Annotated in this window: 49 protein-coding genes and 1 tRNA gene (1 of these 50 only partly in view); 39 read left to right on the top strand and 11 right to left on the bottom strand. The window is 70.2% G+C overall.

All coding sequences use genetic code 11. The features are described from left to right. The 4 genes in view from AERO9AM_RS11490 to AERO9AM_RS11475 are tightly spaced (at most 38 nt apart) and all read left to right on the top strand, a layout consistent with a single transcriptional unit that may run on beyond the window. On the top strand, window positions 1-1,138 hold the 3' portion of the coding sequence (locus AERO9AM_RS11490; protein WP_159576254.1) for an L-fuconate dehydratase. It extends 170 nt beyond the left edge of the window; 1,138 of the gene's 1,308 nt are visible here — the last part of the coding sequence; its start codon lies beyond the left edge, outside the window; it ends in the stop codon at window positions 1,136-1,138. After that, window positions 1,131-2,111: an aldo/keto reductase gene (locus AERO9AM_RS11485; RefSeq protein WP_159576253.1), complete on the top strand. Its 981-nt coding sequence runs from the start codon at window positions 1,131-1,133 to the stop codon at window positions 2,109-2,111. The genes AERO9AM_RS11490 and AERO9AM_RS11485 overlap by 8 nt, the downstream gene beginning before the upstream one ends. 37 nt (window positions 2,112-2,148) lie before the next feature. Continuing rightward, entirely contained in the window at window positions 2,149-2,568 is a 420-nt protein-coding gene (locus AERO9AM_RS11480) for an RbsD/FucU family protein (protein ID WP_159576252.1), read from the top strand. Between the two features lie 38 nt (window positions 2,569-2,606). After that, window positions 2,607-3,875, top strand: a complete 1,269-nt coding sequence (locus AERO9AM_RS11475; protein WP_159576251.1) for an alpha-L-fucosidase — start codon at window positions 2,607-2,609, stop codon at window positions 3,873-3,875. A gap of 75 nt (window positions 3,876-3,950) precedes the next feature. Here AERO9AM_RS11475 and AERO9AM_RS11470 read toward each other — a convergent pair whose 3' ends face one another. Next, entirely contained in the window at window positions 3,951-5,123 is a 1,173-nt protein-coding gene (locus AERO9AM_RS11470) for an ROK family transcriptional regulator (protein WP_159576250.1), read from the bottom strand. Between the two features lie 213 nt (window positions 5,124-5,336). Here AERO9AM_RS11470 and AERO9AM_RS11465 point away from each other — a divergent pair, with 213 nt between their 5' ends. From AERO9AM_RS11465 to AERO9AM_RS11435, 7 genes are all read left to right on the top strand, one after another. Then, entirely contained in the window at window positions 5,337-6,596 is a 1,260-nt protein-coding gene (locus AERO9AM_RS11465) for an ABC transporter substrate-binding protein (RefSeq protein ID WP_159576249.1), read from the top strand. Between the two features lie 64 nt (window positions 6,597-6,660). After that, the gene (locus AERO9AM_RS11460) at window positions 6,661-7,605 is read left to right on the top strand and encodes a carbohydrate ABC transporter permease (RefSeq protein ID WP_236602594.1); all 945 of its coding nucleotides are present in this window, start codon (window positions 6,661-6,663) and stop codon (window positions 7,603-7,605) included. Then, window positions 7,595-8,521 carry a carbohydrate ABC transporter permease gene (locus AERO9AM_RS11455; protein ID WP_236602593.1) on the top strand — a complete coding sequence of 309 codons (927 nt, stop codon included), beginning with the start codon at window positions 7,595-7,597 and terminating at the stop codon, window positions 8,519-8,521. The genes AERO9AM_RS11460 and AERO9AM_RS11455 overlap by 11 nt, the downstream gene beginning before the upstream one ends. Then, entirely contained in the window at window positions 8,518-9,492 is a 975-nt protein-coding gene (locus AERO9AM_RS11450; protein WP_201298624.1) for an ROK family protein, read from the top strand. Before AERO9AM_RS11455 ends, AERO9AM_RS11450 begins: the two co-directional genes overlap by 4 nt. A 95-nt stretch (window positions 9,493-9,587) precedes the next feature. Then, window positions 9,588-11,138 carry a M81 family metallopeptidase gene (locus AERO9AM_RS11445; RefSeq protein WP_328821166.1) on the top strand — a complete coding sequence of 517 codons (1,551 nt, stop codon included), beginning with the start codon at window positions 9,588-9,590 and terminating at the stop codon, window positions 11,136-11,138. Next, window positions 11,135-12,484, top strand: a complete 1,350-nt coding sequence (locus AERO9AM_RS11440; protein ID WP_159576247.1) for an alpha-L-fucosidase — start codon at window positions 11,135-11,137, stop codon at window positions 12,482-12,484. The genes AERO9AM_RS11445 and AERO9AM_RS11440 overlap by 4 nt, the downstream gene beginning before the upstream one ends. Then, entirely contained in the window at window positions 12,481-13,242 is a 762-nt protein-coding gene (locus AERO9AM_RS11435; RefSeq protein ID WP_159576246.1) for a copper homeostasis protein CutC, read from the top strand. Before AERO9AM_RS11440 ends, AERO9AM_RS11435 begins: the two co-directional genes overlap by 4 nt. 94 nt (window positions 13,243-13,336) lie before the next feature. On the opposite strand, the gene AERO9AM_RS11430 is transcribed toward AERO9AM_RS11435, so the two are convergent. Continuing rightward, window positions 13,337-14,338 carry a hypothetical protein gene (locus tag AERO9AM_RS11430; protein ID WP_236602592.1) on the bottom strand — a complete coding sequence of 334 codons (1,002 nt, stop codon included), beginning with the start codon at window positions 14,336-14,338 and terminating at the stop codon, window positions 13,337-13,339. Window positions 14,339-14,426: 88 nt separating this feature from the next. On the opposite strand from AERO9AM_RS11430, the gene AERO9AM_RS11425 reads away from it, so the two are divergent. The 5 genes from AERO9AM_RS11425 to AERO9AM_RS11405 all read left to right on the top strand — a co-directional run bounded on the left by AERO9AM_RS11425 (window position 14,427) and on the right by AERO9AM_RS11405 (window position 18,905). Then, entirely contained in the window at window positions 14,427-14,942 is a 516-nt protein-coding gene (locus AERO9AM_RS11425) for a hypothetical protein (RefSeq protein ID WP_159576245.1), read from the top strand. Beyond that, window positions 14,939-15,268 (top strand): hypothetical protein, encoded by a 330-nt coding sequence (locus tag AERO9AM_RS11420; protein WP_236602591.1) that lies wholly within the window; start codon window positions 14,939-14,941, stop codon window positions 15,266-15,268. Before AERO9AM_RS11425 ends, AERO9AM_RS11420 begins: the two co-directional genes overlap by 4 nt. A gap of 128 nt (window positions 15,269-15,396) precedes the next feature. Further along, the gene (gene serA / locus AERO9AM_RS11415; RefSeq protein WP_236602590.1) at window positions 15,397-17,028 is read left to right on the top strand and encodes a phosphoglycerate dehydrogenase; all 1,632 of its coding nucleotides are present in this window, start codon (window positions 15,397-15,399) and stop codon (window positions 17,026-17,028) included. 207 nt (window positions 17,029-17,235) lie between these two features. Beyond that, window positions 17,236-17,610, top strand: coding sequence for a YciI family protein (locus AERO9AM_RS11410; RefSeq protein WP_159576244.1), 375 nt, complete (start codon window positions 17,236-17,238; stop codon window positions 17,608-17,610). Between the two features lie 11 nt (window positions 17,611-17,621). Beyond that, window positions 17,622-18,905, top strand: a complete 1,284-nt coding sequence (locus AERO9AM_RS11405; RefSeq protein ID WP_159576243.1) for an RNA polymerase sigma factor — start codon at window positions 17,622-17,624, stop codon at window positions 18,903-18,905. Between the two features lie 8 nt (window positions 18,906-18,913). Here the strand turns inward: AERO9AM_RS11405 and AERO9AM_RS11400 are convergent, their stop codons facing one another. Beyond that, the gene (locus tag AERO9AM_RS11400; protein WP_159576242.1) at window positions 18,914-19,459 is read right to left on the bottom strand and encodes a TetR/AcrR family transcriptional regulator; all 546 of its coding nucleotides are present in this window, start codon (window positions 19,457-19,459) and stop codon (window positions 18,914-18,916) included. 58 nt (window positions 19,460-19,517) lie between these two features. On the opposite strand from AERO9AM_RS11400, the gene AERO9AM_RS11395 reads away from it, so the two are divergent. The 9 genes from AERO9AM_RS11395 (at window position 19,518) to AERO9AM_RS11355 (ending at window position 30,212) form a co-directional block, all read left to right on the top strand. Beyond that, window positions 19,518-21,056 carry an MFS transporter gene (locus AERO9AM_RS11395; protein ID WP_159576241.1) on the top strand — a complete coding sequence of 513 codons (1,539 nt, stop codon included), beginning with the start codon at window positions 19,518-19,520 and terminating at the stop codon, window positions 21,054-21,056. Window positions 21,057-21,192: 136 nt separating this feature from the next. Then, on the top strand, window positions 21,193-22,254 hold the full coding sequence (locus AERO9AM_RS11390) for a 3-isopropylmalate dehydrogenase (protein WP_159576240.1): 1,062 nt from the start codon (window positions 21,193-21,195) through the stop codon (window positions 22,252-22,254). Window positions 22,255-22,305: 51 nt separating this feature from the next. After that, window positions 22,306-23,418 (top strand): branched-chain amino acid aminotransferase, encoded by a 1,113-nt coding sequence (locus AERO9AM_RS11385; RefSeq protein ID WP_159576239.1) that lies wholly within the window; start codon window positions 22,306-22,308, stop codon window positions 23,416-23,418. Between the two features lie 126 nt (window positions 23,419-23,544). Continuing rightward, window positions 23,545-24,603 (top strand): phosphogluconate dehydrogenase (NAD(+)-dependent, decarboxylating), encoded by a 1,059-nt coding sequence (gene gnd, locus AERO9AM_RS11380; RefSeq protein ID WP_159576238.1) that lies wholly within the window; start codon window positions 23,545-23,547, stop codon window positions 24,601-24,603. Between the two features lie 52 nt (window positions 24,604-24,655). Then, window positions 24,656-25,435 (top strand): fumarylacetoacetate hydrolase family protein, encoded by a 780-nt coding sequence (locus AERO9AM_RS11375; protein WP_159576237.1) that lies wholly within the window; start codon window positions 24,656-24,658, stop codon window positions 25,433-25,435. After that, window positions 25,432-26,715 carry an MFS transporter gene (locus AERO9AM_RS11370; protein ID WP_159576236.1) on the top strand — a complete coding sequence of 428 codons (1,284 nt, stop codon included), beginning with the start codon at window positions 25,432-25,434 and terminating at the stop codon, window positions 26,713-26,715. Before AERO9AM_RS11375 ends, AERO9AM_RS11370 begins: the two co-directional genes overlap by 4 nt. Window positions 26,716-26,865: 150 nt before the next feature. Beyond that, window positions 26,866-28,416: a S53 family peptidase gene (locus tag AERO9AM_RS11365; RefSeq protein ID WP_159576235.1), complete on the top strand. Its 1,551-nt coding sequence runs from the start codon at window positions 26,866-26,868 to the stop codon at window positions 28,414-28,416. A gap of 101 nt (window positions 28,417-28,517) precedes the next feature. Further along, window positions 28,518-30,023 (top strand): glutamate--tRNA ligase, encoded by a 1,506-nt coding sequence (gene gltX, locus AERO9AM_RS11360; RefSeq protein ID WP_159576234.1) that lies wholly within the window; start codon window positions 28,518-28,520, stop codon window positions 30,021-30,023. Between the two features lie 114 nt (window positions 30,024-30,137). Further along, window positions 30,138-30,212: transfer RNA gene (locus AERO9AM_RS11355), tRNA-Gln, on the top strand. Between the two features lie 58 nt (window positions 30,213-30,270). On the opposite strand, the gene AERO9AM_RS11350 is transcribed toward AERO9AM_RS11355, so the two are convergent. Then, window positions 30,271-30,579, bottom strand: coding sequence for a YciI family protein (locus AERO9AM_RS11350; RefSeq protein ID WP_159576233.1), 309 nt, complete (start codon window positions 30,577-30,579; stop codon window positions 30,271-30,273). Window positions 30,580-30,823: 244 nt separating this feature from the next. Here AERO9AM_RS11350 and AERO9AM_RS11345 point away from each other — a divergent pair, with 244 nt between their 5' ends. The 6 genes from AERO9AM_RS11345 to AERO9AM_RS11320 all read left to right on the top strand — a co-directional run bounded on the left by AERO9AM_RS11345 (window position 30,824) and on the right by AERO9AM_RS11320 (window position 41,518). Next, on the top strand, window positions 30,824-33,334 hold the full coding sequence (locus tag AERO9AM_RS11345) for a helix-turn-helix transcriptional regulator (RefSeq protein WP_159576232.1): 2,511 nt from the start codon (window positions 30,824-30,826) through the stop codon (window positions 33,332-33,334). A 153-nt stretch (window positions 33,335-33,487) separates the two neighbouring features. Then, a complete protein-coding gene (locus tag AERO9AM_RS11340; protein WP_159576231.1) occupies window positions 33,488-34,891 on the top strand; it encodes a sigma factor in 1,404 nt (467 codons plus the stop codon). Between the two features lie 417 nt (window positions 34,892-35,308). Continuing rightward, entirely contained in the window at window positions 35,309-38,050 is a 2,742-nt protein-coding gene (locus AERO9AM_RS11335) for a DUF7933 domain-containing protein (protein WP_159576230.1), read from the top strand. Between the two features lie 95 nt (window positions 38,051-38,145). Continuing rightward, entirely contained in the window at window positions 38,146-39,681 is a 1,536-nt protein-coding gene (locus AERO9AM_RS11330) for a SpaH/EbpB family LPXTG-anchored major pilin (protein WP_159576229.1), read from the top strand. 21 nt (window positions 39,682-39,702) lie between these two features. After that, window positions 39,703-40,773 carry a class C sortase gene (locus tag AERO9AM_RS11325; protein WP_236602589.1) on the top strand — a complete coding sequence of 357 codons (1,071 nt, stop codon included), beginning with the start codon at window positions 39,703-39,705 and terminating at the stop codon, window positions 40,771-40,773. A gap of 43 nt (window positions 40,774-40,816) precedes the next feature. Then, complete coding sequence (locus tag AERO9AM_RS11320; RefSeq protein ID WP_159576228.1) at window positions 40,817-41,518, top strand: class F sortase; 702 nt, start codon at window positions 40,817-40,819, stop codon at window positions 41,516-41,518. A gap of 190 nt (window positions 41,519-41,708) precedes the next feature. Here AERO9AM_RS11320 and AERO9AM_RS11315 read toward each other — a convergent pair whose 3' ends face one another. After that, the gene (locus tag AERO9AM_RS11315; RefSeq protein ID WP_159576227.1) at window positions 41,709-42,401 is read right to left on the bottom strand and encodes a TetR/AcrR family transcriptional regulator; all 693 of its coding nucleotides are present in this window, start codon (window positions 42,399-42,401) and stop codon (window positions 41,709-41,711) included. A 28-nt stretch (window positions 42,402-42,429) separates the two neighbouring features. Here AERO9AM_RS11315 and AERO9AM_RS11310 point away from each other — a divergent pair, with 28 nt between their 5' ends. The 3 genes from AERO9AM_RS11310 to AERO9AM_RS11300 all read left to right on the top strand — a co-directional run bounded on the left by AERO9AM_RS11310 (window position 42,430) and on the right by AERO9AM_RS11300 (window position 45,743). Beyond that, on the top strand, window positions 42,430-43,071 hold the full coding sequence (locus tag AERO9AM_RS11310; RefSeq protein ID WP_159576226.1) for a DUF4386 domain-containing protein: 642 nt from the start codon (window positions 42,430-42,432) through the stop codon (window positions 43,069-43,071). 135 nt (window positions 43,072-43,206) lie between these two features. Continuing rightward, complete coding sequence (locus tag AERO9AM_RS11305; RefSeq protein WP_159576225.1) at window positions 43,207-44,919, top strand: amino acid permease; 1,713 nt, start codon at window positions 43,207-43,209, stop codon at window positions 44,917-44,919. Further along, window positions 44,919-45,743, top strand: a complete 825-nt coding sequence (locus tag AERO9AM_RS11300) for a glutamate ABC transporter substrate-binding protein (protein WP_159576224.1) — start codon at window positions 44,919-44,921, stop codon at window positions 45,741-45,743. Before AERO9AM_RS11305 ends, AERO9AM_RS11300 begins: the two co-directional genes overlap by 1 nt. Window positions 45,744-45,770: 27 nt before the next feature. Here the strand turns inward: AERO9AM_RS11300 and AERO9AM_RS11295 are convergent, their stop codons facing one another. The 3 genes from AERO9AM_RS11295 to AERO9AM_RS11285 are packed head-to-tail and all read right to left on the bottom strand — an operon-like array spanning window position 45,771 to window position 49,333. Beyond that, complete coding sequence (locus AERO9AM_RS11295; RefSeq protein ID WP_159576223.1) at window positions 45,771-47,147, bottom strand: maltokinase N-terminal cap-like domain-containing protein; 1,377 nt, start codon at window positions 47,145-47,147, stop codon at window positions 45,771-45,773. A 45-nt stretch (window positions 47,148-47,192) separates the two neighbouring features. After that, on the bottom strand, window positions 47,193-48,293 hold the full coding sequence (locus AERO9AM_RS11290; RefSeq protein ID WP_159576222.1) for a hypothetical protein: 1,101 nt from the start codon (window positions 48,291-48,293) through the stop codon (window positions 47,193-47,195). A gap of 53 nt (window positions 48,294-48,346) precedes the next feature. Next, on the bottom strand, window positions 48,347-49,333 hold the full coding sequence (locus AERO9AM_RS11285) for a hypothetical protein (RefSeq protein WP_159576221.1): 987 nt from the start codon (window positions 49,331-49,333) through the stop codon (window positions 48,347-48,349). Between the two features lie 290 nt (window positions 49,334-49,623). On the opposite strand from AERO9AM_RS11285, the gene AERO9AM_RS11280 reads away from it, so the two are divergent. Together AERO9AM_RS11280 and AERO9AM_RS11275 are read left to right on the top strand one after the other, a co-directional pair. Continuing rightward, on the top strand, window positions 49,624-50,076 hold the full coding sequence (locus tag AERO9AM_RS11280) for a hypothetical protein (protein ID WP_159576220.1): 453 nt from the start codon (window positions 49,624-49,626) through the stop codon (window positions 50,074-50,076). A gap of 51 nt (window positions 50,077-50,127) precedes the next feature. Continuing rightward, window positions 50,128-50,871: a hypothetical protein gene (locus AERO9AM_RS11275; RefSeq protein ID WP_159576219.1), complete on the top strand. Its 744-nt coding sequence runs from the start codon at window positions 50,128-50,130 to the stop codon at window positions 50,869-50,871. 489 nt (window positions 50,872-51,360) lie between these two features. On the opposite strand, the gene AERO9AM_RS11270 is transcribed toward AERO9AM_RS11275, so the two are convergent. Continuing rightward, the gene (locus AERO9AM_RS11270; protein WP_236602588.1) at window positions 51,361-53,115 is read right to left on the bottom strand and encodes a bifunctional metallophosphatase/5'-nucleotidase; all 1,755 of its coding nucleotides are present in this window, start codon (window positions 53,113-53,115) and stop codon (window positions 51,361-51,363) included. Window positions 53,116-53,451: 336 nt separating this feature from the next. Between AERO9AM_RS11270 and AERO9AM_RS11265 the strand changes: the two genes are divergently transcribed. Further along, window positions 53,452-53,916: a DUF6098 family protein gene (locus AERO9AM_RS11265; protein WP_236602587.1), complete on the top strand. Its 465-nt coding sequence runs from the start codon at window positions 53,452-53,454 to the stop codon at window positions 53,914-53,916. Between the two features lie 82 nt (window positions 53,917-53,998). Next, window positions 53,999-54,535 carry an SRPBCC family protein gene (locus AERO9AM_RS11260; protein WP_159576217.1) on the top strand — a complete coding sequence of 179 codons (537 nt, stop codon included), beginning with the start codon at window positions 53,999-54,001 and terminating at the stop codon, window positions 54,533-54,535. Between the two features lie 37 nt (window positions 54,536-54,572). On the opposite strand, the gene AERO9AM_RS11255 is transcribed toward AERO9AM_RS11260, so the two are convergent. After that, entirely contained in the window at window positions 54,573-55,532 is a 960-nt protein-coding gene (locus AERO9AM_RS11255; RefSeq protein ID WP_201298623.1) for a DNA topoisomerase IB, read from the bottom strand. A 219-nt stretch (window positions 55,533-55,751) separates the two neighbouring features. Between AERO9AM_RS11255 and AERO9AM_RS11250 the strand changes: the two genes are divergently transcribed. Beyond that, window positions 55,752-56,162 carry a DUF4383 domain-containing protein gene (locus tag AERO9AM_RS11250; protein ID WP_159576215.1) on the top strand — a complete coding sequence of 137 codons (411 nt, stop codon included), beginning with the start codon at window positions 55,752-55,754 and terminating at the stop codon, window positions 56,160-56,162. A 598-nt stretch (window positions 56,163-56,760) separates the two neighbouring features. Here the strand turns inward: AERO9AM_RS11250 and AERO9AM_RS11245 are convergent. Then, the coding region (locus tag AERO9AM_RS11245; RefSeq protein ID WP_236602586.1) for a M23 family metallopeptidase at window positions 56,761-57,671 on the bottom strand (911 nt) is incomplete at its 5' end.

The following is a 57,671-nucleotide window of genomic DNA, read 5'->3' as shown; positions in this document are numbered from 1 at the left end:
GCGCGGCAACGACGTGCAGGTCGCGGGGATCGATGCCCTCGCCGGCCACCTCGTGGGCCGTGAGCTCGAACCGCTGCTGGATGACATGGGCGGCGCCTTCCGCGAGCTCATCGGCGATTCGCAGCTGCGCTGGCTCGGCCCCGAGAAGGGCGTGATGCACATGGCCATCGGCGCCGTGATCAACGCGCTCTGGGACCTCAAGGCCAAGCGCGCGGGACTGCCGCTGTGGCAGCTGCTGTCCCGGATGAGCCCCGAGGAGATCGTCGACCTCGTCGATTTCCGCTATCTCAGCAACGTCCTCACCCGTGAGGACGCGCTCGGCATCCTCCGCGCCGGCGTCGCCGGCCGCAGCGAGCGCGAGGCGCAGCTGCTGGCCACGGGCTACCCCGGCTACACGACCAGTCCCGGATGGCTGGGCTACTCGGACGAGAAGCTGGAGCGGCTCGCCCGCGAGGCGATGGCGCAGGGGTTCGGTCAGATCAAGCTCAAGGTGGGCGCGGACCTCGATGACGACATCCGCCGGTTCCGGAAGGCCCGCGAGGTGTGCGGACCCGACTTCCCGATCGCGATCGACGCCAACCAGCGGTGGGAGGTGTCCGAGGCGATCGCGTGGGTGAACGCCCTCGCGGAGTTCCATCCGGCCTGGATCGAGGAGCCCACCAGCCCGGACGACGTGCTGGGGCATGCCGAGATCGCCCGCGGTGTCGCTCCGATCCGCGTCGCCACCGGCGAGCACGCGCAGAACCGGATGATCTTCAAGCAGCTACTGCAGGCCGATGCCATCCAGGTCATGCAGATCGACGCCGTGCGGGTCGCCGGCGTCAACGAGAACATCGCGAACCTGCTGCTCGCCGCGAAGTTCGGAGTGCCGGTCTGCCCGCATGCGGGCGGCGTGGGCCTCTGCGAGGCGGTGCAGCACCTGTCCATGTTCGACTTCATCGCGATCTCGGGCACCCGCGAGGGGCGCATGATCGAGTACGTGGACCACCTGCACGAGCACTTCGTCACGCCGACGGAGATCCGGGATGGCGCGTATACGGCCCCCACGGCGCCGGGCAACGGCATGGAGATGAAGGCCGCCAGCCGCGCCGAGTTCGCCTGGACCGGGGAGCACCGGGGAGCGGGCGCGCATGTCTGAGCTCACGGACGGCGTGCACCGGCCTGATATCCCGTCGCTGGGGTACGGCGCCGCCAACGTCGGCAACCTTTTCCGCCCGCTCACGGACGACGAGGCATGGGCGGTGCTCGACGCCGCCTGGGAGAGCGGGATCCGGCTTTACGACACCGCACCGCACTACGGACTCGGGCTGTCCGAGCGCCGCCTCGGGGCCTTCCTGCAGACGAAGCCGCGCGACGAATACGTGCTCTCCACCAAGGCGGGGCGGCTGCTGCGGCCGAACCCGGACCACGTCGCCGGCGGGCTGGACACGGCCAACGACTTCTTCGTGCCCGACGACCTCCGTCGAGTGTGGGACTTCTCCGCGGCTGGGATCCGCGCCAGCCTCGAGGAGTCGCGCGAGCGCCTCGGGATCGAGCGCATCGACATCCTGTACCTGCACGACCCGGAGCGGCACGACCTGGATCTGGCCCTCGCCGAAGCGTTCCCCGCGCTCGAGGCGCTGCGCGCCGACGGACAGGTCGCCCGTATCGGCATCGGATCCATGACCGCCGAGGCGCTCACCGCGGCAGTCCGCTCCGCCGACCTCGACACGATCATGGTCGCCGGGCGGTACACCCTGCTCGAGCAGCCGGCCGCCGCAGACGTGATCCCCGCATGTGCCGAGCGCGGTACCCGGATCGTCGCCGCATCGGTGTTCAACTCGGGCCTGCTCGCACAGAGCGAGCCCCGCCGCGATGGGCGCTACGAATACGGCGCCCTTCCGGAGGAGCTCTGGCAGCGGCTCACCCGGATCGCCGACGTCTGCCGTGCCCACGGCGTGCCGCTGCCCGCCGCCGCGATCCAGTATCCGCTGCAGTCGCCGGTCGTGGAGTCGGTCGTGGTCGGTGGCAGCCGCCCGGAGCAGCTCCGCCAGAACGCGGAGCTCGCGGCGCTCGAGATCCCCGCCGACCTGTGGCGGGAGCTCGCGGACGAGGGACTCATCCCGGCCTGAGCCGGCGGTGCGGCCGAACACGAACGAAGGGGAGCTCATGCTCGAAGGAATCCACCCCCTGCTCACCGGGGAGCTGCTGCTGCACCTCGACCGGATGGGGCACTCGGACGCCGTCGTGGTGGCCGACGCGCACTTCCCTGCCTGGGCGCTGGGCACACGCGTCGTCGATCTGCCCGGCACGTCCACGCCGGACGTCGTCACCGCGATCCGCACCGTGCTGCCGCTCGACGACGCACCGGGCATGGACCTCATGGCCTCGGCCGACGGCGAGGTGCTCGACGTGCAGCGCGAGCTCATGGTCGCGGCCGGCACCGACGAGCAGAGCGCCCGCTTCGTGGAGCGCTTCGGGTATTACGACGTCGCGAAGAGCGCGTACCTGATGGTGCGCACCGGGGAGACCCGGAAGTACGGCAACGCCCTGCTGCGCAAGGGCGTGGTCGGTCATCCGTCCGCCTGAGCGGGCACGGTTTCGACGTCCAGGGAGGACGAGCACAGATGCGACAGCAGTGGTTCGACGAGGCGCGGTTCGGGATGTTCGTGCACTTCGGCCTGTACAGCGGCGCCGCGAGGCACGAGTGGGTGCAGAACTACGAGCGCCTCACCGCGGAGGAGTACCGGGTCTATTTCGACCACTTCGACCCTGACCTGTTCGACGCCGTGGCGCTCGCGCGCCGAGCCAAGGCGACCGGGATGGGATACGTCGTGCTCACCACGAAGCACCACGACGGGTTCTGCCTGTGGGACTCGGCTCTCACCGACTACACCTCGGTCGCCGCGTGCGGCAGGGATCTCGTCCGCGAGCACGTCGACGCGCTGCGCGCCGAGGGACTGCGCGTCGGGCTGTACCACTCGCTGATCGACTGGCACCACCCCGACTTCACGGTGGATGGGAACCACCCCCGCCGCGGCGATGCCATCGAGCACGAGCGCAACGCCGAGCGCGACATGGGCCGCTACCGCGCCTACCTGCACGGGCAGGTGCGCGAGCTGCTCACGCAGTACGGCGACATCGACTACCTGTTCTTCGACTTCACCTACCCGGAGCCCTCGGACGGCTGGGACGGCAAGGGACCCGACGACTGGGATGCGCACGGGCTGCTGGCGCTGTGCCGTGAACTGCAGCCGCGGATGCTCGTGAACGACCGGCTCGGCATCCCGGGTGACTTCGTCACGCCCGAGCAGTACCAGCCGACCGCCCCGATCGTCGTGGACGGCGTCCCGCAGGTGTGGGAGGCGTGCCAGACGATCAACGGATCCTGGGGCTACCATCGCGACAACCACGACCAGAAGTCCGCGCTGCTGCTCGCCCAGATGCTCGCGGACTCCGTGTCGATGGACGGGAACATGCTGCTCAACGTCGGCCCCGACGGGCGGGGGAGCATCGCGCCGCGCGACGAGGCGGTGCTCGCGGAGATCGGCGAATGGATGCGACTGCATCGTGACGCGATCGTCGGCGCGGGCCACGCCGCGTTCCCGGCGCCGCGCGAGGGCGTCTACACGCGCCGCGGCGATCGGCTCTACCTGCACCTGTTCACCTGGCCGCTCGGCTACGTGCACCTCGAGGAGCTCGCCGGGCGAGTCACCTACGCGCGGCTGCTGAACGACGGATCGTGGCTCAGGACATCGGTGACCGACCCCGAGCAGCAGGCGACCCTCATGACGCCCGCGGGGGAGGCCGAGGGCACGCTCACCGTGCACCTGCCTGTGCGGCGCCCGGACGTCCTGATCCCCGTGATCGAGCTCACGCTCGCGCCGGGCGTCTGAGCGCTCGCCGCAGGACCGCCCCGGACCGGGCCGCGGAGCGTGATCGTCTGACCCCCGTCGTCCGGCTCCCCGCCGTCAGGCCGCCGTGTGCGCGCCGCCGCCGTCGCGGGCGGCCGGGTCGATCCGGTCGCGGACCAGGCGCGCCGCACCGTACAGCGCGGCGTCCTGGCCGGAGCGCGCCGACTCGATCCGCAGCGTCCGCGTCACGAGCGGGTGGCAGGCCTCGTAGATGCGGCTGCGCACCGCGGCGATGAACGGCTCGCTCGTGCTCATGCTGCCGGTGAGGAACAGAGCATCCGGGTTGAAGAAGTTCACCACGCCGGAGAGCACCTGCCCGAGGTGCGTGCCCGCCGTGCGCACGAGCGTGGTCGCGATGGGATCGCTGTCGCGGGCGCGCTGGAGCACATCCGCCGTGGTCTCGACCTCGTAGCCGTGCTCCTGCATCTGCCGTACGAGGGCCGCGCCGCTCGCGATCGTGTCGAGGCAGCCGCGGTTGCCGCACGAGCAGGGGATGTCGGCCACGCCGTCCAGCCGCGTGTGGGTGATCTCCCCGGAGGCGCCGGTGGCACCGCGATGCACGGCACCGGCGACGACGATGCCGGCGCCGATCGACGTGCCGGCTTTGACGGTGATGCTGTGCCCGCTGCGGCCCAGGCTGTGGTCGTGCTCGCCCAGGGCCATCAGGTTCGCGTCGTTGTCGACGAAGACGGGGAGCCCGACCCGGCGCGACAGGGCGTCGGCGACGCGGAAGCCGCGCCATCCGGGCATGCGGGAGGGCTGCTCGACGCTGCCCGTGGCGACGTCCACGGGCCCGGGAAGGGCCACGCCGATTCCTCGGATGTCTGCTTCGCCGGCGAGCTCCATGAGTGCAGCGGCGAGCAGTTCCAACGTCGGATCCGGGCCCTCCGCGATGGTGAGCGGGATCGAGCGTGTCTCGTGCAGATGGCCGCCCAGGTCCAGCAGGCCGAGCCGTGCATGCCCTCCGCCGACCTCGGCCGCCAGGATCCTGCCGCGGGAGGCGCTGAGGGAGAGACGGCGGGCCCTGCGGCCTCCGTTCGACGCGACATGCCCGGATTCCTGCAGGATTCCGGCATCCAGGAGCTCCTGTACGCGCAGCGACACCGTCGAGGGGGCGAGGTTCAGCGCGCGTGCCAGATCGGAGCGCGACAGCGAATCGCCGCGGGCGACGAGGTCGACGATGTGCCGGGACTGATCACCAGGGGTACCGCTGGGTGGGGCGGAGGACATGGATTCTTCCTTCGAAGCTCGAACTAAGTGTGAGCATAGTGCGAAACTGTGACTGGTCGCAGAAATATCACGAGAATCTCACGATCGAACCTAAACATCCGATGTTCGTCTGGCGATTTCGATGGGCTTCTGTCAGGATGAACGCAGTAACCCGATCCACTTCGTTCGATCTCAAACGAAGATTCGCTCCGTTCGTGCCTGAGGAGGCATTCAATGAAGAAGACTCACCTGGTCCCCGTGGCGGCGTTCACGGTGGGCGCGGCCCTCGCCCTCACCGGCTGCGGAGGTTCGAGCAGCAGCGCCGGCAGCGATGACAAGACCGTCGTCGTCGACATGTGGGCAGGATCCGCCGACGACACCAAGGCGCTGCAGGCGCAGGTCGACGTCGCCAAGAAGCAGAACCCCGACCTCAAGATCGAGCTGCGCACCGCCCCCTGGAACGACTTCTTCACGAAGCTCACCACCAACATGGCCTCGGGCAACATGGCGTGCGTCACCGGGATGAACAGCGGCATGCTCTCCAGCTACACCTCCGGCTTCCAGAAGCTCACCGCGGACGACCTGAAGGCCGCCGGTCTCAAGGAGGGCGATTTCGCCGCCGGCACGACCGAGATCCTCAAGAACAAGGGCGAGCTCTACGGCCTGCCCTTCGACACGGCCACGATGCTCGTCTACTACAACGCGGACCAGCTGAAGGCCGCCGGCGCCGCCGAGCCCAAGCCGGGCTGGACCTTCGACGACTTCGAGAAGACCGCCAAGGCGGCTACTCGCGACGGCAAGCAGGGCTTCGCCGTCGGCATGGGCGACTTCCAGTGGCAGGCGCTGCCGATCGCCAAGGCGGGCGTCCAGCCGGCCACGAAGGACGGCAAGCTGCAGCTCACGGATAAGAAGTTCTCCGACGCCGCCACCTGGTATGCCGGCCTGGTCACCGAGCAGAAGGTCGCGCTCCCTGTGGCCAGCGCCTCCGACGGCGGCTGGGGCGAGGACCAGTACTCGAACGGCAACGCCGCGATGGCGGTGGACGGTACGTGGAACGCCGTCAGCTACCTCAAGAACGAGGCCGGCTTCGCCGCGGGCATGGCCCCGCTGCCCGACAACGGCAACGGCTCGCTCAGCCTCATCCTCGGCTCGGGCTACGGCATCTCGAAGACCTGCAAGAACAAGGACGCGGCGCTCAAGGTGCTCGGTTCCCTGCTGAGCAAGGACTCGCAGGACTACATCGCGTCCTCCGGGCGCAGCTACCCGGCCCGCGCCGAGAGCCAGCCGCTGTACTTCCAGTCCATCGACGAGAAGTACCGTGCGCAGGTCGAGGAGGTCTTCAAGGCCGCGTTCTCGAACGTGCAGGGTCAGTACGTGACCGACAACTGGTCCAAGGTCGGCAGCTACATCCAGCCGCAGCTGGTGAGCGTCTACAACGGCCAGACCCCCATGTCCGAGGTGCTCAAGAACGCCCAGGACCAGTTCGGCAAGTGATCGACTCCCGGCTCGGCGGATCCGTCCGCCGGGCCGGGACACCATCCCGGAAGAAGGAGGAACGGTGACCATCGCCGCATCCCGCCGCCACGCGTCGCAGGGCCGTCGCGGTTCCTCGCCCCGTCGCGGCTCCCTGAGCCGCACGGAGGGCCGTCAGGCGCTCGGATTCGCGAGTCCCGCCCTGATCGGCCTCGCCGTCTTCACGGTCGTGCCGGTCGTGCTCTCCATCGTGATGAGCTTCTACAACTGGCCCACCTTCGGCGACAAGACGTTCAACGGCGTGGGCAACTACGTGAAGCTGTTCACCGCCAGTCCCGACTTCTGGCCGGCGATGCGCAACACCGCGGTGTTCACCATCGTCTACGTGCCGCTGAGCATCGTGTGCTCGCTCATCCTCGCGATGGCGCTCGGACCCCGGATCCGCGGCCGCGGTGCGCTGCGCGTGCTGTTCTTCATCCCGGTCGTGACCCCCATGGTCGCGAGCGTCCTGGTGTGGAAGATGATGCTGCAGCCGCAGGGGCTGTTCAACGGCATCGCGCAGGGCTGGTTCGGCATGAAGCTGCCGAACTTCCTCGCCGACCCGTTCTGGGCCATGGCGATGGTGATCATCATGAGCGTCTGGCAGGGACTCGGCTACAACATGCTGATCTTCTCCGCGGCGCTGGAGCAGCTCCCGGAGTCGGTGATCGAGGCCGCGCGCATCGACGGAGCCTCCGGGCTGCGGATGCAGTGGAGCGTGGTGGTGCCGATGATCTCGCCGTCCATCTTCTTCGCGACCATCATGACGATGATCACGTCGCTGCAGGTGTTCGCGCAGCCGCAGCTGCTCACCGGGGGAGGACCGGGCAACGCCACGCAGCCCCTGGTGCAGTTCATCTACAACCAGGGCTTCAAGTTCCAGGATCTCGGCATCGCGGCCGCAGGGGCCTGGATCCTGTTCGCGCTCATCATCATCATCACCGCGCTGCAGTTCGGGGCGCAGAAGAAGTGGGTGCACTATGAGCACTGATCTGCAGCAGGCGGCCACCGCCGAGTCCACCGAGGCCGTGGTGGTCCCCGCCGAGGACCGTGCGAAGCGCCCGAAGGCACCGCTGTCCGGGGGTGAGCGGACGCGGTTGATCATCGCGCACGTCTTCGTCTACCTCGCCGCGCTGATCTTCGTATCGCCTCTGGTCTACTCGTTCTTCTCTGCCCTCAAGCCGAACAACGAGATGTTCTCGATGCCGCCGAAGCTCATCGGATCCGAGATCCGCTGGTCGAACTTCGTCGATGTGTTCGCATACGGCCCGTTCCTCACCTACATCGGCAACTCGTTCTTCGTCGCCATCGCCGGCACCCTCGTGGTGCTCATCGTCTCCACCACCGCGGGGTACGCGTTCGGCCGGCTGCGCTGGAAGGGCCGCGACGCGGTGTTCGTGCTGTTCCTCGCGACGCTCATGGTCCCGGCCGAGGTGCTCGTCATCCCGATGTTCCAGGTCATGCAGTGGCTGAACTGGGTCGACACCTACCAGGCTCTGATCTTCCCGTTCGCGTTCACCGCATTCGGCACATTCCTCATGCGGCAGTTCTTCCGCGGGATCCCGTACGAGCTCGAGGAGGCCGCCCGCGTGGACGGCGCGGGGCCGCTGCGCTCCTTCCTGCAGATCATCCTGCCTCTCGCGAAGTCCGCGGTGGCGGTGCTGAGCGTCTTCACCTTCCTCTCCTTCTGGAACAGCTACCTGTGGCCGCTCATCGTGACCGTCGACTACAACGCGCACGGCACGCTCCCGGTCGGTCTCGCGACGTTCTCGGGCCTCACCGGCACGCGCTGGGATCTGCAGATGGCGGCGGCGATCATCTCGATGGTGCCCACCACGATCCTCGTGATCGCGCTGCAGAAGCACCTGGTCAAGGGCATCGCGATGGCGGGACTCGGCGGCCGATGAACGCTCCTGAGGAGACCGGGCCGCCCGCGTCCCGGGCCGCGGACGCGCGCGTGATCGCCGGGATCGACATCGGCGGGACGAAGATCTCCGCCGTCCTCGTCGACGACGCCGGGTCCGTGCGGGCGCGCGGCGTCGTGCCGGCGCCGGCCCGCGACGGCGGCGCTGCGATGGCCGATGCGGCGGCCGGGCTGGTGCGCGAGCTGTGCCGGACGCATGACCTGGTGCCCGCCGCAGCGGGCGTGGGCGCCGCGGGCGTCATCGACCAGGCCGACGGAATCGTCGTGGCCGCATCCGCCACGTTCGCCGGGTGGAGCGGATTCCCGCTCGCGGATGAGCTGTCCGCGCGCCTGGACGTGCCGGTGTGGGTCGAGAACGACGTGAACGCGTTCCTTCTCGGCGAACTGCGCTGGGGCGCGGCCCGCGGCGAGAGCGACGTGCTGGGCATCATGCTGGGCACCGGCGTGGGCGGCGCGATCGCCCTCGGCGGCGTGGTGCACCACGGCGTGCACGGAGCCGCGGGGGAGATCGGGCACACGCCCGGGTTCGGCGACCTGGCGTGCACCTGCGGGCAGACCGGTCACCTGGAGACGCTCGCCTCCGGCACCTCGATCGCACGCCGTTACCGCGAGGCCACCGGATCCGGAGCGTCCGCGCCCGAGATCGCCGAGCGCGCGAGGGCCGGCGAGCGCGCGGCCCTCGCAGTCTTCGCCGATGCCGCCCGCGCGACGACGCTCGCCGCCTCCACCGCTGCGTCCCTCCTGGATCTCGACCTGGTGGTCGTCGGCGGCGGCGTGCACGAGGCCTGGGATCTGCTCGAGCCCGTGATCGCCGAGACCCTGCGCACCGACGCTCCCGTGTCGGGGTTCCCGCTGCGCATCGTGCGCGCGGAGATCGCCGTCGACGCCGTCGCCCGCGGAGCCGCCGCCCTGGCCGCGGCTCGATGCGCGGAACCCGCCCTCGCCACCGCCTGACCCGTCCGACCCGCCCGCCCACCGACAAGGAACGAACCGCTCACGTCATGACCGCATCCACGCCGCATCCCCGCCCCGAGGCCGACACCGTCTGGATGGGGCCGCTGCCCGCCGTGGCCGAGGGAGGCCTCGCCCGCCCTCGCATCGGCATCGCGGGGATCTCGATCGAGTCCAGCACGTTCTCGCCGCACATCTCCGGCGACGAGGCGTTCACGATCCGCGAGGGCGCCGAGCTCCTCGGCTACTACCCCTTCCTCGATGCAGGACGCGAGCTGCGCGAGGCGGCGGAGTGGGTGCCCATCCACCACGGCCGCTCGCTGCCCGGCGGCGCGGTGGCGCCCGCCACGTACCAGCGCATGAAGGACGCGATCGTGCGCGGCATCCGCACCGAGATCGCGGCGGGCGGGCCGTTCGACGGGTTCTTCTTCGACATCCACGGCGCCATGAGCGTGGTGGGGATGCAGGACGCCGAGGGCGACCTCGCCGCCGCGGTGCGCGCGGAGCTCGGCGACGATGTGCTGATGTCCACCTCGATGGACCTGCACGGCAACGTGTCCGAGGTGCTGCGGGACGCGCTGGACCTGCTCACCTGCTACCGGATGGCGCCGCACGAGGACTGGATGAACACCAAGGAGCGCGCGGTGTGGAACCTGCTCGCGCGCCTGCGCGGCCCGCACGGCTCCGACCCGCTGCGGCGCCGGCCGTACAAGGCGTGGGTGCCCGTGCCCGTGCTGCTGCCGGGGGAGAAGACCAGCACCCGGCTGGAGCCGGCGCGCGGGATCTACGCCGCGGTGCCAGAGGTGGAGGAGCTCGACGGCGTCGTGGATGCGGCGGTGTGGGTGGGATACGCCTGGGCCGATGAGCCGCGCAACATGGCGATCGTGATGGTGACCGGGGACGACCGCGCCCTCATCGCGCGCGAGGCCGAGCGCCTCGCGCGCCGGTACTGGGACGCGCGCGCCGACTTCGCGTTCGTCGGACCGACGGCGCCGCTCGGGGAAGCGCTCGACCGGGCGCTCGCTCCGGACGCCGCGCGCCCGTACGTCGTCTCGGACTCGGGCGACAACCCCACCGCGGGCGGCGCGGGCGACGTGTCCTGGACGCTCGGCGAGCTGCTCGCCCGCCCCGATCTCGCCGAGCCGGGCCGGGTCGTCGTGCACGCCTCGATCTTCGATCCGGCTGCGGTGGCGCAGGCCGTCGCCGCGGGCGTCGGCGCGACCGTGACCCTCGAGGTGGGCGGGCGGGTGGATCCGGGCCCGCGCGGTCCCGTGCCCCTCACCGGCGAGGTCTTCTCGATCACGGAGGGCGACCCCGAGGCGGGCACCCAGGTCGTGATCCGGGCGGGCAGCGTGCACGCGATCATCACGGAACGGCGAAAGCCGTTCCACCACCTCGACGACTTCCGCATGCTCGGCCTGGATCCGGAATCCGCCGACGTCGTGATCGTGAAGATCGGCTATCTCGAGCCGGAGCTGTACGACCTCGCGGCCGACTGGACGCTCGCGCTCACCCCCGGTGGCGTGGACCAGGATCTGCTCCGTCTGGGGCATCACCGACTCGCCCCGGGCGTCTACCCGTTCGACACCACCGGCGCACCGGCCCTCACCGCCCACGTGAGCCGTCGCGGAGAGGAGATCCCCGCATGATGAACTTCGAGAAGCGCACCGGGCCGGACCTCGGCGCTGATGCGCCCGTCTATCCGACGCAGGGCGTGCCGGACTGGTACCGCGACGCGAAGCTCGGCTTCTTCGTGCACTGGGGCCTGTACTCCGTGCCGGCGTGGGCCGTGCAGCACGGTGAAGGCGTGAACATCCCGACGGAGGATGCCTACGCCTGGCATCAGTACGCCGAGTGGTACGGCAACACGGTCCGGATCACCGGCAGCCCCACGTGGGAGCGCCACCAGGCGCTCTACGGACCGGGCACGTCGTACGAGGACCTCGCAGACCTGTGGGACGCCTCGGCGTTCGACCCGGACGCGTTCGTCGGCGAGCTCGTCGGCGCCGGCGCGCAGTACATCGTGCCGACGACCAAGCACCACGAGGGATTCTGTCTGTGGGGCACGGGCACGACCGGCTTCAACGCCGTCGCGCGCGGCCCGCGTCGCGACCTCATCGCGGAGCTCCACGATGCGACCCGGCGGGCCGGAGCGCGCTTCGGGGTGTACTTCTCCGGCGCTCTGGACTGGCACGCGAGCGACTTCCCGGCGATCGAGTCCGACACGGACCTGTTCCGCTACCGCCGCAACGACGGGCATTTCGCCCGGTACGCCGCCGCGCAGCTCGACGAGCTCGTCGAGCGCTTCTCGCCGGATCTGCTCTGGAACGACATCGAATGGCCGGACGGGGGCAAGGGGCGCGACGATTTCGCCGTGGCCGCACTGCTGCAGCGGTATTTCGCCCGGGTGCCCGACGGCGTCGTCAACGACCGCTGGGGTGTGCCGTTTCACGGCTTCCTCACCCGCGAGTACACGCACATCCCCGGCATCCTCGACGCGCCCTGGGAGTCCACCCGCGGTCTCGGCTACTCCTTCGGGTACAACCAGGCCGAGGACGAGCGGCAGACCCTGTCCGGGCCGGAGCTGATCCGTATGCTCGTCGACGTGGTCTCCAAGAACGGCAACCTGCTCATCAACGTCGGCCCCGATGCGGCCGGACGGATCCCCGAGCTGCAGCGCCGCACGATGCGCGAACTCGGCGCCTGGATGCGGACGAACGGCGACACGATCCGCGGCACCCGGCCGTGGGTGCGCTTCGGCGAGGAGACCGGCGAGCCGCGCCGCTACACGCGGTCCGCGGCAGGGGTGCACGTGCACGCGCTCGACCCGCAGTCCGGTGCACTGCGCCTGCCCGTGGAGCTGGCCGGGGGAGATGCCCGCTGGGCGGACGGATCCTCGGCCGACACCGAGGCGCACGGCGACGGCACGTGCACCGTGCGGATCCCCGAGGGGCTCCGCACGGAGCCGGTCGCGACGCTCACGGTCGCGCCGTGACGGCTCCCGCGCTCGAGATCGCCGTCGACGGCCCCACCGGCGCGCGCACCGCCTTCGCCGCGGGCGCGGACCGGGTCGAGCTCTGCCAGGCGCTCGCCGCGACCGGCGGCCTCACGCCCTCCGCGGCCACCATCGACGCGGTGCTCGCCGCGGCCGGCGCTCCGGAGCGCGTCGCCGTGCTCGTGCGGCCGCGCGGCGGGGGATTCGTGTACGCCCCGGAGGAGGTCGGGCTCGTCGCCGCCGACATCGCGGACGGCGTGCGGCGCGGCGTCGGCGCGGTGGTGGTCGGCGCGCTGACCGCGGCCGGTGAGCTCGACCGGCGCGCCCTCGACCAGTGGCGGCGTGCCGCCGGCGACGCGGACCTCGTGTTCCACCGCGCGATCGACGTGCTCCCCGAGCCCGCGGCGATCGTCGAGGACCTGGTGGCCTGCGGGGTGCGACGCGTGCTCAGCAGCGGCGCGGCTGCCCGCAGCATCGACGGTCGCGAGACGCTGAGCGCCCTGGTGTCGGCGGCGCAAGGGCGGCTCGAGATCATGGCGGGCGGAGGCGTGCGCGTCGAGGACGTCCCCGCCCTCCTGGCGTGCGGCGTGGATGCGATCCACCTCTCCGCGCGGCAGCCCTCCGGCGACACCGCTCCGAGCGGACCGGGCGGCGGGGATCCGGGCTTCGAGGTCACCGACGAGGCCATCGTGCGCCGGGCCGCGGCGGCCCTTCGTCGCGCTGCGCTCGTGCAGCAACCACGGCGCACCGGTCCCTGAGCGAGGAGCGCAGCGACGGGACGGACGCCGCACATGAGAAGAGCGCGGTGCCCCCTCGGGAGCACCGCGCTCTTCGTGGCTCAGGCCGCGCCGGTCACGGCGTGCTGGTCGGAGCGGGCTCTGACCCGGACGCCGGGGCGTCCGGCACCGTGATCGGCGCCTGGGTGCCGTCCGCCCATACCGGGGCGGGGAGGCTGACGGTCTGGCCCCCCTGGATCTGGCGCAGCGCGTCGGCGATCGCCGCGGCGTTCTCCGGCACGGGCAGACCGCACTTCTCGAGCTCCGAGGCGAACTTCAGCGTCAGGCGCTCCTTCCCGGCCGCGACGGCCTCGGCGGTGGTGCCGGTCTGGATCTGGCTGCCGGTCTGGATGTCGGAGACCTTGTCGCACACGTGGTAGACGGCGCCACCGGCGACCCAGGTCACCTGGTCCTTGCCGAGCAGCTGGATCACGGTCGACTGGTCCGCCGTGTACTGCTCGACGGACGCCGGCTTGAAGTCGATGCCCAGCACGACCGCGAGCGCGGCCAGGGCGATGCCCACGATGCCGGCGATCGTCTTCTGGCCCTTGTCCATGTTCTTGTTGAGGAACACCATGATGATGAGCGGCACGAACGCGATGATCGCGATGATCGCGCCGAGCTGGTTCTGCACGAAGAACCGCACGGTGTCCGAGCGACGCGCCGGATCCAGGTGGTTGGCCTTCTTCCATAGGAAGGATCCGGTGATCGACAGCGCCGCGATCACGACGAACAGCACGATCAGCGTGATGAACGCCCACTGCGGGAACGTGACCGTCGCGCCCTGCTGCTCGAGCAGACCGGTGTCGGGGTTGCGGACGTAACCGCCGTCTCCGCCGGTGACCTGACGCTGCCGCAGCAGCCAGAAGATGCCGACGGCCTCTGCGGCGATGGCGACGACCCAGAGCACGGCGGCGATCCAGCGGAACCGGGTCGCGGTCGCCTTCGCCTCGGGAGTGGGCGTCCAGCCCGCAGGCGGATCCGCCGGGCCGTCGGCGGGAGCCGCGGACTTCGCCGCGGCGGAGGCGCTCCTGGCTGCCGCGGTGCGGGCGGGCTTCTTGCTGCTGTTCTCAGGCACGGTGGTCCTTTCCCTTCCCCTGGTGCTGGCCCTGAGCCTAGCGGCGGGGAGGCCGTGCAGGTGGGATATCGGTCGCTACTCTGGACTCATGACGACCGATCCGGACGACGCGCTGCGCTGGGAGGGCGACGAGCCCGAAGCGCCGAACGCTCCCGCGGCGAACACGCCGCCCGCCGCCGCGCCGCCGGCCTCCGGTGAGGCCGTGCACCACGACGTGCCGCCGGCAGCGACGCCGCGGGAGGCGCCCACGGGCGCGGCAGCCAGCGCCCCCTCGGCAGGGGACTCTGCTGAGCAGGAGGAGCCCGTCGGGGCAGGCAATGCCGCGCTCGTGTTCTACGGGATCATCGGCGGCGTCTACCTGCTCTTCGCCGCGGGGTGGATCGTCGGCGGATTCCGCCTGCGGCCCCGGGCCTCGCTCCTGCTGGGCGACTGGACGTACTTCCCCTGGATGTGGCTCGCGGCCCTCGCCCCCGTGCTCTGGTTCGCGGCGACCTGGGCGCTGACCCGGGGTCGCGCCTCGTGGATCCGGATCGTGGCCCTGATCGCCGGCGCGGCGCTGCTCGTGCCGTGGCCCTTCGTGATGTTCGGGACGGTGGGAGCATGAGCGCTGAGGCAGTGACGACGACGGATCCGCGCCGGCCGCGGTGGATCCTGTACACGCTGCTCGGCGTGTTCGGGCTGCTGTACGCCTACGCCGTGTGGAACGCGATCGCGTACATGATCCCGCTCGTGGGCCTCGCCGTCGACGCGACGACGTGGGTGGCGCTGATCCTCGCGATCGTCATGCCGGTGATCGTGTACGCCCTGGCCGTCGCGCTCACGCGGCGCCGCGGCCTGGGCGTCCTGGCTCTCGTGCTGCTCGCCGGCCTCGGCGTGGTGGCGGTGTTCTGGCTGGACGTCGTGGGGTACACCCTGTCCGGCGGCCACTGAGCGGCGGTATGACGCGAGGTGTCACACGGTCGGGGAGGCTCTGCGCTCTCGGGTAGGCTGTTCGCACTATCGCGCCCCGACGGTGCGGCGCGTCCGGATCCCCCTTCCCAGCCCCGAAGGATCTCTCTGTGCCCGAGAACGCCGTGAACTCGTCCGCCCGCAAGCCCGTCGTCCTCCTCGCAGAGACGCTCTCGCCCGCCACGGTGGATGCGCTCGGCCCCGACTTCGACATCCGCTCCGTGGACGGCACCGACCGGGAGGCGCTGTTCGCCGCCCTCGCCGACGCCGACGCGGTCCTCATCCGCTCCGCCACGAGGATCGACGCCGAGGCGCTCTCGCACGCACCCGTGCTGAAGGTCGTCGCGCGCGCCGGCGTGGGGCTCGACAACGTCGACATCAAGGCGGCGACCGCCGCGGGCGTCATGGTGGTGAACGCCCCCACCTCGAACATCGTCTCGGCCGCCGAGCTCACGGTCGGGCACATCCTGAGCCTCGCCCGTCGCGTGCCAGCCGCGCACGCGTCGCTGTCGGCGGGGGAGTGGAAGCGCAGCTCCTTCACGGGCACCGAGCTCTTCGAGAAGACCGTCGGGATCGTCGGCCTCGGCCGCATCGGCGCCCTCGTCGCGGCGCGCCTCGCCGCGTTCGACATGCGCGTCGTCGCCTACGACCCGTACGTCACGAGCGCCCGCGCCCAGCAGCTCGGCGTGCAGCTGCTGAGCCTCGAGGAGCTCGTCGCGGAGAGCGACTTCCTCACGATCCACATGCCGAAGACGCCGGAGACCACCGGCATGATCGGCGCCGAGCAGTTCCGCGCAATGAAGCCCACCGCGTACGTCGTCAACGTCGCCCGCGGCGGCCTCATCGACGAGGAGGCGCTGCTCGTCGCGCTGCAGAACGGCGAGATCGCCGGTGCCGGCCTCGACGTCTTCACCACCGAGCCCCCCGCCGAGGGCAGCACCGCACGCGCCCTGACGGCGCTGCCGAACGTCGTCGTCACCCCGCACCTGGGCGCGTCGACCGATGAGGCGCAGGAGAAGGCCGGTGTCTCGGTCGCGCGCTCCGTGCGCCTTGCGCTCGGCGGCGACCTGGTCCCGGATGCGGTGAACGTGGCGGGCGGCGTCATCGACCCGTACGTGCGCCCCGGGATCCCGCTCACGGAGAAGCTCGGCCAGATCCTCTCCGCCCTCGCGCAGTCGCCGCTGACCAGCCTCGACGTCGAGGTGCACGGCGAGCTCAACGGCTACGACGTCGGCGTGCTGCGCCTCGCCGCGCTCAAGGGCGTCTTCACCCCCATCGTCAGCGAGACCGTGTCGTACGTGAACGCCCCGCTGCTCGCCGAGCAGCGCGGCGTCGCGGTGCGTCTCGTGCAGGACGACATCAGCGAGGAGTACCGCAACGTCATCACCCTGCGCGGCGCTCTCGCCGACGGCAGCCAGGTGTCGGTGTCGGGCACGCTGACCGGCCCGAAGCAGATCGAGAAGCTCGTCGCGATCAACGGCCACGCCGTCGAGCTGCCGATCGAGAAGCACCACGTGGTCATGCTCTACACCGACCGCCCCGGCATCGTCGCGGTCTACGGCCAGCGCTTCGGCGACGCCGGCATCAACATCGCCGGCATGCAGATCGCCCGTGAGACCGCCGGCGGCCAGGCGCTCAGCGTGCTGACCCTCGACTCGCCGATCCCGGAGACGCTCCTCGAGGAGGTCCGCGACGCCATCGACGCCGACCTGTTCCGCCAGATCGAGCTCGTCGAGGCCTGATCCGGCCCAGCGGCCCCTGAAGCCTCGAAGAACCGCCGCCCGGGACCATCCGGGCGGCGGTTCGTCGTCTGCGCGCGGTGCGCGCCCCGCACCCGGGCGACTTTCTCTGAGAGAATCTGGCCGGGTTGTCGATTTCGGCGGGCTCTCCACGTCGTATCGGTGTTCGACACCTCACGGGCTTCCCGCCCGCACGATGAAGGAGACACCATGTCCGACGAGTACATGATCATCATCCACGAGCCCGAGTGGGACCCCACCAGGCTCCCGGCGGCGCAGATCGAGGCCGATCTCGAGGGTCACAAGGCCTTCCAGGCGGCCGTCCAGGCCGCGGGCCACCGGATCACCGCCGGCGTCCCGCTGCGCCCGCAGGCCGAAGCGTTCCGGATCCGTCCCACTGCCGACGGCCCGGTCTTCACGGACGGTCCGTTCGGCGAGACCCGCGAGGTCGTCACCGGCTTCTACGTGTTCACCGCGGACTCCCCGGAGCAGGCGCGCGAGCTCGCTGCGCTGGTCCCCACCGGGGGCTGGCTCGACGTGCACCCCGTCCTGGACATGTCCAGCGGCGCCCCGGCGATGGGCTGAGCGGCCGATCCATGGCCTCCCGGATCGAGGATGCGTTCCGCGCCGACGCGGGGCGCATCCTCGGCGCGGTGACGGCGTACACCGGTGATCTGCAGCTCGCGGAGGACGCCGTGCAGGAGGCGTTCCTGCGTGCGATCGCCCAGGAACGGGAAGGACGCGCACCGGCGAACCCCGCTGCGTGGATCACCACGGCGGCACGGCGGATCGCCGTGGACGGCATCCGCCGTGCGCGGACCGCGGCGAAGGCGCTGCCGGTGCTCGCGTCGGAGGCGATCATCGCTCCCGCCGACCCGTTCCCGGACTTCGCGTTCACCGGTGACGAGCGGCTCGAGCTGATCCTCACCGTGTGCCACCCCGAGCTCGCCCAGGAGACCCGGCTCGCCCTCGCCCTGCGCTTCGTCTGCGGCGTGCCCACGGCGGACGTCGCCGCGATGCTGCTCGTGACGGAGAGCACGATGGCAGCGCGCCTCACCCGGGCGAAGAAGCGGCTGCACGACTCCGCCATCCGGTTCCAGATGACCGATGACCAGCAGGTCGCCGCGCGGCTCGGCGATGCACTCTCCGTCATCGCCCTGCTGTACACGACCGGCTACGCGGCACCCACCGGCGCCGACAGCCGCCGGCTGTGCGCGGACGCCGTCGCTCTCGCGCGCGACGCCCTGCGCGTCGCCGGCGACGACGACACCGAGGCGTGCGGCCTGCTCGCGCTTCTGCTGCTCACCGAGGCGCGTCATCCGTCACGCGTGGATCCGGCCGGCGAACTCGTGGCGCTCGCCGAGGCGGACCGGAGCCTGTGGGACCGCAGGCTGATCGCAGAGGGGGAGGCGCTCGCGACCCGCGCGCTGAGCGGCGGGGGCGGTGACGGGACACCGGGGCGCTTCGCGCTGCAGGCGGGGATCGCCGGCCTGCACGCCATCGCCCCCGGCTGGGAGGCGACCGACTGGGCGGCGATCGCGCTGCTCTACGACGGGCTCGTCGCGCAGTGGCCGTCGCCATCCGCCCGGCTCGCCCGGTTGGTGGCTCGTGGCTTTGCCGACGGGCACGACGCGGAGGGCGTGCGCCTGGAGCTCGACGCCGACGAGGAGCTCTTCGCCGGTCCGCTCGCCGCTCAGGCGTTCGCCGTGCGCGCCGAGCTGGGCATCCGTGCCGGCGACGCGCACGGGGCGCAGGTCGATCTCCGCGCGGCGATCGACCGCACCGCGGACGGCGCGATCCGGCGCCACCTCGAGCGCCGGCTGAGCGCTGCGGGTGGAGTGTCGGGCGGTGGCCCGGCGGCCGGCGCGCCCGAGCGCTGAGCGCCGGGTCAGGGCCGGGTCGCCTGCAGCACGAGCGCGACCAGCTCGTCCAGCGCGGTGCCCGAGGGGACGACGCCGTCCGATCCGTCGGAGTCCACGGCGTTGTTGAAGAACAGGCCGTCGCTGAGCAGCAGCACGAGGTCGAGTGCTGCCTGATCCCGCACGTGCGGGCGGATCTCCGCCGCCGAGCGCTCCCGCATGCCGTGCAGGGCCTCCGCGGCCGGCTGGCTGCCGCCCTGGGCGAGGCGGGAGACCGCGATGATCGCGCGGTCGAGAGCATCGTCCATCATCACCGAGGTGCGCAGGTAGTACTCGACGGGGCCGGTCTTCGCGACGTGCATCGCGGCGACGTCCTCGTCGACGAGCCGGGCGAGCCGGGCGAGCATCGCCGACGCGAGCTCCTCCTTGGACGAGAAGTGGTAGAGCAGCCCGCCCTTGGAGACCCCGGCGGCGCGGGCGACGGCATCGAGGGTCGCGGCGCGCTCTCCCTCGGAGATGAGCAGGGCCTCGTAGGCGTCGATCACGCGCTCGCGGGCATGCGGGGGTCTGGCCATGTCTGTTACTATACCAGCTGGACGGTTAAGTTATCCGCCATGAAACGAGAGGTGCATCATGTCCGCCACAGCGTCGATCTCCCTGCCGGGGACCGAGGACGGCCCCCGCGTCGGTGCGCGCGGCTGGGCGGCGCTGGTCGTGCTCATGCTGCCCGTGCTGCTCGTCTCCGTCGACAACACCGTGCTGTCGTTCGCGCTGCCCGAGATCTCCACCGCCTTGCGCCCCAGCGGCATCGAGCAGCTGTGGATCATCGACGCGTATCCCCTCGTGCTCGCCGGCCTGCTCGTGACCATGGGCACGCTCGGCGACCGGTTCGGCCGGCGCCGGCTCCTGCTCATCGGCGCCACCGGGTTCGCGCTGATCTCGGCGCTGGCGGCGTTCGCGCCCACGGCGGGCCTGCTCATCGCGGCGCGCGCCGCACTCGGGTTCTTCGGCGCGATGCTCATGCCCTCGACCCTGTCGCTGCTGCGCTCCATCTTCCGCAACCGCGATCAGCGGCGCCTCGCGATCGCGGTGTGGGCGGCCGGGTTCTCTGCCGGATCCGCCCTCGGACCGATCGTCGGAGGAGTGCTGCTGGAGCACTTCGCCTGGGGATCCGTGTTCCTCGTCGCGGTGCCGGTGCTCATCCCGCTGCTGATCCTCGCGCCGATCCTCGTGCCGGAGAGCCGGGATCCGAACCCGGGCCGGATCGATCCGATCAGCATCGTGATGTCCATGGCGACGATGGTGCCGGTCGTCTACGCGATCAAGGAGTTCGCCGTCCACGGCGTCACGCCGATCGTCGTCCTGCTCGTCGTGCTCGGCGTGGGCGTGGGCGTGCTGTTCGTGCGCCGCCAGCTGCGTGCGCAGACGCCGATGCTCGACATGGCGCTGTTCCGCCGCGGCATGTTCAGCGGGGCGATCCTCGTGAACCTGCTCAGCGTGATCGCCCTCGTCGGCTTCCTGTACTACGTGTCGCAGCATCTGCAGCTCGTGCTCGGGCTCACGCCCGTGCAGGCGGGCCTCGCGCTCATCCTGGGCATGGCGCTGATGATCGTCGCAGGCCTCGTCGTCGTGCCGATCGCGCGCCGGGTGCGCCCGCAGGCGCTCGTGCCGGCCGCGCTCGCGTTCTCGCTCGCCGGCTACCTGGTGGCCGCGTTCACCACGCACGCCCACGGCGTCGCCCCGCTGATCGTCGCGTTCGGGCTGCTCGGCATCGGCATCGGCGCGGCGGAGACGGTCTCCAACGAACTCATCCTCGCGGCGGCGCCCCCGGAGAAGGCCGGGGCGGCCAGCGCGGTGTCCGAGACGGCGTACGAGCTCGGCGCGGTGCTCGGCACCACGATCCTCGGCGGCATCATCACCGCGTTCTACCGCAACGCCCTCGTCATCCCCGAGGGAGTGCCGGGAGCGCTCGCAGATCGGGCGCGGGAGACGCTCGCCGGGGCGCTCTCCGCGGCCGAGCAGCTGCCGGAGACGCTCGGGGCGGCGCTGCGCGACGCGGCGGCCGATGCGTTCGGCGCGGGCGTCATGGTGACCTCCCTCATCGGCGGGGTGCTCGTGATCGGCGCCGCGACGATCGCGGCGCTCACGCTCGGCCGCCGGCTCGGGAGCTGAGACGCACGGCGCAACGTCCTCGTCGAGGATCCCGGACGCCCGGATCCCGGACGCCCGGATCCCGACATTGCGGCGTGGAGGATCCCGTGCTCCCGATAGCCTGGGATCCTCCACCCGCAACAATTGAGGAGCGCCCGTGTCTGAAGCCTCGTCCCGTGTCGTCAAGCTCGCCGTCATCCCCGGGGACGGCATCGGCCCCGAGGTCGTCGCGGAGGCGGAGAAGGTGCTCGACGCGGTCACCGCGGGCAGCGACGTGACCTTCGAGAAGACGCGCTTCTCGCTGGGCGCTGCGCGGTACCTGGAGACGGGGGACACGCTCACCGACGAGGACCTCGACGCGATCCGCGCACACGACGCGATCCTGCTCGGCGCGGTCGGCGGTCAGCCGGGGGATCCGCGCCTCAAGGACGCGAACATCGAGCGCGGCCTGTTGCTCAAGCTCCGCTTCGAGCTCGACCACTACGTGAACCTGCGTCCGTCCAAGCTGTATCCGGGAGCCGCCGGGCCGCTGGCGGATCCGGGCGAGATCGACTTCGTCGTGGTGCGTGAGGGCACCGAGGGCCCGTACGTCGGCAACGGCGGGGCCATCCGCAAGGGCACGCCGCAGGAGGTCGCGAACGAGACCAGCGTGAACACGGCGTTCGGTGTGGAGCGCGTCGTCCGGTATGCGTTCGCGCTGGCAGAGAAGCGCCGCAAGAAGCTCACCCTCGTGCACAAGACCAACGTGCTCGTGCACGCCGGCGCGATCTGGAAGCGGATCGTCGACGCCGTGGCGCAGGAGCACCCCGATGTGGCCGTAGACTATCTGCACGTCGACGCGGCCACGATCTTCCTGGTCACCCACCCTTCGCGCTTCGACGTGATCGTCACCGACAACCTCTTCGGGGACATCCTCACGGATCTGGCCGGCGCCGTCACCGGTGGCATCGGCCTCGCCGCCTCGGGCAACATCAACCCCGACGGCGCGTTCCCGTCGATGTTCGAGCCGGTGCACGGCTCGGCACCCGACATCGCGGGTCAGCAGAAGGCCGACCCCACCGCCGCGATCCTCTCCACGGCTCTCCTCCTGGACCACCTGGGGCTGAGCGACGAGGCCGCCCGCGTCCAGCGCGCGGTCGAGGAGGACATCGCGTCGCGGGAAGGCGCCCGCACCACCGAACAGACCGGCGCGGCGATCATCGCGCGGCTCCAGGCGTAACCTGAAGTCACGCGCACGACGCCGTCCCCTTCGACCTGTCAGGACACACTCATGACCATCGAACTCCCTCTCCAGGCTCCTTCCCCCGCCGGCCTCATCTGGCGGGTCACCCGCAACGAGGAGGCGCGCTCCGACGCCGAGCGCGAGGCCATCCTCGAGAACCCGGGCTTCGGGCAGCACTTCACCGACCACATGGTCGACCTGTGCTGGTCGGAGAAGGGCGGCTGGCACCGCCCGCGCGTCTCGCCCTACGGCCCCATCGAGCTCGATCCCGCCGCGGCCGTGCTGCACTACTCGCAGGAGATCTTCGAGGGGCTCAAGGCCTATCGTCACGCCGACGGATCCATCTGGACCTTCCGCCCCGACCGCAACGCGGCCCGTCTGCAGCGCTCCGCGCGGCGTCTCGCGCTGCCCGAGCTGCCGACCGAGCTGTTCATCGAGTCGCTCAAGCAGCTCGTCGCGGTCGACGGCGCCTGGGTGCCTTCCAACCCGGAGGAGAGCCTGTACCTGCGGCCGTTCATGTTCGCCAAGGAGGCGTTCCTCGGCGTGCGCGCCGCGAAGAAGGTCGCCTACTACCTCATCGCGAGCCCGGCCGGGGCGTACTTCCCGGGCGGCGTGCAGCCGGTGAACATCTGGCTCTCCCGCGACTACGCGCGCGCCGGGCACGGCGGCACGGGCGCGGCGAAGACCGGCGGCAACTACGCCTCGAGCCTGCTTCCGCAGGAGGAGGCGTACAAGAAGGGCTGCCAGCAGGTGCTGTTCCTCGACGGGGACTACATCGAGGAGCTCGGCGGCATGAACCTCGTGCTCGTCACGCGCGACGGCAAGCTGCTCACCCCGGCGTCCGACTCGATCCTCGAGGGCATCACGCTGGCGTCGATCCTGCAGCTCGCCCAGGACCGCGGCCTGGAGGTCGAGCAGCGCAAGCTCTCCATCCAGGAGTGGCGCGACGGCGCGGCGTCGGGCGAGATCGTCGGCGCCTTCGCCTGCGGCACCGCCGCGGTGGTGGTGCCGATCGGCAAGCTGATGGCCGACGACTTCGAGATCGTGCACGAGGGTCCCGAGTCGACCGAGCTGGCCATGTCCCTGCGCGAGGAGCTCACCGACATCCAGTACGGTCGCCGCGAGGACACGCACGGCTGGCTCGTCCGGCTGGACGCCTGATCACGCCGCCGGGAGCGCATCCCGGCACACCGACGCCGCTGCGGCGGCGCACGACAATCCCCGCCGGTCCCTGAGCCTGTCGAAGGGCCCGGCCCGTTTCTGCAGAGTCTGCGAGAGGACAACATCATGAAGCTGGCCATGGTCGGACTCGGACGGATGGGGGCGAACATCGTGCGCCGCCTCATGCGCGGAGGGCACGAGTGCGTCGTCTACGACGTCAATCCGGACGCGGTCGCGGCGCTGGTCGCCGAGGGGGCGATCGGTGCGACCGACTACGCCGACCTCGCGGCCAAGCTCGACGGCCCCCGGGTGGTGTGGCTGATGATCCCCGCGGGCCTCACGGGACGCGTCGTCGAGGAGATCAGCGAGGTGCTCCAGCCGGGCGACATCCTCATCGACGGCGGCAACTCCAACTACCGCGACGACGTGCGCCGCGCCAAGGCGCTGCGGGAGAAGGGCCTGAACTACGTGGACGTCGGCACCAGCGGCGGCGTCTTCGGGCTCGAGCGCGGCTACTGCCTCATGGTGGGCGGGCCGGATGAGGCGTTCGCCACCATCACGCCGATCCTCGAGACCATCGCGCCGGGGGCGGGCGAGATCGAGCGTACTCCGGGTCGCACCGGCGACCTCTCCAACGAGGAGCTCGGCTTCCTTCACTGCGGCCCCTCCGGCGCCGGTCACTTCGTGAAGATGGTGCACAACGGCATCGAGTACGGCGTGATGGCCGCCCTCGCCGAGGGCCTGAACCTGCTCGAGAACGCGGATGCGGGCATCCGCGAGGCCGAGCACTCGGCCGAGGTGGCGCCGCTGGAGGAGCCGGAGTACTACCAGTTCGACATCGACACCCCGAAGGTCGCCGAGCTGTGGCGCCGCGGATCCGTCATCTCGTCGTGGCTGCTCGACCTCACCGCGGCGGCGCTGCAGGGCAACCCCACGCTCGACGGCCTGGCCGGGCGGGTCTCGGACTCCGGCGAGGGCCGCTGGACCGTCAAGGCCGCGGTCGACGTGGGCGTGCCGGTGCCGGTGCTCGCCGCGTCGCTGTTCGAGCGCTTCGCATCGCGCGATGAGGACCTGTACGCGAACAAGGTGCTCTCGGCGATGCGCCTGCAGTTCGGCGGGCACAAGGAGCTTCCCGCGGGCGACGTGCTCGAGGCGGGCGGCAACAAGGCCGAAGCCACGAGCTGACGCGCGGCGAAGGGTCCGGGTCCGCCTCGGGCGGTCTGGCTAGGCTGAGCGTGTGAAGATCGCGCGGTTCAGCCACAACGACGGCATCAAGTACGGGATCCTCGACGAGGGCGAGCTGGTCGTGCTGACCGGCGATCCGATGTTCGCGGGCTACGAGACGACGGGGGAGCGCGTGCCGCTCGCCGACGTCGCCCTGCTCGCGCCGGTGATCCCGCGGTCCAAGGTGGTCTGCGTGGGGAAGAACTACCACGACCATGCGGCGGAGATGGGCGGGGAGGCCCCCGCGGAGCCGCTGCTGTTCCTCAAGCCCAACACCTCGGTGATCGGGCCCGGCGACACGATCGTGCGCCCCGCAGCGCTCTCGGAGCGCACCGAGCACGAGGGCGAGCTCGTCGTCGTGATCGGCCGGATCGCCAAGAACGTGTCCGCGGAGAACGCGCTGCAGTACGTCTTCGGCTACACCGTCGGGGACGACGTCACCGCGCGCGACCTGCAGCGCAAGGACGGGCAGTGGTCGCGCGCGAAGGGCTTCGACACGTTCTGCCCGCTGGGCCCGTGGATCGAGACCGAGTTCGATCTCGACGCGGCGGAACTGACCACGCGAGTGAACGGCGAGGTGCGCCAGCACGCGCCGCTGACGGACATGATCCACTCGGTCGCCGACATCATCGCCTACGCCTCGGCGGTGTTCACGCTGCTGCCGGGAGACGTGATCATGACCGGCACGCCCGCCGGGGTGGGCCCCTTCGTCGCCGGCGACACGGTCGAGGTGGAGATCACCGGCATCGGGACGCTGCGCAACAGCGTGCGCGACGCGCTCCCCGCCTCGTGAGCGGCGTCGCTCTGACGGTCGAGGAGCGGAGCCGGATCCAGCGCCGCACGGTCGGCATCCTGTCGCTCGGACAGGTGCTCGGCGGGGTCGCCTTCGGCGCGACCGTGTCGCTGGGCGCGCTCCTCGCGAAGGACATCTCCGGCAGCGACGCGTTGTCGGGCCTGGCGACCGCCTCCGTGACCCTGGGTGCTGCACTCGCCGCGATCCCGCTGGCGCGCCTCGCGAGCTCCCGGGGGCGGCGCTTCGCCCTCACCGCGGGCAACCTGCTCGCGCTCGTCGGCATCGCGATCGTGATCACCGCCGCGGCGGTGCGCGTGTTCCCGCTGCTGCTGATCGGGATCGTGCTCATCGGAATGGGCAACGCCGGGAACCTGCAGTCGCGGTTCGCCGCGACCGATCTCGCGGATCCCGCGCACCGCGGCCGCGACCTGTCGATCGTCGTGTGGGCGACCACCATCGGCGGCGTGGCGGGACCGCTGCTGCTCGGCGCGGGGGAGCAGGCGGGGCGTGCCATCGGCATGCCCGTGCACACGGGGTCGTACCTGTTCTCCCTGGTCGCCCAGATCGCCGCGTTCACGCTGTACCTCGTCGCGCTGCGGCCGGATCCGCTGCTCGTCGCCCGGGACCTTCCCGAGACCGGATCCGTCGCCGGGGTCGTCGAACGCGGAGACCGCCCTGTCGCCGCGCGCTACGCGATCTTCGCGGTCGCCGGGTCGCACGTCACGATGGCGTCGGTGATGGCGATGACGCCCGTGCACCTGGTGAACATGGCGATGGCGGGAATGGATCACGGATCCATGGGACACGGATCCATGGGCCACGGCGGAATGTCCGAGGTGGATGTCACGGTCCTGGTCGGGGTGACCATCGCGCTGCACGTCGCGGGCATGTACGGCCTCTCGCCCGTGTTCGGCATCCTCGCCGACCGCTGGGGTCGGATGCGCACGGTGCTGCTCGGACAGGCGCTGCTCGTGGGATCCCTGTGCTTCGCGATGTTCGCGGGGGAGACCCCGTGGGGAGTGATGGTCGCGCTGATCCTGCTCGGGCTGGGCTGGAGCGCCGCGACGGTGGCCGGCGCGGCGCTGCTCACCGAGGCGTCGGCGCCCGCGCTGCGCACGCGCCGTCAGGGCCGCAGCGACTCGCTGATGAGCCTGAGCGCGGCCGGCGGCGCGGTACTCGCCGGGGTGATCCTGCAGTCGTTCTCCTATGCGGGCCTGGCGATCGCGGCGCTCGTGGTCGTTGCGGCGATCGTCGTGCTCTCGCCGCTCGGCCGGAGATGACGGCATCCGAGCGGGTCGCGTCGGGATCCGGCGCCGACCTTATGAGGCGGCTGGGGATCCGATAGCAGCGCGCTGATGCGGGTGTAGCGTCGTGCTCGGCCCGGCGTCGCTGACCCGGCGGCCCGGGGATCCGTCAACAGGGAGGTTGGCATGTCACGAACCAGGACCCTCTTCGCCGTTCTCGGCGTCTCGGCGATGGCGGGAGCCACCGCGCTCGCGCTGTCTCCGGTCTCGTCGCCCCCGCCGGCCGCGGCGAGCGTCGTGCCCTTCGCGGCGCAGGCGCCCGACAGCGCGTTCACGTCTCAGGCGGACGCGAGCGGAGCCGTCGCGTGCCAGCGGCCCGCGCCCGACAACCGCGTCTCCACGACGATCCACTGCTACACGCCCGACCAGATGCGAGCGCACTACGGCCTCGGTCCGCTCGCGGGCAGCAACGACGGCGCCGGGCAGACGATCGTGCTCGTCGACGCGTACGGCAGCCCGACCGCCGCGGAGGACCTGAACTTCTTCGCGCAGACGTTCGGCGGGCCGGCCCCCGACTTCGAGGCGGTCTCTCCTCTGGGCACTCCGGACTACAAGAACCCCACCGGCAAGGGCGTCGGCCAGTCCGGCCCCAACTCGGCCGCGGGCTGGGCCGGCGAGGCCAACCTCGACGTGCAGTGGGCCTACGCGATCGCGCCCAAGGCCCACATCGTGCTGCTGTCCACGCCCCCTGCCGAGACGCAGGGGGTGCAGGGCGTGCCGAACCTGATGAAGGCCATCGACTGGGCCATCGAGAAGTACCCTGCCGGCACGGTGTTCTCGATGTCGTTCGGCACCGATGAGCAGACGTTCGGATCCGCCTCCGCGGCGAAGACGCAGTTCGACCGGTTCGACAAGACGTTCCAGCGCGGCCTCGCGAAGGGCGACACCTTCTTCGCCTCCTCCGGCGATGACGGGTCCACCGGCTACGTCCGCTCGCACCGGGCCGGCGCCGTCGGCTCGACGCCCGAGGTCAGCTACCCGAACGTCTCGCCGTACGTCACGTCGGTCGGCGGCACCCAGGTGCAGTCGGGCTGGACGTGGAACCCGACCGAGGATGTGCCGTACCTCGCCAGCGGCGCCCGCAATCCCGCGTACTGGGGCTGGAACGCCGGGGGTGAGAGCGAGGCCGTGTGGAACGAGGGCGGCTTCCAGATCGGCACCGGCGGCGGTCTCTCCACGGTGTACTCGCGGCCTGCCTACCAGGACGGCGTCGCAGGGGTGGTCGGCGGGGCGCGCGGCGTTCCCGACCTTGCATGGAACGCGGCCGTGAACGGCGGCGTGCTCGTGTACCACACGTACTTCCCGAGCACCGAGGGCGGTCCCGCGTGGGGCGTCTTCGGCGGCACCTCGGCAGCCTCGCCGCAGGCCGCGGCCGCCACGGTGATCGCCAACCAGGCGCGCGCCGCCGCGGGCAAGGGCCCGATCGGCGACCTGAACAAGGCGCTGTACAGCGGATCCTTCGACAAGGCCGCGGCGTTCGGCGACATCGTTCCGCTGCAGTACGGCACGACGCCGAGCGGCTACCTCGCGAACAACCGCATGTGGGCGCTCGCCGATGACGGCTCGCTGACGCCGGGCCCGGTTCCGGGGTACGACACGACGGCCGGCTACGACCTGACGACCGGCTGGGGCGCACCTCGCCTGCCGGGCTACGTGGACCAGCTCGTCGCGCAGTGAATGGCGGTCCGGGGCCGGACGGAGAACCCTCCGTCCGGCCCCGGCTCGTGCGCCCGCGCCTGCTCGGGAGAGGGGCGGCTCGCAACTAGAATCGAAGGGTTATGGCTACTCCCGATCCCCGCACCACGACCGCCTCAGGATCCGACGTCCGCGTCCGCTTCTGCCCCTCGCCGACCGGCCTGCCGCACGTCGGCATGGTGCGGACCGCGCTGTACAACTGGGCGTACGCCCGGCACACCGGCGGCAAGCTCGTCTTCCGCATCGAGGACACCGACGCCGCACGCGACAGCGAGGAGAGCTTCCGCCAGCTCGTCGACGCGCTCACCTGGCTCAAGATCGACTGGGACGAGGGCGTCGAGGTCGGCGGCCCGCACGGCCCGTACCGTCAGTCCGAGCGCGGCGACATCTACCGCGAGGTGATCGACAAGCTCATCGCATCCGGGGCCGTCTACGAGAGCTACTCCACGGCCGAGGAGATCGACGCCCGCAACGAGGCGAACGGTCGCGCCAAGCAGCTCGGCTACGACAACTACGACCGCGACCTCACCGAGGAGCAGAAGGCCGCGTTCCGTGCCGAGGGCCGCCAGCCCGCGCTGCGCCTGCGCGTTCCCGACGAGGACCTCACCTACGTCGACCTCATCCGCGGCGAGGTGACGTTCCCGGCCGGATCCTTCCCCGACTTCGTCGTGGTGCGCCCGAACGGCGCTCCGCTGTACACACTGGTGAACCCGGTCGACGACGCGCTGATGGGCATCACGCACGTGCTGCGCGGCGAGGACCTCATGCCCTCCACGGCGCGCCAGCTCGCGCTCTACGGCGCGCTCATCGACGCCGGTGTCACGACGTTCGTGCCGCGCTTCGCGCACATGCCGCTCGTGCTGGGCGAGACCGGCAACAAGAAGCTCAGCAAGCGCGACCCGCAGGCCGACCTGTTCCTGCACCGCGAGCGCGGCTTCATCCACGAGGGGCTGCTGAACTACCTTGCGCTGCTGGGCTGGTCGATCGGACCCGACCGAGACGTGTTCTCGCTCGAGGAGTTCACCGCCGCGTTCGACATCGCGAACGTGAATCCGAATCCGGCGCGCTTCGACCAGAAGAAGGCCGAGTCCATCAACGGCGATCACATCCGCCTGCTGGACGGCAAGGACTTCGCCGAGCGGATGCTGCCCTACCTCGCCGCCGCCGACGTGTTCCAGGGCGAGCCCACGCACGAGCAGATCGTGCTGGCGTTCCGCGCCGCGCCGCTGGTGCAGGAGCGCGTGCAGCTGCTCGGCGAGGTGCCGGGCCTGCTCGGATTCCTGTTCGCCGACCAGGTCTCGTATGACGAGGACGCGCTCAAGGGCCTGCCCGCGAACGCCGCCGAGGTGCTCACCGCCTCGGCCGCCGCGCTCGAGCCGCTCGACACGTTCACGCCCGAGGCCATCCAGCAGGCGCTGTCCGCCGCGCTGGTCGACGAGCTCGGCCTCAAGCCCCGCGTCGCCTACGGGCCGCCGCGTGTGGCCCTCACCGGTCGCCGGGTGTCGCCGCCGCTGTTCGAGTCGATGGAGCTGCTCGGCAAGGACGAGACGCTGCGCCGCCTGCGCGCGCTGGCCGAGTTTCTGGGCTGATCGCCAACCGACCGGGGCGGGGGAGCGCGACGCGCGCGGGATCCCGCCCCGGTTTGGATCCGGGGTTGAGCTCGGGTAAGCTTGACTCTCGGTGCGAGGCCCCGGTTTCGCCCTTGGGGTATGGTGTAATTGGCAACACGGCTGATTCTGGTTCAGTTGTTCTTGGTTCGAGTCCAGGTACCCCAGCCAACAGAGAAGGCCCGGAAACACTGAGGAAATCAGTGATCCGGGCCTCTGTCGTTCGCGGTCACGCGCCGATCGGCTGCACCTCGTAGACGTCGATCGTGCCGCCCATGGCGCTGTGCGGGTGTCCGGAAAGCAGACGGGACACCTCCTCGTACGAGTCCGCCGCAACCAATGAGTATCCGCCGACGGTGGGGTCCGCGCCGGGCGATGCGGCCACAGTGGGGTTGCCGAAGTCGATGATCGCATCGCCCGCGCTCTGGCCCCAATCCATCCAGGCCTTCATGATCTGCGCGCCTTCCTCGGGGGTCGGCTGAGGCAGGGCTGCCATTGCGGCAGGGTCGGCGCGGTACAGGAGAAGAAAAGCAGCCATGGAGATTCCTTCGGGGCTGAGCTGGGGCGATGGAAAGGACGCGGGCCGTGAATGCGCAGCATCCACGAGATAAGACCCGCGACCAGTGCTTTTATGACGCCGACTGACGGGATTGCTGCCTTCGACGCGTGCCATGCGGCTTTCGCCGGCGCGACCGGCACGTCGCAGTGCCCGGCGTCCGGGGGAGCGAGATAGGTTCTCGGCAACGGGCGGCGGACAGTCCGCGTGCGGGAAGGAGCTGGCGGTGGACGATGCACGGTTCTTCGATGCGGAGACCCGCAAGGTTCTGGATGGAGTCCTCGCGGGTAGCTCGGTGCGGATCACCGGCCCTCGGCTGAGCGGCCGGACCACGATCGCGTCGCGTGTGGCGGGTTCGTTGGAGGCCGCCGGGTGGGTGGTGCATCGGGTGACGGGGGACCGGGCCCTCAGATCCGTGACGTTCGCCGCCTTGGTGACATCCCTCGGTGCATCGATCCCCGCCGGCGTGGGCGTGGCAGGGGTGGCCGAGGCGTTGGTCGACCGTATTCAGCGGAGCGGCCGCTGCGCGATCGTCAGCGACGACTCGGGGTTCCTCGACCCGTTGTCCCTGGCCGCTCTGGATCTGGCTCAGCGCAGGACCGGCGTCCCATTGGTCACGACGGTCGACGCAGGAGGTCTGCTCGACGAGCGCTCCCCGGTCTCTTATGATCGGTGGCCGGAGATCGTGGTGACCGTGCCGAGTCTCCGTTACGCGGAGGTCTACGCCGCTCTCGTCCAGATTCTCGAAGGTCCGGTCGACGCAGCTGTGGTGGGCCACATCCGGATGAAGGCGGCGGGACGCGTCGGGCTGGTCAGGCGGATCGCCGAAGCGGCCGCACGCAACGGCCAGCTGAGCCTCGACGACGGACGCTGGACGATGAAGGGGACGTCGCTGTGGACGGAAGACCTCTCGCCGACCGTGGAGGGCCTCCTGCTCGGTCTTCGCGCGGACGAAATGACTGCGTTGACCCATATCGCGCGACACGGAGCGATCCCGCCGTCATCGGATCCCGCGGTGCTGCGGTTGATCGCACGCGGGATGCTGCAGTCGATCCCAGGAGTAGATCCGGCGCGTCATGTCACGATCGTTCCCCCTGTCATCGCCAGTTATCTGCTCTCGCGCGGGGGCGGATCCGCGGAGACGGGCCTGCAGGAGGACGGGCAGTACGAGTCGGAGGACGGTCTGGGAGAACTCCTGGCGAGCCTTCGACGCGAGTCCGATGCGGAGCCGGCGGCAACCGCCCGGTACTTCACGCGACGGTGCGCGACCCGTGAACGCACGGCATTCGCACGCTGGGAGGCGGACCCGAGCGCCCGGAACGCCGCGAGCTGGTTGAACGCTTGGTGGGAGACCCCGGGCCCGAAGCGTGATCCCCGGCGGGTTCTCGCGGCGACGCGGCGTGACGGCGTGGGCAGGGAGCTTCTCAATCTCGCGCTTGCCGAGTCGATGTGGAATGCAGCGAACGGTGTTGTCGGCGAGGCGGTCTTCCGTCCGCTTGAGAGCCTCGCGGCCGATCGCCCTGATTGGTCTTCCGACATCGCCGCGCTGCGGTTGCTGTTCGAGGGCAGCGGAGGCCTCGATCTGAACTCCAGGGAGCGGATGGCGCGCCTGGCGGCGGATCCGGAACCCAGTTCGACGGTTGCGACTGTTCTGGCTCTGTTCGACGTCTATGCGCTCGAGCCGGCGAAGGCGGCGGCGCGCCTGGCGTCGGTGGATGAGCCGATCGTCATCCCCGCGCTGACGGGTTTCGTCGAGGCGCTGAGTCTGTACGCGTGCGGACGGATGGACGATGCACTGGTCCTCGCTCTTCGCGCTCGGTCGAGCGCACGGCGGAACGCAGACTCGATCGGCTACCTGATGGCGAGTTACGTCGCCGCCATTTCGTTGATCTACCGCGGGCAGTTCGACGACGCGATGCGCGTGATCGACGGGGCTCTGGCTTTGGGGAAGCCGGGATTCCTTGTGAACATGCTCCATGACGCCATGGTGCGGCTGAGCGCAGTCGCCGATTTCGATGTCTACGACTCGCGACACAGCCTCCGACCCAGCACCGGCTCCGTGACCTTTGGACCGTTGCCGGGAGTGGGGACCGCAATATACGAGTTGCTGTCGAAGAGAACTGAGAGCGATGCAGAGTTCGACACGGCGGTGGCGGACCGTATCGAGGAACACGTGCGGAGAGGGTTTTCGCTCGAGGCGGCGGCAGGGGGTCTCCTCTGCCTTTGCCTTCGGCCCGGGCCGAAGGCGCTGCAACGACTGGCCGCGTTGTTCCTGGCTCACGGATTCACGGCGCACGACAGGTTGCTCGCGATCGCGCGAACGATCGTCGACGGGGACGGCGCGGCTGCCCTGGACCTCGTGAGGGATTACGAAGCCGACGGTGACGAGTACCAGATCGGGATGCTGTTGCGCGGAGGCCTCACGGTGATGCGCGCGGCAGGACGACCGTCGCCCCAGACTCAGCTGCTCGAAGAAGCGGTGGTGCTGCTCGCATCACGGTTCCCCGGCGCTGGCGCGCACTTGGATGCAGGCGCGTCACGACATGTCCGGAACGAACTCACGCCCAGAGAAGTTCAGATCGCGCACTTGGCGGGGAGCATTCCCAACGCGGAGATCGCGACGCAACTGAACATCAGCGTGCGCACCGTCGAGCACCATGTCTCGAACGCGATGCGCAAGGCCGGCGCCAGGAGCCGCCAGGAACTGGGTGAGCGGGTCCGCGGACGCCTGGCGTGACCGTCCATGCCCGCCTGTCGGCGAGCGGAAGCGCCTAGTTCCCGCCCATCCCGTTCCCAATTTGCGTGACCGCAGTACTCATCTCCCGGTCCAGGCTGTCTAGGAGGTCCCTCGAAGCGCGCACCCTGGTAGCTCAGATTGCTGGGGAGCCATATGAGCAGTGCCGTTCTGTGGAAGAGGGCCGACGAACGATCGGACGTCGAACTCGTCCATGCCGTCCGAGACGGCGATGTCGCCGCATTCACCGCGTTGTGGGGCAGGCATCGCACCGCCGGTCTGCGCGCCGCTCGAGCGGTCACGGGCTCCATCGACCCGGAGGACCTCGTCAGCGAAGCATTCACCAAGACGCTCAGCGCGATTCGCAACGGTGGCGGGCCGACCGGCGCGTTCCGGCCCTACCTCTTCGCGGCGATCCGCAACGCTGCTGCGACATGGGGAGGACGACCCAAAGACATCCCGCTCGAGTTCATTGACGATCTGCCTGACGAAGACGCCGCCGATCCCGTCGACGAGCTGTCCGACCGGACGGCGCTCGTCGCCGCGTTCCGGACGCTTCCGGAGAACTACCGGACCTTGTTGTGGTATCTCGAAGTCGACGGCATGAAGCCGCGCGAGCTCGTCCCCGTGCTCGGGATGAGCGCGAACAGCATCTCCGCCCTGGCTGTCCGCGCGCGCGAGGCGTTCCGGTGCGCATGGCTCCACGCGCACATCTCGGACCCCAACCGACCTGAAGAGTGCCGGTGGGTCTGCGAACGGCTGGTCCGCCGCGGGCGGCGCCCGATGCCCTTGCGGGACCATTCCCGGCTCACCAGCCACCTTGCGACCTGCGACGGCTGCACCCTCGCCGCCCGCGAACTGGATCAGGTCTCTCAGAATCTGCGCACGGTCCTGCTGCCGCTCTCACTCGGCGCCTCGGCTGCCGGTGCCTACCTGGCTCTCGACGGCGGAACGACCGCGAGCGCGGCAGTCGCCCTGGCAGGGACCGAGGCCACAGGCCGTTGGGCAAGCGTCCCTGCGCTGCTCGGCACGAGCGCGGCAGTGATCATCGCGGGCGTCGCCGTGGCAGCCGTCACGAGCTCGATCGCATCACCGGCACCGACCTATCCGTCGGGCGAGTCTGCGACGACCCGCGTGGCGGTACCGGCTCCAACAAGCTCCTCACCGCCACCGCCAGTCCTCGTGTCGACCCCGTCGCCATCGGAAGAGGTGCCACCCTTGACACCCTCGACCGAGCCGGAGACGCCTGACATTGCTTCTGTCACCAGCCCGGTCGGCAGTGCTGCTATCGGTGTCCCGGCCGAGCAGACCCTTCCCGACCCCACGACATCGGCCGGCGAGCCGCTCGACCCGCTGACCGTCCCTGTCCCCGAGCTCGTGGCGCCGGACGTGCAAGAGGACGCTGACGGAGATGACGAGACGGACGACGCATCCGCAAGCTTTGCGGGGATCCCGGGATCGACCGTGCAACCGGCAGTTCCGATCACGCCGAGGCCAGCGGCGGTGCGCCGTGACCGCGAGCCACCGCAGGCCGGCCTCACGACCCGCGCTGTCCCGTGAGAATCGGCGGGGCGCACATCACGATCCAGCGCGGGCATGGTCTTGAAAAGATGAGGCGCCCCGCGGGAGGGCGCCTTGCCGGTCACCCGAGCCGGCGTACTCCGGAGGGAGTACAGGCGCCACCTGCCGTGGCGCTGGGGGCGGGTGCGTGGGGACACCCGCCCCTCCAGGCGACCGATCATGCTTCTGCTCGTCACGAAGCGCGGCCTGGCCGGTCTTGATGAGTAGCCACCCGAGCATCCGGGTGCAGGCGCTCCCGCCCGAGGGAGCACACGTAATGGCTGGGGAGTCGGCGGGTAGCTCGAGAGCTCCGCAGCGCGTGCGCGGCGTCTCCGCGAATGAGATGGGAACCACATGAGGCACTGCTCGGACCGGTCGTCGAGAAGGCAAGGCTTGCGGAGCGGTCGTATCCGCCGGGTGCTGAGCATCAGCGTCATCCTCACGGCGGTCGCCGTGTCGCTGGTGTGGTCGCCTTCGGCGTTCACCGCGTCGGCGACCGTTCCGGGCACGCCGGGCGTGCCCCAGCCGGGGACGCCCGTCTATACAGAGGACTTCTCCAACCAGAGCGCGTCGGCCGCCGCGATCGATATCCGCAATTACACCGGGAGCGCTGCCGCCGCGTCCACGACATACACGGCGGACTCGCAGTGGACGCCCGCGGGCGGACAGTGCAACGGCTGGATCATGAGCTGGACGACACCCAATCCGCCGACATCGGATGCCGGGTGCCAACGCAACCTGAGCAGCACCTGGCCGTCGCTGCAGGACATGGCCCAGGCGCTCGGGCTCGCGCAAGGGCAGACCGCGACGCAGGCGCTCACGAATCAGGCGTTGACCGAGTACACGAACGCGCAATCCGGGACGATCTCCGCGGGTACGGAGCTGCGCACGGTGAAGACGATCTCGGCTACGGCCGGCCACTACTACGCGGTGTCGGCATACTTCGCCGCAGTGAACTGCCCCGCCAACGGCGGCCTGTCCCAGCCGAAGGAAACGTTCTCGTTGATCGTGAACGGCAATCCGATCGTGCTGAGTACGGGTTTGAACCCGTGCACCAATCCCACGAACTGGGGGCCGCAGGTCACGAAGTTGCAGTCGGCGGCCTACCTGGTCCCCGCCGGGACGACCGCCACTCTCGGACTGTCGTTGTACAACGCGCAGACCAACGGGTCCGGCAACGACGTGGCGTTCGACTTGCCGCAGATCGTGGACGTCACTCCGCAGCTGGACAAGGCGTTCTCACCTGCGACGATCCCGCAAGGAGGGACGTCGACGCTGACGTACACGGTCACGAACACGTCCGAGCTCGCCGCGAAGTCCGGGTGGAGCTTCACGGACAACCTGCCCTCCGGCGTGACAGCGACGGGTGTGAACAGCACGACCTGCTCGGCCGGCACGATCACGGCAGCGGCAGGGGCGACCACGGTCACGCTGACGGGGGGCGCCCTGAACCAGGGCCAGGCCTCCTGCACCGTGTCGGTGCAGGTGACCGCGACCACGGTCGGCAGTTACACGAACGGGCCGGGCAACTTCCCGTCGAGTGGTGGCCTGGTCGGTCTGAACCCGCCTGGCAGCACCACGCTGACGGTGATTCCCAAAGTCGACATGTCGATTGTGAAGACCGCCAACGCCACGAAGTACAACCCGGGCGACCCCATCACGTACACGATCAAGGTGAGCAATGCAGGACCGTCGACGGCGACCAACGCGACGGTCACGGATCCGATTCCCTCGCAGGTGACCGGGGCGACATGGACGTGCTCGGCCACTCCCGGGTCTTCCTGCGGCGCGGCCTCCGGCGCCGGCAACATATCCACCACCGCCACAGTGCTGGCGGGCGGGACGGTCACCTACACGGTCACCGGGACGGTGTCGGCGAGCACCGCGGCAGGCACCGTCATCACGAACACCGCGACCGTGGTGCCTCCGGCCGGGACCAGCGACGCGAACTGCCCGCCCTCGCCGGGCGCGGGATGCTCGTCCAGCGTGAGTGAGCCGACGACCCAGGCCGTGCAGGTCAACAAGACCTGGATCATCAAGAACGGCTCGGGAACGGTCGTCGGCACCTATCACGTGCCTGCGCAACCCGCCGACACAGCCCAGACCCTCCCGGTGGGGTTCTCCGCCTCCCCGACGCTCACCGGTCAGGTCAGCCCCGTGTTCGGCCGGGCCTACGCGGGATACCTCGTCGGACAGAGCGTGACCGTCAGCGAGGGTGCCGTGACGGTGCCGGCTGGCTGCACCGTCACGACGCAGAAGATGACCGCCGTCAACGGTTCCACTCTCGGCACCCCGGCGAATCTCCCGTACACGGCCGCGGTGACGGCCACCCCGACACCGAACACGTTCTCGATCACCAACACGATCACCTGCGACCAGAAGCTCACGCTTGTGAAGAACGTCGCCTACGGGAGCCTGGCCGCAACATCCTGGAACCTGACCGCCACGGGGCCGTCCGGGTCGTTGCCCGGCCCCGCGGGTGCCGCGGGATCGGCCGGCGCGACCGCCGTGAACGTGACCCCGCAGGTGCCGTACACGCTGGCCGAATCGTCGACGACGCCCGGTTCGCAGAACTACGTGCCCACGGCCGCGGGGTGGGTGTGCGCGGCCGGCGCAGTCTCCGTTCCCGTCGCCAGCGGAGCAGTCACGGTCGGATACGGGCAGGCGGTGACGTGCACGATCACGAACACGACCGCGAAGATCGCCGTGCTCAAGCACATCCAAGATCCTGCCGACGGGCTGACCGCAGGCCAATTCAGCCTGACCGTCACGCCGCCTTCCGGCCTCGGCGGCGCGTCGACGTTCACTGGCTCGGAGACCGCGACTTCCGCGAACACGTTCGAGGTGAAGCCGGGAGCAAACTACACCCTCGCCGAGCAGTCGCTCTCGTCGACCACGGCGTATCTCGCCCTCGGCCTGCAGAGATCCACGGACGGCGGGACGACCTGGACCGCGGTGTCGGGCGATCAGGCGGTCGCCGTGGCCGGAACCACGGTCCTGTACCGGTTCGTGAATCAGTCGGTGCCGGCGATCGCGTTGCCGCTGACCGGGGGAGTCGGGACGGACGTGGTCGCGGTGTGGTCCCTTTCCCTGTTCGCGGCGGCGTCTGCGCTGGTGACGTGGCAGCTGCTCCGCCGACGCCGGACGGGCCGATCATGAGGCCCGCGTGCATGCCGGGAGGGCCCTGACAGAACCCGGCATCCGAAGAAGACCCCAACCATTCACAGTCTCCGACCCGAAAGACAGGAATCATCATGGAGAACCCGAAGAAGGGCGCCCGCCTGCGGCGTCTGACCGCGACGGTCGGTGCCGCCGCGCTCGCGCTGGCGGGAGCAGTGGCTCTCGCCGGTCCCGCGAACGCCGACACCACGGGCGGCAATGTGCCGGCCGGCCCCTACAACCTGACCATCACGAAGCTGGAGAACCCGTCCACGGGCGGCACGGCTACCAACGGCACGCAGCAGGACGTCAGCGCGCTGACCCCGATCGCCGGAGTGCAGTACAGCATCGTGCCCGTCAACGGCATCGACCTGTCGACCCCCGCCGGGTGGACGACGGCAGCGACGTTGTCGGTGAACAGCTCCGGTCAGGTCGTGGACTCGTCCAACAACGTGTACACGACCGGTACGGCGACTGCGCTGCCGGTGACCAACGCCAGTGGCGTGACGACCTACAGCACCTCTACCGCGGCCGTGTACGAGGTCATCGAGACCGCCGCGCCCGCCGGGACCGAGATCGCGCAGCCGTTCCTGGTGACGCTGCCGCTGCCGCAGAACAACAACTGGCTCACGAACGTCTACGTCTACCCGAAGAACACGGTGCAGGGCGCGCCGGTGAAGGCTGTCGATGACACCGCTGCGTACGGTGTGGGCGACTCCGTGAACTGGTCGATCACGTCGACCGTCCCGAACCAGACGCCCAGCAACCCGTTCACCCAGTACTCGGTGTCGGACACGCTGGACTCGCGGCTGACCCCGCCCGCCGCCGCGGACGTCACGGTCACGGTGAAGGACAAGAACGGCAATCCGGTCACTCTCGCCGCCGGCGACTACACCGTCACCGTGACGGGCCAGGATGTGGTCGTCGACTTCACCGCCTCTGGCCTCGCACTGTTGACGGCGAACCCGTCCGCGGTGGTGACCATCGGATTCGCCACGGTCGTCAACGCAGTCGGTGACGGTACGATCCAGAACACGGCCAACCAGACCATCCAGACGCAGAACCAGGCCACGAACGGCACCCCGCCGATCACGACGCCCACCAACCCGGTCCAGACCACGTGGGGTGACGTGAACCTGCACAAGGTCGACCCGAACAACAACGCTCTCCAGGGTGCCGAGTTCCAGGTCTTCACCAGTCAGGCCGACGCGCAGGCACTGACCAATCCGGTCTCGGTGGGCGGTTCGACGACCTTCACCTCGGATGCGTCGGGCAATGTGGCGATCAGTGGTCTGAAGTCGCAGGTCAACGGTGCCGGTGCGAACCTGACCTACTACATCGTCGAGACCAAGGCCCCGGCCGGCTACGTGGTGGCTCCTGCATTTGCGCAGAGCACCGGTGGATACGCGATCACCGTCCAGCCCGGCACCGCCAACGCGACGGTCACGGTGACCGACCCTCAGGCGCCGCCGATCGCGCTGCCGCTGACCGGTTCCACGGGCACCACGATCTTCATCACCGGCGGACTCGCTGTCGCCGCGATGGCCGTGGCCGCGGCGCTCATCCTGAGCCGTCGCCGCCGCAGCGCGGTCGATGGGCTCGCGGCCGTGGACAACGCCTCGCAGCAGTAGTCCACAGGGTGACGAGTCCAGGTGGCGGCGTCCGACCGCGTCGTCACCTGGACTCGCCTCGTCTCGGTCGGCCATGCGTCGACCCTGTCCCGCGGCATCCCTGTCGCCCCTTTCACACCGTCCCCGATCCAGGAGCAGCGCGCAATGACGGATCTCCGTGTTCGATCCCGCGTCCGGACATCTCGTCCACGGTGGCGGGTGTCGGTTCTCTCGCTCCTCATCGCAGTCGTGTGCCTGGGCGGTGTCGGAGTCGCGTTGTATCCCGCCACAGCCAGCTGGTTCAGCGCCGTGCAGGAGACGCAGCGGATCGCCGAGTACGGGAACGCCGTCAAGATCATCGGCCCAGATGCCCGGACCGAGGCGTTGCAGCAGGCGGCCGCCTACAACGCGGCGCTGGACGGCAGGGCGGCCGTCCGCGCGAACGAACGGATCCCGGTCGATCAGGGTGCTCACCTGCCGAACGGATTCGACTACACCAAGCTCCTGCAAGCCGACCAGTACGGTCTGATGGGACGCATCGTGATCCCGTCGATCAACGCTGACCTGCCGATCTACCACGGCACTGCCGATCGCACTTTGGAGAAGGGCGTCGGGCATCTCGAGGGCACGTCGCTGCCGGTCGGCGGAGAGGGCACCCACTCGGTGCTCGCCGGACACCGTGGGCTCGCTTCGGCGACGCTGTTCACGAATCTGGATCAGGTCCGCGAAGGCGAGAAGTTCAGTCTGTACGTGTTCGGCGAGACGCTCACATACAAGATCATCAGCATCAAGGTGGTCGACCCGGACCAGACCAAGACGCTCGACCCGGTGCCGGGCAAAGATCTGGTCACGCTGGTGACGTGCACCCCGATCGGGGTCAACAGTCAGCGCATCCTCGTCACCGGCGAACGCGTGCTCCCCACACCCCGGTCCGCGATCGCGGGCGCAGGCGCCGCACCCGCCGGCCCGGGCTTTCCGTGGTGGTCCGTGGGAACCGGCACCGCACTGCTCGCCGCGGCCGTCTACGTCTGGTGGTCCGGACGTCCCGCCCGAGGCGCATGCGTGCCGGCGAAACGGCATCGCACCGCCCGCGTGACGGTGCGTCATGCGTAATCCCGGCGCGTTCGTCCCGGCCTGCCGACTGGAGCGCCCCAGGATGCCTGAAAGGCGAACATCGGCAACCCGCAGCGGGAATCGACGCCGGCCCGGAGCGGTCCGCATCATCATCGCGGCGATCCTGGGCGTCGTCGCCCTCGTCGCGGGCGGCTGCACGCTCGACACATACCTGACCGAGCAGACGTATCCCAAGGACTTGCGCGGCAACCCCGTCGTCCTTCCGGCCCCCGCCCGGGACGTGAGCAGGGCGGTCGACGCCGTTTCCAGCGTACGCGGAATGCGACTGCGTGTGCCCGCGACGGGACTCGACGTGCAGCTCGGGGAGCTGAACGAGGTCGATGGGATCATCGACCCACCCGGATTCGACGCCGCCTATCTCGTCCGCAACTTCGGAGCCGACCTGGACCATGCGCGCGGCGGAACGGTGTTCGTCGTGATGCACTCCTGCCGCGGCGGGGCGATCTGCCCCGGGAACTACCTCATCGATGTCGCCGCCGGCACCGGGTCCTTGCGTGAGGGCGCAGACGTCTACGTCGACGGACTCCACTACCGCGTCACGGGGTGGCGAAAGGTCTACAAACCCGACATCAACGCCGATGCCACCGTCTGGGTCAACACTCCCGGACGCCTGGTTCTGTTCACCTGCCTGCAGACGCCGGCTCAGACCGAATCCATCGACAACATGGTCATCACCGCCCAACTCATCGACGACGAGGCGATCACCGCAGCGGCAACCGGGTGACCGCGACCGACCCCCGAGCGAGAGTGTTGTGCCGAGCGTCACGATCTGTTGCTGTTTCGGTCTTGATAGATAGGCCCCAAGGCCGATCGTCGATGATTCCCGCATCGACATCCCGCTCCGCGGGGAAGGTGCCCCTCAGAGGCATCGGAGGCGCAGGTGATCTCCCCGGCATCACCTGCGCCTCCACCTGCTACGACATCCGAACGGGTACCGAGCGTGTCCAGCCGCGTTCATGGAGGCGCTGAGCGCCGGCGAGGATGAGATCGAGCGCGAAGGCGAACTCGGCGTCGTCGTCGCAGGCCTCACCGGCGTGGGGGGACGTCGTGGCCATCTGCACGATCGCGGGATAAGAGGCCGCGAAGGCGGCCATGGCCTGAGCCCGCTGCTGCGGATCCTCGGGGACCTGCGGTGTCGGCAGCACATCGCGCGTGAAGCCCCACATGCGGGTGGAGAGCGCGTGCATGGTGTGGTGCACGAGGTCGGCGGAGAGCCCGCCCTCGAACATCCCGGCCATCAGCGAGTCCATGTAGTGCAGGGTCCGCGGCGTCGCCCGCGGGCGCGTCTCGATCGCTTCGCGGGCCCATGCGTGCGCCGCGAACGTCCGCCGTGCGGCGAAGATGCGCGCCCGGGTCGTCTCCACCCAGTCCGCCTCGGACCGGACAGCGGGGATGCCGTCGATCACGCGGTCGAGCATGAGGTCGATGAGTTCGGAGTGATTCGCGACGTGCTTGTACAGCGCCATCGGTGTGACGTTCAAGCGCTCCGCCACTCCGCGCATGCTCGCCCCTTCCAGGCCCTGCCTGTCCGCGACGCTGATCGCCATGTCGACGATGAGATCGCGATCAAGGCGACTGCGCGAGGATCCGGGGGTGCTGCTTGACATGTATACATCGTAAACCTACGATGAGCGGATGACAGCATACGCCGTATACCCGGATGGGATCCGCGAATCAGCTCGCCACACGCCGCGCCGGCATGCCCGTGCCGCCGGCGTTCTCTATCTCGTCACGCACGTCACCTCCGTCGTCGCGGTCGTGGCGTACGGCGCCGGGCTCGTCCCCGCCGGCGTCACGCTCGAGTTCGCACTCGCGATCGGCTGCGCGGGAACCGGCGTGCTTCTGTGGCACCTGCTGCGCCCATTCGGACCGGTCCGCGCAGCGACGTTCGCCATCCTTCGCGCTGTGGAAGCCGCCGTCATCGTCGCCGGTGCGCTGCCGATGCTGGCGATGATGTGGGTGCCCGCGACCGCCGGGTCTTCGGCGGAGCTGCTGACGGCGATGCACACCGCGTCGTTCCTGCTCGGCCAGGGGCTTGTGATCAGCGTCAACACGATCGTCCTCGGCTGGCTCCTCTGGGACTCTCGCGCGGTGCCCCGGCCGCTCGCGGCGCTCGGTGCCGGAGGCGGTCTCCTCGTGCTCGTCAGCAACCTCGCCCAACTGTGGTCCGTCATTCCCCTCAACGGGCCTCTCGCCGGCGCGGCCGCGCTCCCGGTGTTCGCCTTCGAGCTCTGGCTCGCGATCCACCTCATCGCTCGTGGGCTCCGCCGGCCATGAGCCGCGCGGCGGCATGTCGGGAACCCGTTGCCCTCGGTCCAGGAACCGTGCCATCCTCGATTCCACGTCAGGCCCCGATGCTCCGAGCCGCGATGCGACCCGCCCCACCGCGGCCCCGGTGATGAGGGGGAGCGCATGTCGCAGACCGAAGCCACGAATGTCACACACGCCCAAGACCACGGCGCAGAGCACGACGCCGAGCAGGCGGGCTACAAGAAGAGCCTGAACCGGCGCCAGGTGCAGATGATCGCGATCGGCGGAGCGATCGGCACCGGTCTCTTCCTCGGATCCGCGTCACGCCTGCACAGCAACGGCCCGGCGCTCGTGCTCAGCTACGCCTTCGTCGGCGTGATCGCCTACTTCCTGATGCGGGCGCTCGGCGAGCTCGTGCTGTACCGGACGACCTCGGGTGCGTTCGTGTCGTGGATGCGCGAGTTCTTCGGCGAGAAGGCGGCCTACTACACGGGCTGGATGTACTGGACGAACTGGGCGCTCACCGGCATCGCCGAGCTCAGCGCCGTGGGCCTGTACATCCAGTACTGGTGGCCGCAGATGCCGACCTGGGCCACGGTGCTCATCGCGCTCGCCGTGGTGCTGGTGGTCAATCTGCTGTCGGCGAAGGCGTTCGGCGAGTTCGAGTTCTGGGCGTCGGTGCTCAAGGTCTCCGCGATCGTCGTCTTCCTCGTCGTCGGCCTCATCGTCGTCGCCTTCAGCTTCGACGTCGGAGGCCATCGCGCCGGCGTCCAGAACCTCTGGTCCAACCCGGGCGGGTTCTGGCCGACCGGCGACGGGTTCGTCTGGTACGGCCCCATCATCGTGATGTCGGGCGTCGTCTTCGCCTACGCGGCGATCGAGATGGTCGGCATCGCGGCGGGGGAGATGGAGGATCCGCGGCGCGAGGTGCCCAAGGCCGTCAACGCGGTCATCGTCCGCATCGCCGTCTTCTACTGCGGCGCGCTGCTGCTGCTCGTGTGCATCCTGCCCACGAGCGAGTTCACACCGGGCATCAGCCCGTTCGTGACGGTGTTCGGACGCATGGGCATGCCGTGGATGGCGAACGTGATCCAGGCGATCCTCATCGTGGCGGCCATGTCGTCGCTGAACTCGGGCTTGTACACGACCGGTCGGGTGCTGCGCAGCCTCGGCATCGCCAAGCAGGCGCCGGCCTTCACGCTCCGGATGAGCGCCGCGGGCGTGCCGTGGGCCGGCATCGTGATGACCGCGGTGGTGTACGTGTTCGGATCCATCCTGAACGCCGTCAGCCCCGATGCGTTCGAGATCGCCCTCGAGGCCGCATCCATCGCGGTGGTGTTCACCTGGGGCACCATCTTCGTCTGCCAGCTGCGGCTGCGACGGCTCAGCGACAGGGGAGTGCTGCCGGCGAGCACGTTCCGCGCCCCCGGCACCCCGTGGACGAGCTATCTGGGCCTCGCCTTCCTGGCGTTCGTGATCGTCGGCATGGCGATCTCGGGCTGGCAGGCGTCGCCGTACTTCTGGCACAAGACCGGATTCGTCGTCGTGGTCGTCGGGATCCCGGTGCTGCTGGTGATCTTCGAGCTCGGCTGGCTGATCGTGAAGGGGCGGGTGTCCGCGCACACCGGCGGCCGCATGCTCAGCAAATGGACGGACACCGGCCTGCGCTATCCGCCGCAGCCCGCCGGCCCGCGCACGGAATCGATCGCCGCCATCGGCACGGTGCAGTTCGACGTGCACGAGCGCGACGAGGACGACGAGGACGAGGGCATCGAGATCGGACCGATCGAGGTCGAGATGCACGAGTGGGACAACCTCGACGAGCCCGACAAGAACCCGCCCGATCCGTCGGACACGAGTGAAGGGGGACGGTGATGCGTCGTCTCGCGCTCGCCGCGGCGGCACTGGCCGCGGCATCCGTGATCGTCACCGGGTGCTCGTCCACCCCGCCCACCAGCACCGGTGACAACAACGCCACCGGATCCGCCACCCTCACGATCGGCATCGCCGACGACCTGCCCGGCGTGAGCCGGAAGACCGACGACGGCTACGCCGGGTTCGACATCGACACCGCCAACTACGTCGCAGGCAAGCTCGGGGTGCCGACCAGGAACATCACCTGGCAGCGCATCGACCAGGACGAGCGGGTGAGCGCTCTGACCTCGGGAAAGGTGGATCTCGTCGTCTCGACGTTCTCCATCACCCCGGAACGCGAGAAGGAGATCGCCTTCGTCGGGCCCTACTTCGTCGCGCATCAGGATCTGCTCATCCGGCGCAACGACGACACGATCACCGGACCCGAGACGCTGGACGGCAAGAAGGTGTGCGCGGCCGCCGGCACCACCTCGATCGACTACCTCACGGCTCACTACCGGGGGAAGATCACCGTCGTGAAAGTGCCGTCGTGGTCGGAGTGCGTGCGGGATCTCGCGGCGGGCACCGTCGACGCCGTCTCCACCGACGACCTCATCCTCGCCGGCTTCGCGGCCCTGCCCGAGTACAAGGGCGTGCTGCGGGTGATCGGCAAGGGGTTCACGGATGAGAACTACGGGATCGGGCTGAAGCAGGGCGACGACCGCGCCGGCCAGGTGCGCTCGGCGCTCAAGGAGTACATCTCCTCGGGTGCCTGGAAGAAGTCGCTGGACGCGAACATCGCCCCGTCCGGCTATGGGATCCCCGGACCGCCGACGGTGAAGTAGCGCGGGGCCGGCCCCGTTCGCTGGGGCTCAGACGGCTCGGACGAGCCGCCGGATGCCCAGGACCGGGACGGGGAGCCAGTCCGGGCGGTTGCGGATCTCGTAGACGGCCTCATACACCGCCTTGTCCAGCTCGAGGGCGTCGCGGAGCGGACGCTGCGCGTCGAGGTCCACCTCCGAGGCGGAGGCGTACCCGGCGAGGAACGCCTGCCGGGCCGCGTTCGCCCAGTCACGGGCGGGGGCGATCGGCAGGTCGGGGTGGGTGAGGCGGCTGGATCCGGCGACGTAGTCGAATGAGCGCAGCATGCCCGCCACGTCGCGCAGGGCCAGGTCGGGCCGCACCCGCTCGGTCATCGGGCGCAGCGGCTCGCCCTCGAAGTCGAGCAGCATCCACCCGCGCTGCGGAGCCAGGATCGCCTGGCCCAGGTGCAGGTCGCCGTGCACGCGCTGCAGCTGCGGCCACGGCCCCTGTTGCGCGCGCTCATACACCGCCTCGATCGCCGAGCGCAGGTCGGCGAGCTCGGGCACGTCCGCGATCGCCACGTCCAGGCGCCGCTGCCAGCTCACGGCGATGCGGCGCCGGTCGTCGTCGGACGCGTCGACGGTGGGGAAAGTCACGGCGAGCGTCCGATGCACGCTCGCGGTGGCGACGCCCAGGCTGTGGGCGGAAGCGGTGAAGTCCCTATCCGAGGATGCCGCCCGCAGCGCGACCCGCCACGCGTCCTCCACGCCCGGCAGGAACTCCTGCGCGAAGGCGAGCGAGCCCTCCACCGTGCCGTCCGGGGAGGGCCAGCGCCCCACGACGTGCCCGAGCGCCCGCGGCACGAACGGGGAACCCGCGGCGGCCAGACCGCTCTGCAGCTCGATGTCCGGATTCACGCCGGCGTGCAGCAGACGGAAGATCTTCACGATCATCGGAGGTGCATCATCGGAGCGGAAGATGATCGAGGTGTTCGACTGCTCGCCCCGCAGCACGTCGGAGGTCCACCTCCCCGTGGCAGGCGCGGGCAAGACCGGAACCCCGTGCGCCTCCGATCCCGGGCCGGTGCCGGATCCGCCTGCCGTCACCAGACGGCGCAGAGCTGTCGCGAAGGCGGGATCGTGCGCGCCGTCGAGGAGCGTCCAGCCCGGCTCCGGGGATCCGACGGCGTTCGGAGATCCCGGCGGCACGGAAGCGTCCGGACGCGCGACGAGCGGCACCTGATACAGCGCCACCGGCACCGCCGCGTCATCCGCCACGAGGAAGGTCCGCACCTGCACCGCCTCGTCACCCGGAACGGCAGGCAGGTCCCACCACGTGACGATCCGCAGCGCCGAATGGCGCCCCTTGGCGGCGAACCACCGCTGCCGCGGCATCCATTCCGCGAGCAGGGCGCGGACGCCGTCCACGTCGAGAAGCGCTGCCATGACTCGAACAGTAGGGGGTGCGCCGGTTCCGCGTCGAGTGCCGGATCACGGCACGGTCGGCACGGCACAGGTGAGGCCCGGCGGGTACACGCCGTAGCCGCGTCCCTCGGGATCCATCGCCATCCCGATGTAGTTCTTGTAGAACGCGACGTGCGCTGTGAATCCCGTGTGCACGTGCATCATGTCGGTCGGATCGTCGTACTCGGCGTAGGTGCCGAGCAGGGCGGCGCGCACCGGCTTGTCGGTCGCGTTCGCCAGCTGCGCGGCGAAGGCCGAGGCGTTGGCGGCGCAGAACGCGTACTTGAGCAATCTGAACTTCGTGGTGATCGTCGAGCGTGACGGGAACGGCGTCTTCAGGATCGGCAGCAGGAAGCCCTCGAGGTAGTCGACGTCCTCCTTCACCACCCGGTCGAGCGTGAGCACCGTGTCGTCGCCGGTGCCGCTGGACGCATAGCCCTTGGCGCCCTCCATCGCCCACATCGCGTGGTGGATGACCCGCGGGAACGCGCAGCCCCAGAGCCACGAGAAGCCGTCGGCGGCGAAGGCGGCCTTGAACAGCGCGAGCGCGGCGGCGTCCTGGGTCGGCGCGACGAAGTCGTACTCGCCCCGGGAGTCCTCGTCGCTGGGGTTGCGCTGCGTCGGGCCGAGCGTGGCGACGACCGTGGTGGGCGCGCCGCCGGTGGAGGGCACCGGGACGACGGGGGAGCGGTCATCGAAGCTGTTGACCAGGATCAGCCCGCCCATCCAGCCGTGCCCGAAGAAGCTCACCTCCTGCAGCGTGCCCGGTGCGTTCTTGCCGATGTCGCGGATCGCGGCGTAGAGATCGGTGATCGACATGACGCTGAACTGGCCCGGCGTGAAGCCGGTGCGGGTGATTCCGGCGGAGTCGGTGAACGTGCCGATGCTGGAGCGGCCCACCGGCCCGAAGGTGGCCACGACGCTCGACGTCTCCGTCTTCGTGCCGCCCGGGTAGGTCACGTCGATCCGGGTGACCCGCCCGGCGCGGACGTCCATCATGAGGAAGCGCAGATCCGCCTTCGCGGTGTTCTGCCGCGTGAGGTACTTGCGGCGGTTCGTCGCGAGCACCTGGAAGTCCACGCCGTGGAACTCCCAGTCCACCCCGGCCATGATGATGTAGTTGCGCATGTCCGGCCTCCTGCCGGTCGTCGTCGGCGCGTCCGCCACCGGGCGGACGGTCCTCAGTTGGCCGGCTGCCAGTCCTCGCCGACCTTCGTCCACGCCGGGAGCGCGTCGTCGGCGCGCAGCTTCGCCAGCGTCGTGGGCAGCCGCACGAGCCACGGGTCGCCGACCGGAACCTCGTCGCCGGGAGCTCCGGTCGCCTCCTGGATCTCCTTGACGATCGGCACGTACAGCGAGCTCGAGATGTCCGGCGCCGGTCCGCCGTTCCAGATCTCCCCGGTCTCGAGGTAGTGCACGACGGCGGCCTCGAATCCGGGGCGGACGGGGAAGACGACCCGGCCGGCGCCCGCGCGGAGGAAGTCGGCGAACTCCGTGTCGACATCGTCGAGCAGCATCCGGTGCGACCAGGCCGGCTTCCACCCCCAGAAGTACGGGTAGAAGAACGACACGAGGTGCTCCCACTCGAAGGCCTGCTCGAAGAAGCGCACGTACGGCATCTGCTGCTCGCTGCGGGTGAGGTTCGGCTGAGGGTAGCCCTCCGCCGAGGTCTCCAGCGCCCCGAACGCGTCGAACTGCTGAGCCGTGAGCAGCGTGAGGCACTGCTTGCGCAACTCGTTCGCCACGATGCGGGCGTTCCACATCGGGTTGCGGCCGGAGATGACCACGCCGGCGGCGGCTGCCGCCTCGTCCAGCTGCGACTGGTACGCCTGCTGCTTCGCGAGGTAGCCCTGGGTGAGGGCCGCGTGCGTCTTCAGCTGCCAGGCGGTCATCGCCCGCGCGGTGCGCTCGCAGAAGATCTCCACCGTCGCGGCGAAGTCGCGCAGCTTCCAGCCGTACGTGGCCACGGAGACGGATCCGACCTCGCCGGCCATCCCGACATACGTGGAGTCGGTGAACACGTCCAGGGCGTTGTTGCCGATGACGAGGTACCAGGCGGCTCCGGAGTAGGTGTTCCATGCAGCGGTCCACAGCGCGTACTTGGCCTGGAACCCGTCGTCGATCGCGATGTCGGCCGACTTGCTGAACTCGTACGGATCCTGCGGCACGGTGCCGTCGAACGCCTTGCTGAACGTCTTGACCGGAGGGGGGCGGGGCCTCGATGCCGGTGACGTCGTACTGGTGGGCCCAGAACGCGTAGTTGCCCTCGGGGACCTGCGCCGGGGTGAGCGTGAACGGCACCGGCGCGGTGAAGGTCTGCCCCTCGAGCTTGCCCTTGGTCTGCGCCACGATGAACGCGGTGCCGGGCTCGGGCAGCGTCACGTCGAAGAGCATCCGCTTGCCGTAGTTGTAGACCTGCGCCTGCAGCACCTTGTCGACCCACTGGTACACCCCGGAGATGTTCCCCGTGCCCTTGCTGTTGTCGAAGCCGTGCGAGTACCGCTCCTCGAACTCGTTCAGGGTGGTGGTGGTCCGCCTCTCCAGCACCCGGTCGACCACTTTGCTGACGGAGCGGGCGACCACGTCCTTGCTGAACTCCGACGCCTGCTTAGCGGACTCCTCCGACGAATGGCTGGTGGCGAAGTCGGCGTTCGCCTTGACCTCCACGAACGGGCCGTACTTCGCATCCACCGACAGCCCGGCCTTGAACTGGGTGTCGTCCTTGATCGTGGAGCTGGTCTCACGGCTGAGCGAGAACCGGTCGGTCGACTGGGTGTCGCGCTCCTCCTCCTTCGTGGTCTCGTGCTCGGTCAGGATCGTCGTCTCGGTGCGCTCCAGGCGCCGCGTCTCCCGATCGAGGTGCTCGGACTTCAGCACGTTCTCCACGTGCGCCAGCTCGCCGCCCTCGTAGCGCAGCACGTGCTCCTTGACGAGCAGCAGGTCGCCGACGCCCACCGGGCGGATGGATCCGTGTCCTGCCGGCATCCCCGCCGTGGGGGCGCCGACCAGATCGGCGGCGTCGGGCGTCTCCACCAGCGCGCTGCCGACGAGCGACACGGCGGAGATCTTCGATACCGGCACGGCGAGCGAGGCCAGCAGCGCGCTGCGCTTCTCGTCGAGCGTGCGCAGCATCATCGGCAGAGGCGTATCGGCGACGTCGAGGGAGAGGCTGCGCAGCGTGGTGCGGACGGGCGCCGCCAGCTTCTCGGCGACCGCCGTGTCGAGCACCCACGGGACGCGCGGCGCGATGGAGCCGGAGCTCTCCGTGCCGTTCCGCGACAGGGACGCACGGGCGTGGTCTGCACGGTCGGCGCCGTCCGCACCGTCTCCGGACGACCGTGTCGCCCGGGTGCGCGGACGGGGCGGCGCGGTCCGGGTCTCGGGCGCGAAGCCCGAGGCCGGCACCGCGGTCAGCGCGGCGATGGCGCGGTCGAGCCGGTCGATCTCGGCGCGGATCCGGCCGTCGTCGGGACTGGACGGGGTGCGCTGCGGACCGGTGGACGGCGGAGGCGCCCCCGGTCCCTCGCCCTTCGGGGGGACCACGGGCATGACGAGCGGGCGGAGAGCGATGCCGTCGTCGCCCGCGGCGGTCCGCGCGATCGCGTCGAGGCCCTGTGCGACGGCGGCGAGGCCGCGCGCATCCGTCCCCGACGAGTCGGAGAGCGCCTTCGCCGCGATGAGGGTGTCCTCGACCCGCCGGCGATAGGCGGCGAATCCCGCATCCGCGGCCAGAGCCGCCGCAGAGCTCCCCGTCGCGCCGTGGATCGCGGCCTCGGCGTCGGCGTTCGTCCGCCGTGCGACGCCGAGGGCGTCTGCCACGGCGCGCGCGGCGACGCCCAGCGGCTCCTCGGTGACCGAGCGGACCACGGCGTCGGACTGCAGGAACGCCTTCGCCGATCGTCGCAGCACCGGTGCGCCCGCCCCGGTGTCGACGTCGTGCGGCACGAGCGGATGCACCTCGGCATCCGCCGGCAGATCCGCCGGACGCATGAGCATGAATCGGAACAGCTCGTTCATCGTGACCACCCCTGACTTCCGTCGCACTGGGATCCATCGACGATCAAGAGCGCGCAGACGTCGTCCTGATACCAGCGGGTGTCGCGGATCCGCCGGCGAGGGGTGGCCGATCACGACGACGGCGCCCCTCCGCCGGATCAGCGGAGGGGCGCCGTGCGACCTGCCGGGGCGTCCCGGGTCAGAACACCGGTGTGCCGTTGCGCGTGAGCCGCCAGTTCACGACGTGGAAATCGGCGGGGTCGATGGTGCCTGCGGCCGAGGCGTATGCGACGATCGCCTCGCGGATGGCCACCTGCGCGTTGTACACGACCGGCGCCGTGGCGATGTGCGGGAAGCCGCCGCCCCCGGACTGGCGGTAGTTGTTCACCGCGACGACGAACTTCTGCGCGGGGTCGACCGGGGCGCCGTTCCAGGACAGGTTCTGGATCCGGGATCCCTGCGGCTGCGAGATGTCGACGTCGTACGCCACACCGGAGAACTGGTCGTAGTTGTAGTCGGGCGTGTTCAGCGCGTTCGTCCAGCTCGCCGGATCCACCGGGGCGCCCGGGGCGACCTGCTGGAAGTACTTCGCCGAGTACTCCAGGTAGTCCTTGATCTCGGCGCCGGTCAGCACCGAGGCCATGAGCGTGTTGTCGTAGATGTACAGCCCTGCCACGTCGCGGATCGTCACCTCGCCGGCGGGGAACGTCGCCTGGCGGTTGAACGGGGCCGCGATCGAGACGACCGGGAGCGCCGCCTCGGGCGTGCCGGCGATCGCCTTCGTCACCGTGTCGACCTGGACCTTGTTGACGTAGTCGAGGATCGCGGTGTCCTTCCAGCAGGACTCGGCCGCGGAGAGCTCCTCGGTCGAGGTCGCCACCGGCTTGTTCACGTAACTGACGACCGCGTCGTGCTGCGCCTGGACGAGGGCGACCATGGCCGGGTCGTCCTGCACGGTGTTGGTGTTGAGGTTCGTGGACTTGCGGGAGACCACCGTCCACTTGCCCTTGACCTGCTGCAGCTCGATGTCGAAGACGCTCAGCCGCTGGCCCCAGCACATCGGCTCGCTCAGCACCACCTGCTGTCCGGTCTGCGCGTTCGTCACGAACCGCTGCGGGATGTCCTTGTGCGCGTGCCCGAACAGGATCGCGTCGATGCCGGGCACCTGCTCCGCGAGGATCCCTGCCGCGTTCTCGTTCGGCAGGTCGGTGCCGTACGACGAGGTGCCGCTGTCACCGGAGTGCACGCTCACGACGAGGAGGTCGACGCCCTGATCCCGGATGACCGGTACCCAGCGCTTGGCGGTCTCGACGATGTCCAGCACCTCGAGGGTGCCGCTCACGTGCGCCTTGTCCCAGATCACGATGCCCGGGTTGGTGAGCCCGAGGACGCCGACCCGGATCGGCTTGTACCCCTTCACGTTGAGCGTCTTGATCGTGTACGGCGTGTACGCGGGCACCGTCGTCCCGGCGTGCACGGCGTTGGCGCCGAGAACCGGCGCGTCCATCTGCGAGATCCAGGTGTCCAGGAACTCGAGCCCGTAGTTGAACTCGTGGTTGCCGAGCGCGACGGCGTCGTAGCCGAGCGCGTTCATCTGGGCGGCCATCGGGTGCACGGCGCCCGTCGTCGTGATGGGCTCGACGGTGGCGTAGTAGAAGCCCAGCGGCGTGCCCTGGATCGTGTCGCCCGCGTCGAACAGCAGGGTGCGGTCGCGACCGCGGTCGGCGCGGATCTGGTTCACGACGCTGGCCACCCGGGAGAGGCCGACGACGTTGCCGGCCTTGTCGGTGTACGCCGCGTCCTTGTAGTAATCCCAGTTCACCGCGTGCGAGTGGATGTCGGACGTGCCCATGATCGTGATCGTCACGGACTTGCCGACGCCGCCGGCAGCGGCCGACGCCTTCTCGGGTGTGGCGACCCAGCCCGCGGCGGCGAGCGCGCTGGCGGCTGTCACGCCGGTGAGGAAACCTCGTCGATTCAGTCCGGAGCGGCGCTCCTGTGCGGCCTCGTCCGGAATCGCGCACGAGCACCAGCGGGGTTCCGGAGCGTCGGCGTGGCGGTGCAGATGTGTTTCATCGGTCATGAAGTCCGATGCAACCACGCCGAGGAAGCGCGGACAACAACGGCACGTGAACACTCCATGGCGGCGCGCAGATGAGCACGAAGGCGCGGTGGTTCCATCGAGATGAGCGCGGCCATGCTTGTCAAGCCCGCAGACGGGGCAGCCATGTCACGGCACTCTGAGAAGAGCGGGCTGCAGGCCCGTCTCGCTGAAGAAGGAGCACGGAGCATGGTGATGACCGACGTGGAGGACCGTGCGAAGCACAGCGACCTGCCCGTGTACGGACGGCTGCGCGAGGTCGTGTGCCTCGTGGAGTCCGTCGAGCCGCTGTACGTGCGCTACAGCGAGGATCCCCGCGGCGACGTGGGCGGCACGAGCATCGACGGCGAGAGCGGGCTGCCCCTGCCCGGGCTGTCTGCCAGCCCGCTCACCCCGGAGTCGTGGTGGACACGGCCCGTCGAGCAGTGGGCCGCGCGGCAGCTGATGAAGTACCGCCATCTCGAACATGAAGGCGACGGGCGCGTCGCCTGGATCCTCACCGGAAGCGAAGTCGGACGAGGGCCCGATGCTGAGCCGCTGCTCGCGGACGTGATCCCCGTCGCCGTGCTGGCGGAGTCGGTGCTGGACGAGGCGGACGAGCTCTACTCCGCGGCGTTCGATCGCGGTCAGCGCGTGGCGGACTCGCGACAATAGCGCACGCCCACCCGATGCGGAACCCCGGCGAGGCGGACCCTGCGCACGCGTAGCGTGGCAGCCCCGAACGGAAGGAGAAAGTATGAGCACCACCGTGAACGCATCCGTCGACGTCGACGTCCCCGTCCACCGCGCCTACGACCAGTGGACCCAGTTCGAGGAGTTCCCGAAGTTCATGGAGTCGGTGCGCCACGTCGAGCAGCTCGACGACGTCCGCACCCGCTGGGACACGGAGATCGGCGGCGTCAAGCGCACCTTCGAGGCAACCATCACGGAGCAGATCCCCGACTCCCTCATCCGCTGGGAGAGCTCGGGGGAGAAGGTGCATTCCGGCCAGGTCACCTTCGCCGCCGGACCCGTGGGAACCCGGGTGGATCTCACGATGACCTGGGAGCCCGAGACGTTCCTCGAGCGCGTCGGAGCGACGCTGTCGATCGACGAGCGCGCCGCGGAGCGCGACCTGAAGCGGTTCAAGGAGTTCATCGAGGAGCGCGGCAGCGCCACGGGCGCCTGGCGTGGGACGGTGGACGGGGAGAGCACCCCGCCCGATGAGGGGAGCACTCCTCCCGAACGGCGGGCGGCTCCTCCCGCCGGCGAGTCCTACAACGACCTCGCCTGAGGTGGACCCGGCGTGAAGCCCGGCGGCGGGAGCGGCATCAGGGCAGCAGGTCTATGAGCTGCTGTTCGATGCTCCTCCCGTTCGGGTGCACCGTGCGGCCCTGGTCGTAGCGCTGGAAGAGCCGGGGATCGATGTAGCTGCTGCGCGCCACAGCCGGCGTGTTCCCGAGCGCGACCGCGCTCTCCTCGACGGCCTGACGCACAGCCCGGCGGCGCGCCGCCTCCGTCTCGGCGACGCCGGAGCGGGCCAGGCTGCGGGCGGCGATCACGGTCGCATGGATCGTGCGGAAGTCCTTCGCGGTGAAGTCGCCGCCCGTGCGGGTGCGGACGTCCTCGTTGATGTCGGCCGGGCGGAGCAGGCGCCAGGGCCCGTCGTCCCTCCAGGCGAGCAGCCGCGCGCGCGACCCGCGCCGGCGCAGCAGCGCCAGAACCGCGGCGAGATCGGGGTCCTCGATCTCGCTCTCCCACGGGATCCGGCTCTTGCCGCGGAATCGCAGGCGCACGGTCGTCGCGTCGATGTCGACGTGCGACCCCCGCAGCGTGCACAGCCCGACGCTGCCGTGCTGCTGGGCGTACTCCTCGGAACCGACGCGGAGCAGCGCCACGTCGAGCATCCGGAAACCGGCGGCGAGCACGGTGGGCCGTGACGTGCCGCCGGCGCGCAGGTCGCGGGTGACCGAGCGCCGCGCGACGGGGAGAGCCCGGGCGAGGTCCAGCGCGCGGTCGAACTTCGCCTCCGCGGCCCTGCGCGCCCATTCCGGGTGGTAGCGGTACTGCGTGCGACCGGCCGCATCGACGCCCGTCGCCTGCAGATGACCGTTCGGGTGGCGGCAGATCCAGACGTCCTCCCATGCCGGCGGGATCGCGAGCGAGCGGATCCGGGCGAGGGTGTCGGGGTCGTCGACGTGTCGCCCGTCCGCGTCGCGATATTCGTATCCGCGTCCGCGCCGGATCCGCCGGATCCCCGGTTCCTGGCTGTCGACGATCCGCAACGCCATCCGCGTCCTCCCTGCATCCGCCGGCATGGGCGGATCCGCTCCGGTCGGTTTCGACCCTGCCGCCGCTGTGGCATTCCGGCAACGGGCTTGCGGCACACGGCTCGATCTGCGCAGTGCCGTGGGCTGCGGGTATCGCCCTGCCGAAACTGTGCAATCCGATTCTCGGAGGACTCCGAACAAGGGATACGCGGCAGCCCGCCGCCCTATCGAGGAGGAGCAATGCGTTCGTCACCGAACCGTCTGATCGCCGTCATCTTCGGCGTCGTCTACATCGCCGTCGGAGCGCTCGGCTTCGCCGTCACCGGAGGGGTCTCCTTCCTGGCGACCCGGGGAGGCATGCTGCTCGGCGTCTTCATGGTCAATCCGCTGCACAACGTCGCCCATCTGCTGATCGGCGCGGCACTGCTCGTGGCGGGCCTCGCGTCCACCCGGGCGGCGAAGGGCGCCAACACCGTCGTGGGAGCGGCGTACCTGCTGCTCGGCATCGTCGGGTTCTTCCTGGTGGGCACGGCGGCCAACATCCTCGCGCTGAACACGTTCGACCACTTCCTGCACCTCGCGAGCGCGCTGCTGCTGCTCGCGGTGGGGCTGGGGGTCGAACGCGGCACGCCGCGCTCGGCGACGGTCTGAGAACGTCGTGCTGCGCACCTGGCCCGCGATGCTCGCATGGGGAGCGGGCCTGATCCATCTCGCCATCGGAGCCTCGGCCGTCGCGCGCTCGGGCGATGCGACGTCGGCGCTCCTGTGCGCGGCGATGCTGCCGACCGGCGCTGCCGAGCTCGTGTGGGGCGTCGCCGTGCTGCGTGCCGGGCGGATCATCGGCGGGCGGGGCGCTGCTGCCGGCGCGATCGCGGCGGTGGTGCTGGGTGCGGTGTCGCTCGGGGGCGGTGCACCCGTCGGCGCGGTCGCGATCGCGTCGGCGCTCGCCGTGGCCGGGGGATCCATGGCGGCGCGCATGGCGGCGAAGGCGGAGCGCCCGGGCGGATCGGGGGAGGACCCGTCCGGGATGTCGCGCCTGCGGGCGGCGGGGATGGCTGTCGGGGCCGTCCTCGTCGCCGCGCTGGCGACGCCCGCCTTGGCGCTGACCGATACGGGAGTGCATCACGGGGCGCATGACCACGGCGCGGAGCTCGTCGTCGTCGACCCGCACGGGGGCACTGACCCGCTGAACCGTCCTGACACGACGAAGCCCCCGTCGAGACGGGGGCTTCGTCGGTCCGCGGACGGATCAGAAGACGTTGGCCTGGAGCCAGGCGAGCGGGTCGATCGCGCTGTCGTTGATGTGCACCTCGAAGTGCAGGCACGAGCCGACTGTCCAGCCGGTGTTGCCGACGCGGCCGAGGAACTGGCCGGCGGTGACGCACTCGCCGACCTGAACGGCGCGGGTGCCGTAGTCCATGTGCGCGTACAGCGTGGACACCGCGTTCTGACCGCTCAGGGCGGGGTGGGAGAGTTCGACGGAGACGCCGTAGCCCTGGTAGCTCTCCTGGGAGAGGGTGACGCAGCCGTCGGCTGCAGCGTAGATCGGCGTGCCGATCGGGGCGGCGAAGTCCTGGCCCATGTGGCTGCGGCCGGTGCGCGGAGCGCCGAAGCCGTCGGTCAGCGTGTAGGAGCCGGCGGCCATGGGATAGATGACCTGACCGGGCTTGGCGATGGACGCCACACCGGTGCGCGCGGCGGCGGCCGTCGCCGCCTGCATAGCGCTGAGCTCGGTCGGCGTCGTCGCGGTGAACGTGCCGTGCACCTGGACGTCGGGGAGCACGCCGTTGGCAGCCGTGAAGGACTGCGCGCGGATGTCGGCGGAGGCGCTGTTGGACGCCTGGGCGTCGCTCGCCCGGACGATCCCGATGGCGGGGAGCGCGGTGCCGACGACCAGCGCGGAGATCGCCAGGGCCGCGCCCGTGCTGCGGCTCAGGTGGCGGACGTTGCGGCGCGGACGCTTCCCGGCCGGGACGACGTGCGCGGGCAGCTGCTCGGGGGCTGCGGAGCGCGAGGCCGGCTCGGAGGCCTGCGGGGGCGCGGGGATGCGCGACTGGGGCGCCGTGGGGTCTGCGGCGCGGGCTCCCGAGAACGTCCCACGGTCCGTGGAGGGGGAGGTCGTGCGGGAGGCGGTGGGGGCCGTCGTGCTGCGGCTTGCGG

This window comes from Microbacterium sp. 8M (genome assembly GCF_902506375.1).
In the GTDB taxonomy this organism is placed as follows: Bacteria; Actinomycetota; Actinomycetes; order Actinomycetales; family Microbacteriaceae; genus Microbacterium.
Note: the sequence above shows the minus strand (reverse complement) of the source record. Positions and strands in the feature narration are given on the sequence as shown.

Coding starts and splice junctions, on each gene's coding strand:
- AERO9AM_RS11485 (WP_159576253.1), top strand. CDS start 1,131: ATGTCTGAGCTCACGGACGGCGTGCACCGGCCTGATATCCCGTCGCTG.
- AERO9AM_RS11480 (WP_159576252.1), top strand. CDS start 2,149: ATGCTCGAAGGAATCCACCCCCTGCTCACCGGGGAGCTGCTGCTGCAC.
- AERO9AM_RS11475 (WP_159576251.1), top strand. CDS start 2,607: ATGCGACAGCAGTGGTTCGACGAGGCGCGGTTCGGGATGTTCGTGCAC.
- AERO9AM_RS11470 (WP_159576250.1), bottom strand. CDS start 5,123: ATGTCCTCCGCCCCACCCAGCGGTACCCCTGGTGATCAGTCCCGGCAC.
- AERO9AM_RS11465 (WP_159576249.1), top strand. CDS start 5,337: ATGAAGAAGACTCACCTGGTCCCCGTGGCGGCGTTCACGGTGGGCGCG.
- AERO9AM_RS11455 (WP_236602593.1), top strand. CDS start 7,595: ATGAGCACTGATCTGCAGCAGGCGGCCACCGCCGAGTCCACCGAGGCC.
- AERO9AM_RS11450 (WP_201298624.1), top strand. CDS start 8,518: ATGAACGCTCCTGAGGAGACCGGGCCGCCCGCGTCCCGGGCCGCGGAC.
- AERO9AM_RS11445 (WP_328821166.1), top strand. CDS start 9,588: ATGGGGCCGCTGCCCGCCGTGGCCGAGGGAGGCCTCGCCCGCCCTCGC.
- AERO9AM_RS11440 (WP_159576247.1), top strand. CDS start 11,135: ATGATGAACTTCGAGAAGCGCACCGGGCCGGACCTCGGCGCTGATGCG.
- AERO9AM_RS11425 (WP_159576245.1), top strand. CDS start 14,427: ATGACGACCGATCCGGACGACGCGCTGCGCTGGGAGGGCGACGAGCCC.
- AERO9AM_RS11420 (WP_236602591.1), top strand. CDS start 14,939: ATGAGCGCTGAGGCAGTGACGACGACGGATCCGCGCCGGCCGCGGTGG.
- AERO9AM_RS11410 (WP_159576244.1), top strand. CDS start 17,236: ATGTCCGACGAGTACATGATCATCATCCACGAGCCCGAGTGGGACCCC.
- AERO9AM_RS11405 (WP_159576243.1), top strand. CDS start 17,622: ATGGCCTCCCGGATCGAGGATGCGTTCCGCGCCGACGCGGGGCGCATC.
- AERO9AM_RS11400 (WP_159576242.1), bottom strand. CDS start 19,459: ATGGCCAGACCCCCGCATGCCCGCGAGCGCGTGATCGACGCCTACGAG.
- AERO9AM_RS11395 (WP_159576241.1), top strand. CDS start 19,518: ATGTCCGCCACAGCGTCGATCTCCCTGCCGGGGACCGAGGACGGCCCC.
- AERO9AM_RS11385 (WP_159576239.1), top strand. CDS start 22,306: ATGACCATCGAACTCCCTCTCCAGGCTCCTTCCCCCGCCGGCCTCATC.
- gnd (WP_159576238.1), top strand. CDS start 23,545: ATGAAGCTGGCCATGGTCGGACTCGGACGGATGGGGGCGAACATCGTG.
- AERO9AM_RS11365 (WP_159576235.1), top strand. CDS start 26,866: ATGTCACGAACCAGGACCCTCTTCGCCGTTCTCGGCGTCTCGGCGATG.
- gltX (WP_159576234.1), top strand. CDS start 28,518: ATGGCTACTCCCGATCCCCGCACCACGACCGCCTCAGGATCCGACGTC.
- AERO9AM_RS11350 (WP_159576233.1), bottom strand. CDS start 30,579: ATGGCTGCTTTTCTTCTCCTGTACCGCGCCGACCCTGCCGCAATGGCA.
- AERO9AM_RS11340 (WP_159576231.1), top strand. CDS start 33,488: ATGAGCAGTGCCGTTCTGTGGAAGAGGGCCGACGAACGATCGGACGTC.
- AERO9AM_RS11330 (WP_159576229.1), top strand. CDS start 38,146: ATGGAGAACCCGAAGAAGGGCGCCCGCCTGCGGCGTCTGACCGCGACG.
- AERO9AM_RS11320 (WP_159576228.1), top strand. CDS start 40,817: ATGCCTGAAAGGCGAACATCGGCAACCCGCAGCGGGAATCGACGCCGG.
- AERO9AM_RS11315 (WP_159576227.1), bottom strand. CDS start 42,401: ATGTCAAGCAGCACCCCCGGATCCTCGCGCAGTCGCCTTGATCGCGAT.
- AERO9AM_RS11310 (WP_159576226.1), top strand. CDS start 42,430: ATGACAGCATACGCCGTATACCCGGATGGGATCCGCGAATCAGCTCGC.
- AERO9AM_RS11305 (WP_159576225.1), top strand. CDS start 43,207: ATGTCGCAGACCGAAGCCACGAATGTCACACACGCCCAAGACCACGGC.
- AERO9AM_RS11300 (WP_159576224.1), top strand. CDS start 44,919: ATGCGTCGTCTCGCGCTCGCCGCGGCGGCACTGGCCGCGGCATCCGTG.
- AERO9AM_RS11295 (WP_159576223.1), bottom strand. CDS start 47,147: ATGGCAGCGCTTCTCGACGTGGACGGCGTCCGCGCCCTGCTCGCGGAA.
- AERO9AM_RS11290 (WP_159576222.1), bottom strand. CDS start 48,293: ATGCGCAACTACATCATCATGGCCGGGGTGGACTGGGAGTTCCACGGC.
- AERO9AM_RS11280 (WP_159576220.1), top strand. CDS start 49,624: ATGTTCCCCGTGCCCTTGCTGTTGTCGAAGCCGTGCGAGTACCGCTCC.
- AERO9AM_RS11275 (WP_159576219.1), top strand. CDS start 50,128: ATGGATCCGTGTCCTGCCGGCATCCCCGCCGTGGGGGCGCCGACCAGA.
- AERO9AM_RS11265 (WP_236602587.1), top strand. CDS start 53,452: ATGGTGATGACCGACGTGGAGGACCGTGCGAAGCACAGCGACCTGCCC.
- AERO9AM_RS11260 (WP_159576217.1), top strand. CDS start 53,999: ATGAGCACCACCGTGAACGCATCCGTCGACGTCGACGTCCCCGTCCAC.
- AERO9AM_RS11255 (WP_201298623.1), bottom strand. CDS start 55,532: ATGGCGTTGCGGATCGTCGACAGCCAGGAACCGGGGATCCGGCGGATC.
- AERO9AM_RS11250 (WP_159576215.1), top strand. CDS start 55,752: ATGCGTTCGTCACCGAACCGTCTGATCGCCGTCATCTTCGGCGTCGTC.